Here is a 55968-nt window from a genome sequence, read left to right as displayed (position 1 = left end):
TCGCTGTTCAAAAAATTCACCGATCGGGACGGCAGCAGGGAAAACTGTGCAATATTTTTTCAATCTAGCAATGCGCTGATTGTTTCTCAAACAGATTTGTTACATTTGCACACTTTTTCTGTTGGCGCTATGTTAGAGGAGTGGCTGTTATTTTGAGCATTGCGCAAACCAACTAACGGTAGAAGGCGGGTGGGATATGACGAACCTCGTGGAAGTAGAAGACTTCACGCGACACAGTGAAGAGAGACGAACCAGCGCGTTCCAGCTTGAAGTGAAAAACTGGCTGGAACGCCATCCTGAAACGCAGTATGTCGATATTTTATTAAATGATTTAAATGGCGTCTTTCGCGGTAAGCGCATCCCGGTCGCCGCGCTGGCGAAGCTGGAAAAGGGGTGTTATTTCCCGGCCTCGGTTTTCGCGATGGATATCCTTGGTAATACAGTCGAAGAGGCCGGTCTGGGCCAGTCCCTCGGCGAACCAGACAATCTCTGCCTGCCGGTTCCCGGCACCTTAGTTCCCTCTGCGTCCGATCCTGAGCACATCGCCCAGCTGCTGTTGACCATGTGCAACCAAGATGGCACTCCCTTTGACGTTGAACCCCGCAATGTCCTGAACCGGCTGTGGCAGCAGTTGCGCAACCGAGGACTCTTTCCGGTGGTAGCGGTAGAGCTGGAGTTCTATCTGGTAGATAAAATTCGCGATGCCGAAGGCTATATTCAGCCGCCGTGCGCGCCGGGCAGCAGCGATCGCAATATGCAGAGCCAGGTCTACTCTGTGGACAATCTCGATCGCTTTGGTGAAGTATTGCGCGATATCGACGCGCTGGCGCGCCAGCAAAACATTCCCGCCGACGGCGCGCTGGCGGAAGCCTCGCCCGGCCAGTTTGAGATCAACCTGCACCACACCCGCGACGTGCTGAGCGCCTGCGACCACGCCGTGCAGCTTAAAAGGCTGATCCGTCAGGTGGCGGAGAACCACGGCATGACCGCTACCTTTATGGCCAAGCCCTATGAAGAGTATGCGGGCAGCGGCATGCACGTGCATATCAGCATGCTGGACGCCGCCGATCACAACGCCTTTGCCACCGATGACGGCAGCGATTCGCCGCTGCTGAAGCGCGCGCTGGCGGGCATGCTCGACCTGATGCCAGCGTCGATGGCGCTGCTGGCGCCCAACGTTAACGCCTACCGTCGGTTTGTGCCGGAAGCCTATGTGCCGATGCGCGCCTCCTGGGGGCATAACAACCGCACCGTGGCGCTGCGCATTCCCTGCGGCGACGTGGAAAACCACCGCGTTGAGTATCGCGTCGCGGGCGCGGACGCCAACCCCTATCTGGTGATGTCGGCGATTCTGGCGGGAATTCTGCACGGGCTGGATACCGCGCTGCCGCTGCCGCAGCCGGTTCAGGGCAACGGCCACGAGGCGGAGGGCATCCCGCTGCCGGTGCGCCAGAGCGAGGCGCTGTTTGAATTTGAAAGCAGCTTTCCGCTGCAAAAACTGTTGGGCGAGCGGTTCGGTGCGGTGTGGCACAGCTGTAAGCGCCACGAGATGATGCAGTTTGAGCGGCTGGTGACCGCCACGGAGATCGACTGGATGCTCAAAAACGCCTGAGAAAAAAGTCGCTATACTTATCAGTAGCTCTTGTGTTTTTACTGCATGTTGGGCAGAATACTCGGCCTGCAAAAATCCGAATATAACCGATGCTTTTAAGAGCCTCGGTTATTTTTTTGCATGTACTTCGCCGATTCGCATGAGGCCGGGCGCGCCCGGATAGATACACGTTAAAAACGCGCAAGCGTACGAACTGAGGATACAAAGATGGGGATGTTATTCATTCAGCCAGCGCGCGCTGGCACTCGTTTCCGTGATGACTACGGCGCCGCTCAGGCTTATAACGCCGCCTTCCTCGCTCCCGTGATGCAATCCAGTCAGGTTGCAGCTCAGGGAGGTCTGAAACATGTCGCTTGATACCTCAGCACCACAGCGTGCCCACCTGAAAAAATCTCTGACCCTGCTTCCGGTCGTCATGATTGGCCTTGCCTACATGCAGCCGATGACCCTGTTTGATACTTTCGGTATCGTGTCGGGTCTGACCAGCGGTCACGTCGCCACCGCCTACGCCTTTGCGCTGATTGCGATTCTGTTTACCGCCGTAAGCTACGGTAAGCTGGTACGCCGCTTCCCATCTGCGGGCTCCGCTTATACCTACGCTCAGAAGGCGATCAGTCCGCACGTCGGCTTTATGGTCGGCTGGTCATCGCTGCTGGACTACCTGTTCATGCCGATGATCAACATTCTGCTGGCGAAAAACTACTTCGAAGCGCTGGTGCCCGGCATTCCGTCATGGATTTTCGTGGTGCTGCTGGTGGCGTTTATGACGATGTCCAACCTGCGCGGCATTAAAACCGTGGCCAACTTTAACAGCGTGATCGTGGTGCTGCAGGTTGTGGTGATGATCGGTATTACCGGCATGGTGATCTACGGCGTGGCGCACGGCGAAGGTGCGGGCACGCTTACCAGCTCGCAGCCGTTCTGGTCCCCAGACGCCCATGTGGTGCCGATGATTACCGGCGCGACTATCCTCTGTTTCTCGTTCCTGGGCTTTGACGGCATCAGCTCGCTGTCGGAAGAGACCCAAGACGCGGAGCGCACCATTCCGCGCGCGATTTTCCTGACGGCGCTGATCGGCGGTCTGATCTTTATCGTGGCCTCCTACTTCCTGCAGCTCTACTTCCCGGATATCTCGCGCTTTAAGGATCCCGATTCGTCGCAGCCGGAAATCATGCTGTACGTGGCGGGCCATGTGCTGCAGTTCGGCATCCTGATTTTCTCGGTGGTGACCGTGCTGGCGTCAGGTATGGCGGCGCACGCGGGCGTGTCGCGTCTGATGTACGTGATGGGCCGTGACGGCGTCTTCCCGGAGCGTTTCTTCGGCTATATCCATCCGAAGTGGCGTACGCCGTCGCTGAACGTGCTGCTGGTCGGCGCCGTGGCGCTGATGGCGATCCGTTTCGACCTGGTGACCGCGACGGCGCTGGTGAACTTCGGCGCGCTGGTGGCGTTTACCTTTGTAAACCTGTCGGTGATTGCGCAGTTCTGGATCCGCGAGAAGCGTAACCGCACGCTGCGCGACCATATCAACTATCTGGTGCTGCCGGTGCTCGGCGCGCTGACGGTGGGCGCACTGTGGATCAACCTGGAAGAGAGCTCGATGGTACTGGGCCTGATTTGGGCCGCCGTGGGGATTATCTACCTCGCGTTTGTTACCCGCAGCTTCCGTAATCCGGTGCCGCAGTACAGCGAAGAAGTGTAATTCGCTGGCGATAAAAAAGGGTGGGGCGTCAGCCTCACCCTTTTTTTTTGCTCCTTATGCCGCCGAAGGCTCAGGAGGCGGAAACCACCCCCTGAAAGGAGACCGGATTGCCGTCATCTTCTAACACGCTAAAACTGACTTTCTCGCCGGGCGTAAGGGTTTTATCCAGCGGCACAGCGTGCTGAGCGTGCGGTGCCATCATCAGATTATCCAGACGGAGTTTGTCACCGACCCGCAGTCGCAGGGTAATAAACCAGGGCTGGGGATTGACGATCTTCAGCGTCTTGCCCTGCACCACAAAGCGGAGTTTTTGCATATCTGCTGGCTGAGGCGCGGCGAGGCCCGCAGGGCGAATAAAGACTTTCAGGCGGATACGCAAAGGTAAAACCACCTTCCTCTCTGCCTTTTCTGAGGACTTTTCCAGCGCCGGAATCTGATAAATATTAAGCCAGTAAAGGCTCTCCCGGTCGGTGGCCAGACCGGCTTTGCTGGTTAACATTACCCGAACCGAGCGCAGTTCGCCGGGGGACATTTTCATCACCGGCGGCAGCGCAATCAGCGGCGTTTTGCTGAGTTCGGGAGAGAGCATGATGTCTCCCTCATCGCTCCAGATCTGCACGATAGTCGGACTCTCCGCGCCGTTTTTCAGATTCAGCGTCTGGCTGATCTCCCCCTGGTTAAAAACCAGGCGCGTCTTATCCACATTTACCACCGCGCGCGCCTGAAAGGCGAGCAGCAGAGCAAAAAGCGCCAGCGCCTTACTGAAAACTAACCACCACCTGTAACTGCGCATTCACCGCTCCTGCCGTTATGGTTTGACCGTTTATCGCTTCCAGCGAAGCGATAAAATCGCCGCTGTAAATATTGCCCGTCCCCGAAGAGACCTGCGAGGTTAACTCTTTATAGCCATACCAGCCCCGGCTGTTGCCCGTGCCGGTTGAGCTGAGGTCGGGCAGTAAGTTGAGCGCACGCCCTTTCGCGTCATAGATCTTTATCCCGACGCCGGAGGCGACGCCGCTGCTGCCATAGCGGGTATCGAGCAGCCAGGTCAGCCCGCCGCCGGAGTTGACCAGCCCCAGCCGGGTCGCCTGGGTGACGGCGTTAGGCTGATTGACGAGAAACCCCATCGCTACACTGGAAACGAATTCGGATGAGGGTAAGGTGCCGGAGCTCGCCTCCGCCTCACACCGGACAGAGACGGAGAAGGGCGTCTGGCTGCTGTTGCCTTCGGCCAGCTCGCCGACGGTGATAAGGGGAAGCCGCACCACAGAGGGATAGTCTTTTACCTCGCACAGCGCGCCGCGCACGTAGGTAACGCTTTTATAGGTGCTCCAGGCGCCGGGCCATTCGGCACTATTCCAGCCGCTCCAGTTACTGGCGCTGTCCTGGCCGTCCCCCAGGCTCTCAGCGAGTAACCCCGGCCCTTTAAAGGCGATATAGCCACGCGGCTGCGCCCAGGTATCGACATAATAACGGGTGCCGTTGACGTAATACTCAATGGAGTCGATTTTAAACATCTCATAGAGCACATTGCTGAAGGCGCTGGCCGGAATATAGATATAGGTGCCGTCGCTGTACCAGCTGCTGGCGCTAAGCTGACGCGATTTCCAGTAGCGGCTGTAGTACTCGCCGGTGGAAAGATTGGTCATGCGTACGGCCACATTTCTCGCCGCATCGTAGTAAGCCCCCTCCACTTCGTGGCTGATGTTTTTACCCGAATAGGTGCTGCTGCCGTTAGTGGCGTACATCTCATACAGGCTCCCCGCATCCTCTGCCGCGCAGCGAAAAAGGATCTGGTTTGGCATGTAGGGGGAGTCGCTGGCGGCGGTGGGGAAGGAACCCACCGCGCTGGCCAGCAGGGTACCGGCGGGCTGAAAGGCGCTGCCGTTGTTAATGCTAATCACCGACGGCAGGCCAATATTGCCAGAGCAGGTATCGCAGGCACCCGCCCAGTTGGCGGCGGTGTAGCCCGCGGCGATGGCATCCGCTGAGAGCGAAGAGGTGCTGGTCACCTTGATACACACCGCCCAGAGCGCGGTGGGGAACAACAGGATAAGCGCCAGCAGCGTCTGTTTTAATCTCATTCTATTACTCCTTCCTGCATGACCCGTTGAGCGGGATAAGATCCGATTGCTGACGCCCGCTAACCTGATAGCTGACCAGGCAGGCACTTTTCTGTTCATTCCAGCTCACCTTCAGCGTGCCGGAGTCGTGAGGCACGCGGGCATAAAGCTGACCGCCCTGACCGACTACGCCCACCAGGACCTTATCGGTGTCACGCACCTCTGCGCCCATAGGGGGCGTCTCGCCATCGGTGGTGGAGAGGGAAATCAGTACCGCTTTGCCTCGGAGCGTGGCGAAGCTGACCCGGCTGACGGCACCGGCATAGGGCACCACCCGCTTGCTGCCGCCGCTCAGCTCGGTGTCGGTACGCATATTTAGCGTGTCAAGGCTGACGCTATTTTCGCGGTAGGGGGTTAACGACGGCAAAATGGCGTAGCCAAAGCGATCGATCACCGCGCCCTGACCGTTGCGCACGACGGCACCTTGCGCGCCCTCGGCGTGGATCAGAGCAAAGGTATCGCTGGCGTAGGGGCCGGCGGTTACGCCGCCGCGATGGAACAGCAGCGTGCCTGATGTGCCTAATCCCAGCTGACGATAGTCATTGCCCTGACCATAGCTGGCACGCAGCGCCCCGACGCGGGTATTCTGCTGTAGATTGCCGCCAAAGGAGGTGGCCTCGCCCTCAGCACCGCTGCGGTAGCTGTCGCGACCGGCGTAGAGCGAGTAGCTAAGGTCGCGCTGTTCACCGGCGGAACCGGTCAGCGAGACCATTGAGCTGCGGCTCTGCTTTGACTGGTTGTAGTTATAGGCCACAGAGGCGAGTCCTTTGCCCCAGTCGAGCGGCACAGAGATATTCAGGGAGAGGGTGTTCTCGGTATATTTCTGGCGGCGGCTGAGATCGTCATTATCGCTGCGATCGCGCAGGCTGCGGCTTATCCAGGCGGTGCGCTGGCGTGCCACGTTGAGGCTATAGCTGATGTTATGCCAGCTGTTGTTGTAGCCGAGCTGAAGCTACGTAATACGCGACTGATTATCGTGATAGTCGGCGGTGCTGGCGCTCAGGCTGAACAGGCCATAGTCGCCCGCCGACTGGCTAAGCGTTGCCGACAGGCGGTTACGCTGGTGCAGCGAATCGGAATAGTAGCGGATGCCTGCCTGCTGCTCGCGCCGCACGCCCAGCACATCCTGCAGATCGCGGAAGCCGCTGGTGGAGTAGCGCCAGGCGGCGAGCACCAGATTGGTGCCGGTCTCAAAGGTCTTGCTGTAGCTCAGCTCTGCGCGCCAGCCTGAGGTGCGATCGTTATTCTCCGCCTTTGCCTGGGAGAAGGTGGTATTCAGGCCCACTGCGCCAGCCTCGGTTGCCCAGACGCCGCCCAGCAGCCAGGCCTGGTAATCCTGGGCCATCCGGGTGCCAAGCGTGGTGGTCAGGCTGTTGCTGAGGCCGCGCTGCACGATACCCTCGAAAAAGTGGTTTTGCACCGCGTAATACTGGCGAACCCGTCCCAGCGCCAGCGAATAGTGCCAGTTACCCGGACGCACCGAGTCGGGCACGGACGAGTAGGGCACGGTGAAAGAGGAGGTTTTTCCGTTGGCTTCGATGACCTCTACCTCCAGATCGCCCTGGTTGCGGGTGTTATAGAGATCGTCGATCACGAACGGGCCGGGCGGCACGCTGGTTTCATATATCACGCTGTTCATCTGCCTGACGATAACGCGCGCGTTAGACGAGGCGATGCCGTGGATCTCCGGGGCATATCCCCGGCGGCCCTGCGGCCACATCCGCTTGTCGGTGGCGAGGCGAATACCGTTAAACGCCAGGCTGCCAAACAGCGAGCTGTCGGTGTAGCTGTCGCCAAGGGTCATCAGGCTGTTAATGCGTTCAACGGGATGCTGAACCCAGCTGCGAACGCTGTTGTAGCGGTAACGTCCGCCGTCGGTGCTGCTGCTCATATAGCGTAAATTTCCCTGATGGCGCAGCTGCCAGGTGGCAATATTGGTTCCTGCGGTGATGCCGCTCCATAAATATTGATAGCGATAGTGGGCGCTGCTGTTTTCCGTCCAGCTATAGTTGGTGTTGTGACGCAAAAAAAGCGCGCTGATGCCCTTATCCCACTGCGACGGCGGAATATAGCCGCGCGGCGTTCTGTTCAGGGCGGAGTGCGGAATAGTCAGCTGCAGGCGCAGCGCGGCAGGATCAAACGCCCAGCTGCCCGTCGGCACCCATGTGGTGAGCGGCGCGCAGCGCTCGCTGACGTTAACCACGCTGTTTAGCCTGACCTGCATCATTTCAAGCAGTGAGCGAGGCAGACAGGGCTCTGCATTTTTATTGGCGTCAGACGCGACAAAGGTCAGCTTTACGCCAGATTTTACTAAGCGGTTATTTAACCAGAGATCGACCAGGTAATCGCCAGCCGCAATGGTGCCGTGATTAAACTGCTCAATGTTTTGTCCGAAAGCGGAACCCTTGAAAAGAGAGGCGTCAAAGTAATATTCCTCACTGTATGCCGGCAGGCAAAAAGACGCAGAAACACCTAAAACAAAAGAATTTAATTTAAGGCTGCTGGGATTTAACCGCAAAAACTTCACTTATTCTTGCTCCCTGATCGTTTATCGCGGCAAGGGTTGCCGTGCCTGCGCCCTGCAAGCGTTGTTTAATGTTATTGAACCAGAAGGTCTTTTTGGTATATGGCGCGATGGTCTGCCCGTCGGTACGCTGTTTTTGTCCTGCCAGCTGGAGTGAGAGGGAAACCAGCGACAGATGCCAGGGCTGGGCATTATTAATTTCAATGCCGCTGCCTCGCGCAGGGTCAAAAACATAGTTAACCTGCACGCCTTTAAGAATGTTGTCGGGCTTACCAATAGCGGCCGGGCGATAAAGGAGTTTCACCCTGTTGCGTAACATGACCGTCATGGCATTTTGTTTGCTCTCCACGCCGCGCTGGGTTGGGGGGATTTGCAGGGTGTTAAACCAAAAAAGCGATTCACGATCGGCCGGCAGTGATGCGTTGCCGGTAAAAATTATGCGCGCTATCTGTCCCGCGTTTGGCTGAATGCGAAACACAGGCGGCGTGACGACAAAGGGAACACCGCTTTCCTGCTGAGGCTGGGAATCTATATTTCCCTTGTCAAACCAGGCCTGGATAACGTAGGGAAAGTCATCGTTGTTTTTAAACTGAACGTCTACTGAAGCAGCCTTTGCCGGATAAATAATACGGCTTCCCACCATGGTTACGCTGCTCTGCGCAGAGGCAGTGGTAAGCAACAGCATAAAAATAGTTAGCTGCGTGGATTTGATAAAAGAGAACATACCCAGGGTCTCACCGATGGACAGTGCGTACCGATCAACAGGTACGCACTGATTTGATCATTACTGGTAGGTAACGGCGTACTGCAGTGAAGCTGTCACCGTGCCCGCGGTTACGGCGTCGGTGGCGTAGTACTGCGCGTTGTAGGTGGCAGATGCTTCGGTCGCACCTGTTGCCAGCGTCAGGTCGCCGTTGCCGGTATAACCGCCTGTCAGATTAATCACGGCGTCGGCGGGATCGAGTAGCTGAACTTCCACGTTTTGCGCCGTGCCGGCATTAAGAAGATTACCGGTGGAGCTGACGTTGTTGCCGATAAATACCGTTGAGACCTTGGTCGAACTGCTGCCGCCGCCGGTGCAGCCGGTTAAGCCAACGGTAAAGCTGGTTTGTCCTGCGGTAGCGCCGCTGGCCGCCAGCTTTTTTTTACTGACGGTCGGCATACTCACTACCGGTGTAGCCGTATTACCGTTTACGGCAATAGAGCAGGTTTCGTCAGCCACTTCACCCTGGAAATTAATGGTGTTTTCAGACGCGGCGTTCGCTGATGCAGAGATAAATAAACCGCCAATAAATAACGTCAATGTAGATAGAGTAAATTTAGTTTTCATTAGATAATCCTTTATATTCATTAGCATGAAAGCAGCTGATTAAGGCTGCGTCCGGTTTTTCTCCGAACGGATTCTTTCATGTTGTATACTTTTTTTACGTCGAGATTCATTCTTTTGGCTATTGATGAAAGTGAATATCCATTTCTTGCAAAATCCAGCAGTTCTACCTCTTCACTGGACAGCGCATTCACTTTTTTTCCGGTCTCTCCTCCTTTTAAACCATAATAATAAAGGTTGATCGATTTTTTGATGTTCTCTATTGGCCCGCCACAGTAGATAACGGAATGAATATTTCCGTTTCTGCTCCAGTAGGCCGCCAGCGGGGCCATAGGTCGATCGCTAACAATAATGATGTTTAAACCTGTCGATTTAAGATAATCCAGCCAGTTATTATTGGTGAAGTAACGAAGACGAAATATGGAAAAATCAACAAAAATACATCCTCTGCAAAATATGCTCTCATAGCGTCCTGCCACCAGGGAGAGTATACCTTTTTTGAGAAAGTAATTGCCGTCGGGCCATATTGCTATCTTCTGTATAGGGCATCGATTAATAACTTCATTATCGTGGCTTATTAACTGGCAGCTGTATTTGCAGCTGGCGCAGCACAAATCCTCTCTGGTGATATTTCTCATAGGCTGATTTATCCGCATGCTAAGAGAGTTGAGCCTATCTTGGCATCTTACCCCTTGAGTTTCAATAAGTTAAAAAAAATCGCGCGTTTTGTTTGTTAAGAAAATTCTTATGTGCCAAAAGGATAAAACAGTGAGAAGATCATTGAGATTTCTCAATCTGGTGCAGTTTAATTTTTAAATTCGTTATTAAGAGTTAGGAATTCTCCTCGGCGATTAAGATTATTCGGTAAAACATTGCCAGACGATCAAAGAAAATATCGCACTAATTGCTAAAAAACTAAAATCAGCAAGCAGGCAGCGGAATCGCATAACCGAACTTAATACTTGAAACGCTAACTTTACGGAGATATATAGCCAGAATTGATGCCGCTGTTACTATTTATTCTTAAAAGTTCTTGTTTTTTTAAAGATGCAGCTGGTTTCCAGATTAGACGAATCTTACATTTTTTGAGTCGCAGATTTTATCAATAAATGTCCATCTCACTTTTGTTTAATAAAATCAATAAATGGAATATAGGATTTTTCCATATTATTTTGAACGTTATAAAAGGGCGCGAATTAAACGGTCACGACGGAAAGGGTGGTAAGCATGAAGGGGAAGTTAAAATAAGAGCAATATCATCAGGGCCAGCAGGGCGGAGAACCCTGCTGGATGCGACTATCAGGAGACCAGCTCCTGCGCATAAAGATAGAGTGCTTTCAGCTGCGCCATCTTCGCGGCATCATCCTCATGCAGCGTGGCCAGCGACTCCAGCTCCAGTAAAAAGGCCTGTACGCGTTCAGCGTTCAGCACCTCGCGGCGATGCTGCAACCAGCGCTGCTGCTCGGCGTCATCCAGCGTGCCGGGGAAATTGCGGGCGCGGTAGCGGAACAGCAGCTTCGCAATACGCGCATCCTGAAAAGTGAGATCCATCGCGGGCAGATTCGCTGGCGCGGTCTGCCGCAGAATATTCATTCCTGCGCGATCGGCGTCGCTAAAGAAGCCGTCATAAAGCTGCGCATCAACATCGTCCGGTGAGGTGAAGGGTTCCGCTTCGGCGTAGAGCGTGACCACTTTTTCGCGCACCTCAGCGTGCTGACGCAGCAGCGCCAGATTCGCCAGGCAGGCTTCACGATCGATGCCCAGGCGCGCCGCGTCTTCCGGACGCAGGGTGTTCGCCGGTGCCAGCACCGGGCACTTGTTGATATGCACCAGCTTAATCGGTACCGCTGCGGCCTCTTCGGGCAGATCGCTTTTGCGCGTATAGAGCCGCTCGCGCAGCGCATCGGCGTCCAGTTCCAGCAGCGGTGACATATCACCCGCCAGATCGGCCACAATCAGGGCGTTGCGGTTATCGGGATGCCAGGCCAGCGGGACGACCCAGCTGGTATTGCCGCGCGCCGCGCCGAACATGCCGGAGACGTGGACCAGCGGCTTCATCTGAGGGATGTCGATAAGCGTCATCAGCTTATTTTTATTGCGGTGGGTAAACAGAAACTCGAACAGCTTCGGCTGCTTCTCTTTAACCAGCTTTGCCATGGCCAGCGTGGCATAGACGTCGGACATGGCGTCGTGCGCGTTTTCGTGCGCCACGCCGTTGGCTTTGGTGAGATGTTCCAGCTTAAAGCTGGGAAAGCCCTCGTCGTTTTCTGGCCAGACAATGCCGTCGGGGCGCAGCGCATAACAGGCGCGCATCACATCCAGCAGATCCCAGCGGGAATTGCCGTTCTGCCAGCTCCAGCCATAGGGATCGAAAAAGTTACGGTAGAAGATATTGCGGGTGACTTCATCATCGAAGCGCACATTGTTGTAGCCCACTACGCAGGTCTGTTCTTCGGTAAACAGCGCATAGATGCGCGCAGCAAACTCCGCTTCTGACACGCCGCGCGTCCGCGCGACCTGCGGCGTAATACCGGTGATCATCACCGCTTCCGGCTGGGGCAGGTAATCATCGGCGGGGCGGCAGTAGAAAATTTGCGGTTCGCCGACCGGATTGAAGTCGCTGTCGGTGCGCAGCCCGGCAAACTGTGCCGGACGATCGAGCGACGGGCTTTTACCGAAGGTTTCGTAATCGTGAAAGAGAAACGTAAATTGTGCGCGATCGTTTTTCAATGTTCATTACCGTTGATATATGTGTATTCATGCTATGTCCTCTCGCGGCAGGTATCTGGCCTGTTTCTCCATAGCAAAATGATGGCGCGGTGTGACGCTGCTCTCTACATGGTAAACCATATTAGAGTCGGTCAGAAGTTACGGATGCGGATGCAGACAGGGTAAGCTGGCCCGCAGTCAGAAACCCGCTCCGCAGCCGATCACATTTTTTTTCAATTTAATCAAACCTGTTCAACCCTTTTGCCGTAAAACGAGCCGCTGTTTTCCCCGTAACCCTGAGGATTGAGTGTTGAAAAGGCGTCTGTTGATTACTGTAACTGGAACTCTCTTTTTGGCGTCGCTGGCGCAGGCCGACGATATGCCGTTTCCCCTGACGCCCCCGTCTATTGATGCCGCTTCCTGGGTTCTGATGGACGCCACCGCCGGACAGGTGCTGACCGCAGGCAATCCGGACGAGCGCCGCAACCCGGCCAGTCTGACCAAGCTGATGACTGGCTACGTGGTGGATCGCGCCATTGATGCGAAAAAAATTAGCCGCGATGACGTGGTCACCGTGGGCAAAGATGCCTGGGCTGCCGGCAACCCGGTATTTAAAGGCTCGTCCCTGATGTTCATTAAGCCCGGCGACAAGGTCACGGTGCGCGACCTCAGCCGCGGCGTTATTATCGACTCCGGCAATGACGCCTGCGTGGCGCTGGCCGATTACGTCGCGGGCAGCCAGCAGAGCTTCGTCAATATGATGAATCAGTACGTACAGAAGCTCGGTCTGACCAATACCCATTTTGAAACCGTTCACGGCCTTGACGCGCCGGGCCAGTTCTCCTCTGCGCGCGATATGGCCATTCTCTCCCGCGCCATTATCCAGGGGGAGCCCGATTTTTATGCGATGTACAGCGAGAAGACGCTGAGCTGGAACGGGATTACGCAGAACAACCGTAACGGCTTACTGTGGGATAATAACCTGCACGTCGACGGCCTGAAAACCGGCCATACCGCAACAGCAGGCTTTAATATCATCGCCTCAAATGTGGTGGGCCAGCACCGCCTGATTGCGGTAATTATGGGTGGCAAAAGCGCGAAAGGGCGCGAAGAGCAGGCGCGTAAGCTGCTGGTGTGGGGCCAGAACACCTTTGACACCGTGCAGCTGTTCCACGCCGGTAAAAAGATTGGCACCGAAAACGTCTGGTACGGTAATCCGCACAGCGTCGCGGTGGGTACCGCTAAGGACGTCTTCCTGTCGCTGCCGCGCAGTGAGATTGCGAACGTGAAGGCCAAGTATGTGATTAACCGTCAGGATCTCGAAGCGCCGCTCAAGGCCAACGAAACCATCGGTGAGATTCAGGTGCTCGACAAAGATAAGCAGCTGGCGAGCTATCCGCTGGTCACGCTAAATGCAGTAGAGGAAGCGGGCGTTATCACGCGCATTCAGGACTACCTGAAGCAGAAGCTTTAATTCAGGAGAGGCGGCCTCCGTGCCGCCTGTTGCGCTACTTCAGCTTCTCTTTTACCGCTTTGACGTCGCTCGCCGACACCGGCGCGGCGGCGTTGCCCCAGCTGTTACGCACCCAGGTGAGTACCGCAGCGATCTGCTCGTCATCCAGCACGCCGGCAAAGGCGGGCATCGCCGGCGCGGTGGGCCGCGCGTCGGTATCGACGCCGCGGCTGCCCGCGCTGACCACGCGGATCAGCGAGGTGGCGTTCGGCTGATTAACCAGCGGATTTGACGCCAGCTGTGGGAAGATATTCTTCTCACCGCGCCCGCCGGGGCTGTGGCAGGCGGAACACTTCGCCTCGTAAATCTGTGCGCCGAGCTTCATGCGCTCGTCGCTGGCGGCCAGCGGCTGCGGCACCTCTTCATCGTGGGTTTTACCCTCTTTCAGGAAGGTCGCGACCGCGCGCAGATCCTCGTCGCGCCAGTACTGGGTCGAGTGGCGCACCGCATCGGCCATCGGACCGGAAGCGATGGCGTAGCGGTTTACGCCGGTGCGCAGATAGCTGACGATATCCTCCTGGGTCCATTTGCCCAGTCCGGTATGGTCATCCGCGCCGAGATTTGGCGCGTACCAGTCTTCTACCTCGCTTCCGCTCAGGAAGCGATCGCCTTTGTCACCGCCAAGAAAGTTTTTCGAGGTGTGACAGGTGCCGCAGTGGCCGAGTCCCTGTACCAGGTAAGCACCGCGGTTCCACTCCGCTGACTTTTTCGCGTCGGGTATAAAAGTGCCCTTATCGAAGTTAAGCCAGTTCCAGGCAATCAGGCTGGTGCGGATATTAAAGGGGAAGGGCAGCTGGTTGGTCTCAACTTCATGGTGGATCGGCTGCAGCGTCTGTATCCACGCCCAGAGATCCTGCAAATCCTTCTCGGACATTTTGGTGTAGGCGGTAAAGGGCATCGCGCCGTAGAGCCGTTTGCCGTTGTGGCCGATACCTTCCGTCATGGCGCGGCGGAAATCGTCATAGCTCCAGTCGCCGATGCCGGTCTCGCGATCCGGCGTGATATTGGCGCCGGCCAGCACGCCAAACGGGGTGGTAATCTTGACGCCGCCCGCATAGGGCTGCTTCGCATCGGTGGTATGACAGGCGGTGCAGTCGCCGAGGGTAGCGAGGTAGCTGCCGCGCGCATACTGGTCATACTCCGGCTGCGCCTGACTGCCGAGGCTGACGGCGAGCAGCAGCGCGGCGGAGAGTGCATTCAGCGTTTTCATGCGGTAATCATCTCCCCTGGACGTTGCAGATACCAGGTGCGGATGGCGTGCGCCGCCTTAAACGCCAGCGCCCCGACGGTGCCGGTCGGGTTATAGCCGGGATTCTGCGGAAAGGCGGAGGCGCCCACCACAAAGAGGTTGGGCACGTCCCAGACCTGCAGATGCTTGTTAACGGAGCTGGTGCTGGGGTCGGCACCCATCACAAAACCGCCGACCACGTGCGAGGACTGATAGGGCACACTGCTCCAGTGGCCGGTCATCGGCTTAACGATCATCTCGCGCGGATTCATCGATTTGGCGATCTCCGCCACCTTGCCGGTGCAGTACTGCGCCATCTTCAGATCGTTGTGCGAAAAGTCGAAGGTAATACGCAGCAGCGGGCGGCCGTGCGGATCTTTGTAGTTGGGATCGAGCGAAAGATAGTTGGTGCGGGTGGTGTAGCTGCTCGCCTCGCAGCCGATGGACATGGTGCTGAGGTAGTTATCTTTCAGCGCGCGCTTCCATTTCGAGCCCCACTTCGGCGTGCCGGGCGGCAGCGGACGGTAGCCGATGGGCGCGGCGCCGATGGGCGTCACGCGGATGCTGCCGCCGCCGAAGAAGCCGAGGCCGCTGTGGTCGAAGTTATCGTTGTTGAACTCATCGATGCCCATGCCGACCGCGCCCGCGCCGATAAAGGGATTAAAGTTCTTGTCATCGAAAAACAGCGTCACGTTGTTGGCGGTCTGGTAGGCGTAGTTGCGGCCGGTGGTGCCCTTGTTGGTAACCGGATCGTAGGCTTCACCAATGCGTGAAAGCAGCATCAGGCGCACGTTCTCAAAGGTAAAGGCGGCGACGATCACCAGATCGGCTGGCTGCTCCCAGGTATCGCCAGAAGAGTCGACGTAGGTCACGCCGGTCGCTTTTTTGCCACTGGAGTCGGTCAGCACCTCCAGCACTTCACAGTTGGTATAGGCGGTGAAGTTCTCTTTGCGCATCAGCGCCGGCAGCACGGTAGTAATCGCGCTGGCCTTGGAGTAGTTGGCGCAGCCGTAGTTAGTGCAGAAGCCGCAAAAGGTGCAGGGCCCCATGGTGACGCCGTAGGGATTGGTATAGGCCTCGGAGACCAGCGAAGAGGGCACCGGGAAGGGCTGATAGCCCATCTCTTTTGCCGCCTGCGCGAACAGCGTCGGACCGTAAGGCTGACGCAGCGGCGGCGTCGGATATTCGCCGCTGCGCGGGCCTTCGAACGGGTTGCCGCCGGCGCGCTTCTCGCCGTTGAGGTTGCCCGCGTAGCCGGAGGTGCCCGCCACGCGCTCAAACTGCATATAGTGCGGCTCCATCTCTTCCCACGTGGTGCCCCAGTCCTGCAAAGTCAGCTCGCCGGGCATCGCGTCGGCGCCGTAACGCTCGGTGAGGTAGCTCTTTAGCTGGAATTCGTGCGGCTGGAAGCGAAAGGTAATACCCGCCCAGTGGTTGCCGGCGCCGCCGGTGCCGTTGCCGGGGTGAAAAGAGCCCCAGGTGCGCATCGGCAGCGCGGTCTGCGACGGGTTATTGCGCATGGTGCAGGTATTCTGGCGCGTGCGCAGCATCAGCTCTTCGCGCATGACATAGCGCAGCTCGTCGGTGACCGTCCCGATATTAAAATCGCGCGCGGTATCGCGCCACGGCCCGCGCTCAATGCCGATCACCTCCAGCCCTTCATCGGCCAGCTCATTGGCGATAATCGAGCCTGCCCAGCCGAGGCCGATGACCACGACATCCGTTTTAGGGAGTTTTTTCATGGCTTCTCCCTGCCTTTCCACTGGCCGATGCTGATGGGTTCAAGGTGCAGATCCTGGTTATGGCGCTCGATATAGGGGCGGTAGTCGTAGCGCGCGCCGGGAAAGCCCAGCATCTTCCAGGAGGCCATATCGCGATTGCCGCCGTAGATGGGATCGGCAAAAAAGCCCTCCATGGTGTTGTTCAGCACCTCGATAAACAGCGACTGGGCGTCGAAACCGTCGAAGTGCACTTTGCCCGCCTCCATGGCGGCCAGCAGCGCGTCCTGCTGCGCCGGGGTTAATGCCTTAAACGACTTTTGCGAGGTCTGCTGCACATAGCGGTTAAGGGCGGCGATGCCCTGGCGGTAGCGCTGCTGCGGCACCAGCGGAGACTGATCGCCCTGTTCGGTGGTGCCTTTCTGGAACGGCCCTTCCATATAAATGCGCTCAAAGGTGCCGTAAGCGCCGTGCAGCTGGCGATCGATAAACTGCGCGCAGCCCGCCTCTTTGCCCCCGACGCTCAGCTCGTCGGCGGGGATCAGACGATCGACGATAGCCTCAATGGTTTCAGCTTCTTCCTGGGTAAAAAAGAGCCAGCCGGGCTGGTCGAAGGTTTCAGGCGGGTTATCGGAGAAGGGCGTCCAGCCCGGCGAACCTTTCAGGGAGACGGCGTCAGCCGCGCGGGTGACGGTAGCGGCTACACCCAGCGTAGACCATGTCAATACCTGGCGTCGCGTTACGCCCGGCAGCGTTTTGGCTCTTTTTCTCATGTCGCTTCCTTTAGTCGTGTTATCAATTAAACGAAAATAAGCGAAGTAGTTATGTGGTTGTTTTTATGGTTTTGGGTGCTTGTAAAGACAATGTTGATAATTGTAAGAAGGTGTCAAAACGGTATTGAAATGTAGAAGCGGCAGTAAGCCTTAGCAACGTCATGGGATAAAATAGCGCACTTTATGATCCTCAGCCGGAAAGCCATCTTGCGTCCAGATAAGCCCATATCGAATATCGAGTTCTGGTTCTATCGCCACTACCGCAGCGTGCATGGCGTCCGTATCGCCATCGCCTTTTTACTCACTTTTTTGCTGGTGCGGCTCACCGGCATTCCCGAGGGCACCTGGCCGCTAATTACGCTGGTGGTGGTAATGGGGCCTATCTCCACCTGGGGGAACGTCTTCCCGCGCGCTATTCAGCGCATCTGCGGCACCTTCGCCGGATTGATCTCTGGCCTGATCGCCCTCAAGCTGGAGTTGATGTCGCTGCCGGTGATGCTTGCATGGTGCGGCGTGGTTATGATTGTGTGCGGCTACCTGACGTTAGGGAAGCATCCCTATATGGCGCTGCTGATCGGCATAACGCTGGGCGTGGTGGTGGGCGCACCGGCGGGCGATTTCACCGTGGCGCTGTGGCGCGGCGGTGACGTCATCCTCGGCTCGCTGCTGGCGCTGCTGTTTAGCGCCATCTGGGCGCAGCGCGCCTATACCCACTGGCGCATCCAGCTGTCGGACTCGCTGGCGGAGATCGCTAAAATTTGTCACGCCGGCTTTTCCTCAAACCTGATAGAGAAGCCTCGCCTGAAGAAGCCGCTGGGCAAGCTGCTGACCAGCGTTGTGAAAATGCGCGCGCTGCTGGTGCCGGCGAGCAAAGAGACGCGTATTCCCAAATCGGTGTTCGAGGCGATTCAGACCATCAACCGCAATATGGTTAATACGGTGGAGATGCAGATCGAAGCCTGGTGGGCCTCGCGCGAAACGCATCTTATTCTGCTCAACGCGCCGACGCTGCGGCGCACCCAGCAGATGACCGAAAAAACGCTGCTTGCGCTCTCGGCGCTGGCGCTGCGCGGCGAGACCGACGAGGTGGTGGCTAACAGCCACGAGCTGACGGAGATTACCCGCGAGCTGAAGCAGCTGATCGCCGATGCGGGCAGCGAAGGGCTGGAAGAGGCGCCGATCTATGGCTATGTCTGGCTGAGTCTGGAGCTGGCGAAGCAGCTAGAGCGCATGACCGATTTGATTCGTCTGGCGCTGCGCAAATAATCACCAGGGACAATGACTTAATGTGAAAGGCGCATTCTTTGCGCTAAGATAAGCGCCAGTCCGATTTTAGCGGCGACAATTGTCGCCCCGGCTGGCGAACCGCTAAGCTGAAGGTTATGACTCTACTCCCTGCGTAAGCAGGCCCAAAAAAAGGTGCCACCATGGAAAATGCCAAGCAATCATTTCAGGACGTACTGGAGTTTGTGCGTATGTTCCGTCGTAAAAACAAACTGCAGCGTGAAATCACTGATAACGAGAAAAAAATCCGTGATAACCAGAAGCGCGTTCTGCTGCTGGACAACCTGAGCGAATATATCAAGCCCGGCATGAGCATTGAGGCGATTCAGGAAATCATCGCTTCCATGCGCTCTGACTATGAAGATCGCGTGGATGAGTACATCATCAAAAACGCCGATCTGTCGAAAGAGCGTCGCGATCTGTCGAAAAAACTGAAAGCGATGGGCGAGCCGAAAGCGCATTAAACGCAGGCTGAATAACAAAACCCACGCTGAAGCGTGGGTTTTTTTTCTTCTGAAACCGGCGTGAGTGCTGCATTAGCCCTGCTGCAGCTGACGCGCGATATGCTGCAGCTGCTGCGCCAGCGCCGCGCGGTCGGGCCCTTCGCCGCCCGGCGCGGCGGTAGTGGCGCGCAGCACCAGCGCCGGCTCCAGCGCGCTGGCGGGCGGCGATGTACCCTGCAGCTGCGCCAGCAGCGTCTCGACGCACTGTTCCCCCAGCGCCTGCAGATCCTGACGCACCGTGGTCAGCGGCGGCTGATACCAGGCGCTTTCGGCGGTATCGTCGTAGCCGACAACCGAAATCTCACCCGGAATTGCCACGCCATGCTGATGCAGCGCGCGCATCGCCCCAAGCGCCATCTGATCGTTCGCCACCAGCAGCGCCTGCGGCAGGCGGTCCGGCAGCTGCTGCAGCATCGCCCGGTAGCCGGACTGCGCGCTCCAGTCGCCCTGCAGCACGCAGAAGGGCGTCAGCCGGTGCGTTGCCAGCGCCTCGCGCCACGCCGCTTCGCGCAGCTGGGCCGAAATCGCCTGCGGCGGGCCGTTCAGCAGGCCGATCTGGCGATGCCCCAGCGCCATAAGATGCTCGACAGCGGCCCGCGCGCCGCGCGCGTTAGAGTACTGACACTGCGCCACCTTTGCCTGCGGTTCGACATCCATAAAAATAACCGGCTTATCGCCGCACAGCGTCTGGATCTGCTCTGCTTCGGCAGCAGCCAGCGGCAGGTTAATCATCAGCGCGTCGACGCGCTGCGCCAGCAGCTCGTTGACGGTCTCGGCGGCGCTGTTGTGGCTGCGCATGGCGATCACCAGGTGATAACCGGCGCGGCTGGCGCGCTGCTGGATCGCCGAGGCGATCTGCGCCGGCGCCATCAGCGCCAGATCGCTGGTGGCGAGTCCGAGGGTGCGCGTCGCTTTGCCCGCCAGTTGCTGCGCCACGCGGTTTGGCACATAGTTGAGCTGCTGCATGGCCGCTTCCACTTTCGCCCGCGTGCGCGGCGACACCTGCGGCGAATGGTTCAGCACGCGGGAAACGGTCTGATAGGAGACGCCGGCAAGGCGGGCGACGTCATCAAGAGTGATAGCGCGGGAAGTCATTGATTTCTCCACAGGACAGAGGCGGCCAGTGTAGCAAAATTTCGCCGCGCAGGCGTATCGTCGCGCCAGCGCATCACCCGAACGGAGGAGAGATGCAGCTTAACCCTCAGGCTATTCAGGATCTTAATCTTATCGCCGCCTGGCTGGCGCTGGACGATATGCCTGCCGAAGGCGACATTGAAGCCGATATGGCGATACTGGCAGGCCACGCGGTGCTGCCAAATATCGAGGGCGCGGTAGCGCTGGCGAAAAAATTCGGGCTGCCTCTGCTGCTCAGCGGCGGCATCGGCCACGCCACCGGCGCGCTGGCGCAGGCGATGGCGCTGCATCCGCTCTATCGCGATATCGAGACGCGCGGCAAAAGCGAGGCGCAGATGCTGGCGGCGATCGCCCGCGTTTTCGGCGGCCTTGACGAGGAGCAGCTGCTGCTGGAGGGCGCGTCGCGCCACTCCGGCGAAAATGCCGCCTTTAGCCAGCGTCTGCTTGACGCCCGTCAGCTCCGGCCGCAGCGCGTGGTGCTGATCCAGGACCCGCTGCTGCAGCGCCGTACCGACGCTACCTTTCGCTGGCAGTGGCGCGAGCGCGACGACGCGCCGCGCTTTATCAACTGGCCGGTGTTTACCCCGGTCGTGACGATCGACTCCGGTATGGCGCGCATTACCGGCGCGCCGCCCCAGGGGCTGTGGTCGCTGGAGCGCTTTGTCCAGCTGCTGATGGGCGAAGTGCAGCGCCTGCGCAACGATGAAACGGGCTACGGCCCGCGCGGCGCGGGTTTCTTCGGCGACGTTGAGATGCCCGACGCGGTAGACGCCGCCTGGCATCGCCTGATGCAGCTGCCCGCCGTGCAGGCGCGGCTGGCGGCCGGGCGCTAATTAACGGCTCTGTAAATAGACCTGCAAATTGACGTTCACCGCGTTAAGCAGCGGCACGCTGACGCCGTTGCGCGCCGCGCGCCGCACCAGATCGCCGATCACCTGTTCCGCTTCGATATCCTGACCCTGGCTTAAGTCGCGATACATCGAAGAGGTCATCGGCGTGGCCGGATTGCTCAGCAGCTCAAAGATTTTCGCCGTCACCGCCGGCCGCGGCTGATAGCCGTCGGCGGTAATCGTCGCCAGCACTTCGCTGAAAAGGCCGCGCAGCAGCGCTTCACCGCCCTCAGCGGTCAACGCCTGCCGCGTATCGCCGCGCGTCAGACAGCAGACCGCGCCGAGGGTGCTGAGCAGCAGCCACTTCTCCCACAGCTCGCCGATAATGTTGTCGGAAAAGATCGTGTCAACGCTGGCGGTGCGCAGCGCCTCGTCGACGCGCTGCAGCCGCGCATCGTTACGGCCGTCCAGCGCGCCGTAGTAGATCTGATGCAGCGGCGTCATCTGCACCACTTCGCCCTGTTCGCCCAGGGTGGCGTTAATTTTCACCAGCCCGCCAATCACCTTATCGCCGAAGCGCTCGCGCAGCCTGTCGAAATGGCGCATACCGTTAAGGATCGGCATGATCAGCGTCTGCTCACCTACAGCGGGCGCGATATCCTCCATCGCCTGCGCCAGGCCGAAACTTTTTACCGTCAGGATAATCAGATCCCAGGTGCCGCGCAGCGCGCCCGCCTGCGCCAGCTGCGGCTGCAGCTTCTCCACGCCCTGCGGCGTGCGCAGCACCAGCCCGTTCTCCTGTAGCTGTTTAAAACGGCGCTCGCGCACCAGAAAGGTGACATCGCGCCCCGCCTGCGCCAGACGCGCGCCAAAATATCCGCCGGTAGCCCCGGCGCCCACGATAAGAATGCGCATGATCGATTTTCCCTTAGCCGTTGAGGCTCCTACCTTAAAACCTGACGGCGGCGGTTGCCAGCGTCGCGTTGCTCAGCGCTGCGCCATCGCCGCCAGCAGGGCGGGGAGCAGGCCGGGAAAGCGCTGATCCAGACAGTCGCGGCGCAGCGAAATCAGATTTTCCCGCCCGACGGGGCGCTGCCAGATAACGCCGCTGTCGCGCAGCACGCGCCAGTGGTGCGTCATGGTCGATTTGGCGATCTCGCCGCGCAGCGCGTTGCAGCTCTGCTCGCCGTGCTGCGCCAGGGTCTGGAGAATGGCGAGGCGAATCGGGTTGCCGAGGGCAAACAGCACGTTCTCCAGTTTGATCTCGTGCGGCTGCGGATGATTTTCCAGCATGGCGTTCCTGTTCTACGATCGATGAATTGCGCAATTATAGCTCAAACTGTTCGCATTTAGTCGTACAGTGAGCGTAAGCTGCTTTTCGACGGCGCGCAATCCTGTGCGCCGCACCGACAGTCATCTGACTAAGGACGCATCATGCCCCGAACACTTCCCGTTGAGCGTTACCGCAACATCGGCATCTCCGCGCATATCGATGCCGGTAAAACCACCACGACCGAGCGCATCCTGTTTTACACCGGAATGAGCCACAAGCTGGGTGAAGTGCACGATGGCGCCGCAACGACCGACTGGATGGCGCAGGAGCAGGAGCGTGGCATCACCATTACCTCGGCGGCGGTCAGCTGCTTCTGGCCCGGCATGGACGGCAGCTTCGCGCCGCACCGCATCAATATTATCGACACGCCCGGCCACGTCGATTTCACCATCGAAGTCGAGCGCTCGATGCGCGTGCTGGACGGCGCGGTTATGGTCTATGACGCCGTCGGCGGCGTGCAGCCGCAGTCGGAAACGGTATGGCGTCAGGCCAATAAATATCATGTGCCGCGGCTGGCGTTCGTCAACAAAATGGATCGCCAGGGGGCGGATTTCTTCCGCGTGGTGCAGATGATGAAAGATCGCCTCAGCGCCAGCCCGGTGCCGATCGTTATCCCTATCGGCGCGGAGGAGCACTTCAGCGGCGTGGTCGATCTGCTGAAAATGCAGGCGATTTACTGGGACGAGGCGTCGCAGGGCATGACCTTTAGCTATGCGCCCATCCCCGACGCGCTGCTGGAGCTGGCAAAGCTCTGGCGCGAAAAAATGGTTTCGGCCGCCGCCGAGGCGAGCGACGAGCTAATGGAGGCCTGGCTGGAGAGCGGCGATCTGGAGCACGATCAGATTATCGCTGGCCTGCGCCAGCGCACGCTGCGCAACGAGATCCAGCCGATGCTGTGCGGCAGCGCCTTTAAGAACAAAGGGGTGCAGCGCATGCTGGATGCGGTGATCGAGCTGATGCCGTCGCCCGCCGATATTCCCGCCATTAAAGGCGTGGATGAAGAGGGCAATGAGGCGGAGCGGCATCCAGGCGATGACGAGCCTTTCTCAGCGCTGGCGTTCAAGCTGATGAGCGATCCCTTTGTCGGCCAGCTTACCTTTGTGCGCGTTTACTCCGGCGTGCTGCGCAAAGGGGAGAGCGTCTGGAATGCGGTAAAGGGCAAAAAAGAGCGCATCGGTCGCATCGTGCAGATGCATGCCAACGCGCGCCATGAGATAGAGGAGATCCGCGCCGGGGATATCGCCGCCTGCGTCGGGCTGAAAGAGGTGACCACCGGCGAGACGCTGTGCGATCCCAACGCCGTTATTACGCTGGAGCGTATGGAATTCCCGGAACCGGTGATCTCGCTGTCGATCGAGCCGAAAACCAAAGGCGATCAGGAGAAGATGAGCCTGGCCTTGCAGCGGCTGGCGGCGGAAGATCCCTCGTTCCGGCTGCACACCGATGAGGAGTCCGGTCAGGCGATTATCTCCGGCATGGGCGAGCTGCATCTGGAGATTATTGTCGATCGTCTGAAGCGCGAGTTCGGCGTTGAGGCAAATATCGGCCGTCCGCAGGTGACCTACCGCGAAACGCTGCGTAAAGCGGCGCGCGACGTGGAAGGAAAATTTGTGCGGCAGTCGGGCGGGAAAGGGCAGTACGGCCACGTGGTGCTGACGCTGGAACCGCTGGAGCCGGGCGGCGGCTTTGTCTTCGAAGACGCCACCAAGGGTGGAGTGGTGCCGCGCGAATATATCCCGTCGGTAGAGAAGGGGATCCGCGAGGCGCTTAACACCGGGGTAATTGCCGGGTACCCGATTGTGGACGTCAAAGCGACGCTCACTTTCGGCTCCTATCACGACGTCGACTCCTCGGAGATGGCGTTCCGCATGGCGGCCATCCTCGGCTTCCGCGCCGCCGCGAAGCTGGCGGAGCCGGTGCTGCTGGAGCCGGTAATGAAGGTTGAAGTTGAAACGCCGGAAGAGTATGCGGGCGGCATTATGGGCGATCTCTCATCGCGTCGCGGACAGGTGCAGGGCATGGATGAGCATTTTGGCGGGCGGATTATCCGCGCCGAAGTGCCGCTGGCGGAGATGTTCGGCTACTCGACTGCGCTGCGCTCGCTGACGCAGGGGCGTGCCACCTACAGCATGGAGTTTGCCCACTACGCGCAGGCGCCGCGTCAGGTAGCCGACGCGGTGGTCGCCGCGCGCCACTAAGCCGCTAAACTATGATGGCAGGGACGCCATCTTTCCCTAATCCCGCCTCGCGCCAAACCATTGTCACTATTCTCGTTTTACTTCCCCTTTTCGGACGTTTAATCATTTCGCGGCTCGACTCTTTGCGCGCGTCGCTGGCGCGCACCTTTCTACTCTTGCGGACAAGGACACTATGAACGCCAATTCTCTGCACCGCGCGCTGGGCGCGATCTGCCTGCTGGGCCACGTCGCCGCCGTCTCCGCTGCCGAAACGCCGCGAGCGGGCGGCAGCTTTACCGTCGGCGTTGAAACCGAACCCAATACCTTTAACCCGCAGCTCAACGGACAGGCCAAGGCCGATGTCACGCTGCGCAACGTCTGGGAGTCGCTGCTGGCGCGCCAGCCCGACGGCAGCTTCGTTCCCTGGCTGGCGCAGAGCTATCAGGCCAGCCCGGACGGCAGCCAGTATCGCTTTACGCTGCGCCGCGACGTGCTCTTTTCCAACGGCGAAAAGCTGGATGCGCAGGCGGTGGCGGAGAATTTCCGCCATACCCAGGATGCGCGATATTGCGCGGGAACCAGCCTGTGCATGATGGGGGCGCGCATCAGCAGCATCGAAACGCCAGACGACTTTACGGTGGTGATCACCCTGAAGCAGGGCTACACGCCGTTTCTCTCGTTCGCCGCCGCGCTGGAGATCCTCGCGCCCGCCAGCTGGCGGTCGGCGCAGCTCAAGTCAGGCGGCAAGGAGATAGCCGGCACCGGCCCCTTTATTCTCGACAGCTATGAGAAGGGCCAGCAGGTGACCTTCGTGCGCAACCCGCACTATCGCTGGGCGCCCGCCACGGCAAAACATCAGGGGCCGGCGTATCTCGATCGCGTCACCTATCGCTTTTTGCCGGAATCCTCGGTGCGCACCGGCGCGCTGCTCTCCGGCCAGCTCGACGCCATTGAGGGCATCTCCGGCAACGACGCGGGCGAATTTAAAGACAACGGCGACTTCACCTTTCAGCATGCGCTCAATACCGGTACGCCGTACTCGCTCTATCTCAACGTCGACTATGGCCCGACGCAGGATGTCCGCGTGCGTCAGGCGATCGTCAGCGGGCTTGATATCGATCCGCTGCTGAAATCGGTCTATCGCGGCGAACGCACGCGCGGCTGGGGCATTACCTCGCCGGTTGAACCGCTCTACGACAAGGCGCTGGAGGGCAAATATGGCAACCAGCCGGAGGCCGCTAACCGGCTGCTGGACGAGGCGGGCTGGGCCACGCGCGACAGCGAAGGTTTTCGCAGTAAAGCGGGCCAGCGGCTGAGCATTGAGGTAATCCAGGCGCAGGCGACGGTGCGCGACCAGCGCGACGTGCTGCTGCAGGCGATTCAGGCGCAGGCGCGGCAGCGGCTTGGCGTTGATTTCAGGCTGCGCTACGTCGATTCCGGCACCTATGCCGAGGTGCGCAACAGCGGCAGGTTCGGCGCGATTGCCAACTCCAATACCGAAACCGACGGTATCGATATTGAAAATCACTACCGGCCCATCAGCCAGGGCGGGGCGATCAACTACAGCCGGGTCAATGATGCGCAGATCAACGCGCTGCTGGATAAAGCCGCCAGCACGCTGGACGTCGCGCAGCGCCGTCAGGCTTACAGCGAACTGCAAAACCGCGCGCTGCGCCAGCTGGCGCTGGCGGTGCCGCTCTATCAGCCGGAAGATCAGATCGCCGCCGCGCGCTATGTCCACGGCTATGGCTTCCGCAGCTTTAAGCAGATGCCGGAAAACGCCTATGAGGTCTGGCTAAGCGATCGTTAATTCACGCCAGGCTTAGATAAAGTTGTTATTTCAATATGCGCCTGGCGCAATTATTCCCGCGCCATGCCGGGGCGGATTCCCATATTCAACAAAACGATTGTCATTATTGTCGGTTTACATTCTTCGCGCCGGATTTTAATAATTTCCCGGTAATTAATCGAGAGAGCGAAAATATGAGTCAATCCGTTCAGGTGGCAAAATCCGACGATGCAGAAGAGATCTTCGCCCTGCTGCAGCGCGCCTACGCCTCGCTGCTGGAGCAGGATATCCATTTCACCATTACGCAGGGCAACGTGAGCCAGGTGCGTCAGACCATCGAGCGCGAAACCGTGCTGGTGTTGCGCAAGTGGCAGCGGGCGGTTGCCACGGTGACGGTGCGCTTTCCCTGGACTCAGGAGGCGAACGCGCCGTCGCAGCTGCCGTTTATTCACTGGTTCGCCGTCGATCCCGATTTTAAAGGCCAGGGCTATGGCCGTGAAATAATCAGCTGGGCGGAGGATCATTTATTAAAAGAGACGTTAAAAGCGCCGGGCGTTTATCTGGCCACCGCAGTCAAACATCCGTGGCTGAGTGAATTATATCAGCGCCGCGGCTATCAGCCTTTTTATCATCGCACTAATCCGCTGGGTGAAGCGCTGGTGTTTCTGAAAAAGGAATTTCAGCCTGAAGTCGCCACCGAAATTGCTCGCTCGGCCTGATTTTTATAATAAAACGCACCTGCATTTAATAAGGACAATATGAAAAAGATTTTTACCCTGGCGCTGGGTTTCACCTCTCTGTTGGGAAGCGCATCACCTCTGCTGGCCGCTGACGCGCCGCACAGCGGCGGCAGTTTGACGGTTGGCGTCGAGACCGAACCTACCACCTTTAACCCGCAGCTCAACGGCCAGGACAAAGCAGAGATCACCCTGCGTAATTTCTGGGAATCGCTGCTGGCGCGCCGCCCCGACGGCAGCTTTGTGCCCTGGCTGGCGGAGAGTTATCAGATCAGCCCGGACGGCAAAACGCTGCGCTTTACGCTGCGCCACGACGTCACCTTCTCCAACGGCGAAAAGCTGAACGCCCAGGCGGTAGCGGAGAATTTCCGCCATACCCAGGATGCCCGATATTGCGCGGGCACCAGCCTGTGTCTGATGGGCACCCATATCGCCAGCATTGAGACGCCGGACGACACCACTGTGGTGATTAATCTCAACGCCACCTATTCGCCGTTCCTGTCGTTCGCCGCCGGGCTGCAGATCCTTGCGCCCGCCAGCTGGCAGTCGACGCAGCTCAAGTCGGGCGGCAAAGAGATTGCAGGCACCGGGCCGTTTATTCTTGACAGCTACGAGAAGGGGCAGCAGGTCACCTTCGTGCGAAACCCGAACTACCGCTGGGCGCCCGCCACGGCGAAGCACCAGGGACCGGCCTATCTTGAGCGCGTCACCTACCGGTTCCTGCCGGAATCTTCGGTGCGCACCGGCGCGCTGCTCTCCGGCCAGGTGGACGCCATCGAAGGCATCTCCGGCAACGACGCGGGCGAATTTAAAGACAACGGCGACTTCACCTACCAGCACGCGCTCAATACCGGCACGCCATATTCGCTGTTCCTTAACGTCGACTATGGCCCGACGCAGGATGTGCGCGTGCGCCAGGCGCTGCTGCAGGGGCTGGAGATCGATCCGCTGCTGAAATCGGTCTATCGCGGCGAACGCACCCGCGCGTGGGGCATCACCTCGCCGGTCGATCCGCTGTATGACAAGGCGCTGGAGGGCAAATATGGCAATCAGCCAGACGCCGCCAACAGGCTGCTGGATGAGGCGGGCTGGAGCGCGCGCGACAGCGAAGGATTCCGCACCAAAGCGGGCCAGCGGCTGCGCATCGAGCTGATCCAGGCGCAGGCAACGGTGCGCGACCAGCGCGACGTGCTGCTGCAGGCGATTCAGGCGCAGGCGCGCCAGCGGCTCGGCGTCGACCTGAAACTCAACTATGTCGATTCCGGCACCTACACCGAGGTGCGCGCCAGCGGCAAGTTCGGCACCATCGCCAACTCCAATACGCCTACCGACGGCGTCGATATAGAAAACCACTACCGGCCGATCAAACAGGGCGGCGCTATCAACTACAGCCGCGTTAACGATGCGCAGATCAACGCGCTGCTCGATAAGGCCGCCGGCACGCTGGATATCGCCCAGCGCCGTCAGGCCTATAGCGATCTGCAAACGCGGGCGCTGACCGAGCTTGCGCTGGCGCTGCCGCTCTACGAGCCGGAAGACCAGCTTGCCACGGCCAGCTACGTGCACGGCTACGGCTTCCGCAGCTACAAACAGATGCCGGAAAGCGTTTACGACGTCTGGCTTAGCGAACACTAACAGGAGGCGAGGATGAGTCTGGAGAGCATCGCAACCCGCGCGCCGCGTAAGCCGACGCCCTCATTCTGGCGCAATGCGCTGGCGCGGCGCATTGCCGGGCGGCTGTCTGGCGGCGTGCTGGTGCTGTGGGCGGCCGTTACGCTGGCGTTTCTCGGCGTGCATCTGGCGCCGGGCGACATTGTGAGCCTGCTGATTGGCGAACAGGTGCGCACGGCGGCCATTGAGGCGGCGATCCGCGCCGAATGGGGGCTGAACGAACCTTTGTGGCTGCAATATCTGCACTATTTATGGCGCGTGCTGCACGGCGATTTCGGGCGCTCCTACATCCTTAATACCGAGGTGAGCCATCTGCTGGCAACGCAGCTGTGGCCCACCATCAAGCTGACGCTGGCGGCGCTGCTGGTGAGCATTCTCTTCGCCGTGGCGGTGGCGGTCAGCACCGCGCATCGCCGCTGGGGCCGCCGCGCGGCCAACGCGGTGGAGCTGCTGCTGGCTTCGACGCCGTCGTTCTGGATGGGCATCGTGCTGCTGTTTGTTTTCAGCTTTACGCTGCGCTGGTTCCCGGTGGCGGGCGACCGCACGCTCTCGGCGCTGGTGCTGCCTGCGCTGGCGCTGGGACTGGCGCAGGGCGCGGTGGTGGCCCAGCTGCTGCGGCGCGAGCTGGAGCGCGCGCTGGATGCTCCCTTTACCCTGACGCTGCGCGCCTGGGGCGTCGGCGAAACCACTATTCGTTTGCGCCACGCGCTGCGCCATGCCGCCTTGCCCGCCGTCACCCTGACCGGCTGGCTGGTGGGCGGCCTGCTGAGCGGTGCGGTGATCACTGAGCAGGTGTTTGGCCGGCCCGGACTTGGCAAGCTGACGGTCGACGCGGTGCTGGCGAAAGATCTGCCGGTGGTGCTGGCGGTCGCCATTTTATCGGCGTTGATCTACGTGGTGATGAGCACGCTGGTGGACATTCTGGCGCTGTGGATCGATCCGCGCCTGCGTGGGGAGAACCAATAATGCAAGCCATTCTGCAACGCGTTTCCTTTGCGCTGCCCGCCGCGGTATGGGCAGCGATCGGCTTTCTGTTTCTGCTGCTACTGGCGGTGGTCGCCCCGCAGTGGCTGGCGCACAGCGATCCGCTGCTGGCCGACCCGCTCAACGCTCAGCTACCGCCGTCTGCACAGCACTGGCTTGGGACCGATCAGCTTGGACGCGACCTGCTGACGCGAGTGATCTACGGCAGCCGCTATTCGCTGCTGATCAGCGTGGCGGCGATGGCGCTGGCGGTGCTGTTCGGCACGCTGCTGGGGCTGGCCGCCGCGCTCGCCCGCGGCATCGTCGACGAGCTGCTGAGCCGCGCGGTAGACGTGATCTCCGCCTTTCCCGATCTGCTGCTGGCGCTGATGCTGATCGCCTTTACCGGGCCAGGCACCAGCAATTTGATTATCGCGCTCGGGGTGGCGTCGGTGCCGCGCTTTGCCCGCGTGGTGCGCGCGCAAACCTGGCGCGTGATGACCTCCGGCTACGTTGAGCAGGCGCGCACCTTCGGCCTGTCGCGCTCCACGCTGATCCTGCGCCATATTCTGCCGCACGCCATTGCGCAGGTACCTGCGCTGGCGACGCTGGGGCTGGGCACCGCCATTATCGGCGCCGCCGGGCTGAGCTTTCTCGGCATGGGGCCGCAGCCGCCGACCGCGGAATGGGGGCTGATGCTGGCGGAAGGACGTAACTATCTGCGCAACGCCTGGTGGATCGCCGTTTGGCCCGGCCTGTTTATCACCCTGACGGTGATCGCCGTCAACACGCTGGGCCGCTACTGGCAGGCGCGTTTTGAAGGAGGCGAAGCATGAACCCGGTTATCGACATTCAGAATCTCTCGATCCGTTTTGGCCCGCACTACGTGGTGAAAAACCTCGACCTGCAGGTGCAGCCGGGCGAATCGGTGGCGCTGGTAGGGGAGTCCGGCTCCGGCAAAACCCTGACGGCGCGCAGCCTCTCTGGGCTGTTGCCAGAAGGGGCGACGCTCAGCGCCGATCGCTTTGTTATCGACGGGCGCGATATGCGCCAGGCCGGGCGCGAGGCGTGGCGCGCGCTGCGCGGGCGACGCATCGGCTACGTATTACAGGACGCGCTGGTTTCGCTCGATCCGCTGCGCCGTATCGGGCAGCAGCTGGCGGATGCGCTTCGCGCCGCCGGACAGCGCGGCGCGCTGGAGGCGCAAAGTATCCGGCTGTTGCAGGCCGCAGGCATTAGCGACGCGGAAAGCCGGCTGGCGCGCTACCCGCACCAGCTTTCCGGCGGGCAGCGCCAGCGCGCCTTGATCGCCGCCGCGCTGGCGGCCAGCCCGGCGCTGCTGATTGCCGATGAGCCGACCACGGCGCTTGATATGACGGTGCAGCGGCAGATCCTGCAGCTGCTGGCGCAGCGACGCCGCGACGGTCACGCGTTGCTGCTGATCAGCCACGATCTGGCGGTGGTGTCTGAGCTGGCGGATCGCGTGCTGGTGATGCGCGACGGCGAAGTCGTGGAGCAGGGCCGCAGTGAGCTGCTGCTGGCACAGCCGCAGCATCCCTGGACGCAGCGGCTGCTGCACGCGGTGCCGACGCCCGCCACGCGCGGCCTGCGCCTGAGCGCGACCGAGCCAACGCCGCTGCCGCCGCGTCCGCAGCCCGGCAACGCGCCGCTGCTGGAGGCGATCGGTCTCAACAAGACCTACGGCGATCGTCAGGTATTGAACAATATTCACTTCCGCCTGCATTCGGGCGAAACCCTCGGCGTGGTGGGCGAATCTGGCTCGGGCAAAACCTCGCTGGTGAAAGTGGTGATGGGGCTGACCGAGCCGGACAGCGGCACGCTGCTGCTGGAGGGCAGTCGCTGGGATCGTCTCCATGAGAAGGCGCGCCGCGCACGACGGGCGCGCCTGCAGCTGATTGCTCAGGACCCGTATAGCTCCTTCGATCCGCGCTACACCGTGGAGAAGATTATTGGCGAAAGCCTCGACAGCGCGGGCATTTTCGGCGATGCGCGTCGCCAGCGCGTGCGTCAGCTGCTGGATGAGGTGCAGCTCGGCGACCGTTTCCTCGACCGCTATCCGCAGCAGCTCTCCGGCGGCCAGCGCCAGCGCGTCGCCATCGCGCGCGCCTTTGCGCCCAATCCTGCGCTGCTGGTGGCGGATGAGCCAGTCAGCGCGCTCGACGTGTCAGTGCAGGCGCAGGTGCTGGATCTGCTGGCCGATATGCAGGCCGAGCACGGCACCGCACTGCTGTTTATTTCTCACGACCTCGGCGTTATCCAGCATCTCGCCGATCGCGTGCTGGTGATGCAAAACGGTCAGGTGGTCGAGAGCGGCGATCTGCGTCAGGTGTTCGACGCGCCGCAGCATCCCTGGACGCAAAAACTGTTACAGGCCTTGCCAGTGCTTCCCGCCTGGCGGCCCGCCGTCGCATAAAGGAGATAACAATGAGTCAGACACAACGCCAGCTGCGGCTGGGCGCTATTATTCAGGGCGCATCCGGCAATATGTCCGCCTGGCGTCACCCCGACGCGGTGGCCGATGCCAGCATCAACGTTGATTACGTCCTGGATCTGGCGCGCAAGGCGGAGCAGGCGAAAATCGACTTTCTGTTCGTTGCTGACGGCCTCTACATTACGCCGCAGTCGATTCCCCATTTTCTTAACCGCTTCGAGCCGATTACGCTGCTGTCGGCGCTGTCGCTGGTCACCAAAAATATTGGGCTGGTGGCGACACTCTCTACCTCCTACAGCGAGCCATTTACCGTGGCGCGCCAGTTCGCCAGCCTCGATCACCTCAGCGGCGGCCGCGCTGGCTGGAACGTGGTGACCTCGCCGCTAGAAGGCTCGGCGAAGAATTTCTCACGCGCCAGCCATCCAGAGCATGACGAGCGCTATCGCGTCGCCAGCGAATATCTTGACGTGGTGAAAGGGCTGTGGGACTCGTGGGAGGCGGACGCATTTGTGCGCGACAAGGCGAGCGGCCAGTTCTTCGACGCCGACAAGCTGCACACGCTGAACCATAAAGGCAAATACTTCTCGGTGCAGGGGCCGCTTAACGTTGGCCGTTCGCCGCAGGGCCGTCCGGTGGTGTTCCAGGCGGGCGCGTCGGAAGCGGGCAAAGCCTTTGCCGCTGAGGCCGCCGACGCGATATATACCCGACAGAACTCGCCGGAGCAGGCGCGCGAGTTTCGCGAAGACGTGCGCCGTCGGCTGGTGGCGCGCGGCCGGAGCGCCGACGATATTCGCGTGTTTCAGGGCATCAGCGTCATTATTGGCGACAGCCAGGCCGACGCGGAGCGCCGCTATCAGCAGACTGCGGAACTGGTCACGCTCGAAAAGGCGCTGGCGTATCTCGGCCGCTACTTCGAACACCATGACTTCAGCCAGTACGATGTCGACGCGCCGTTCCCGGAGATTGGCGATCTTGGCGAAAATAGCTTTCGCAGCACCACCGACGCCATTAAGCGCAATGCGCGTGCGCGCGGCCTGACGCTGCGCCAGGCGGCACTGGAAGAGGCGACACCGCGTCCGACCTTCCTCGGCACCGCGCAGCAGGTGGCGGACGGCCTGGCGGAGTGGTTCCTCAGCGGGGCGGCTGACGGTTTTGTGGTGCGCGGCGGCACGCCGACGGCGTTCGACGATTTTGTCGCACAGGTGATCCCGCTGTTGCAGGCGCGCGGCATCTATCGTCAGGCGTATGAAGGCGCGACGCTGCGCGAAAATCTCGGGCTGGCCGAGCCGGAAAACCAGTTTGCCGGGCGCCGCCAGCAGGTCGCCTGAATCACAGGGCCGTCACGCCGAGCGCGGCGGCCTGCTCCTCCCAGCTAATTATCTGCTGATACGCCGCGCGATCCGGCAGGGTAAAGCCGGTAATAAAGCTGTCGCGCGCCGCTTTCTTCTTAACAAACTGCGCCAGTACGCGGCGCAGCGTCGCCAGCGTCCTGGCATCCGTCTGCGCAGACGTAATCAGCGGCGGCGCGGGGCAGAGCGGCGTTTCGCCGACAATTGCCAGCCCCGCCAGCTCGTGCGCGGCATAACGCCGCAGCAGCGCCCAGGTGACACAGTCAATCGCCGCAATATCCGCTCTCCCGTCGCGCAGATACGCCAGCGACCGGCGGTGGCTGCCGCTTAAATGGGCGGTGCTGAAAAAGCGTCCTCTCTGCGCCAGCGGCGCGATAAGGTAGCGCAGCGCGTTATAGCCGGAGTGGGAGTCGAGGCTGTTAGCCACCGCGCGGCGGCCGCGGAAATCGGCCAGCGCGCTGTTTTCATCTTCCTCGCGCGCCACCAGCCAGCTGCGGTAGCACGCGCCGCGACAGCCCGGCGCGCTAAGCTCAAACGCCCCGACCAGCTGCACATCAGGCAGCTGCGTCATCAGCGGATAGCCGCAGGTCTGGCTCAGCAGCAGATCGCCGGCGCGCCAGTGCGCCAGCAAATCCTCTGGCCATTCAACATCCGCCCCTGACAGCTGCGCCAGCGTTGCCGTTAGCGCCTGGGTGTGCGGACGGTGGATGTCGTACATCGGTAGCGAAAGCCGTTTCATGCGGGCGATCCTGTTGTCTGCCCGGATGGGCGTTAACGTTAACGGGCGTGGTGGCGAAGCGCCTGGCCCATTCGCCGTAGCCTGCCGCGCGAAAACCCCGGTTGCGCTGGTAATAGTCATCGCGCCACAGCAGATAGACCCTGCGCAGACCATACCACGGCAGGCCGGGCAGGTCGTGATGCACCGCGTGATAGTTAAGATTAAGAAACAGCAGGCGCCACGCCCAGCCCGCCTCGTTATTGACCGATCGCGCCAGCGGATCGGCATCGGCGCGGTGTTCGTAGAAGGAGCGCACCTTGGTCAGCATCAGCGCGGGATAGCTTACCGCCAGCACAAACAGGAGCGGCGAAAAGCCTTGGCGCGCCATCCAGAGAAACAGGCCCGCCAGCAGCGCCAGATGGATCGCCCACATGGCGATAGCGCGCCACTCAGCGCGCCATACCGCCCGCAGCAGCGACTGAAGCGCCGCGTAAATATCGAGTAGCGGCCCCAGCAGCAGGCGGCCGGGAAAGGTATTGCGCAGGTGGATCCCCTGGCGCTGCCAGGGCCGCAGCTGCGCCCAGCGCGCGGGCGACAGATACCAGGTTTCAGGATCCTCATCGGGCTCTGTCAGGCTGTGGTTGCGGTGGTGCGCCAGATGCGAGTCACGATAAAGCCCGTAGGGATACCACACCGCCAGCGGCAGCGTGCCGAACAGCTGGTTCAGACGCGGAAAGCGCGTCGGGTGGCCGTGGATCAGCTCATGCTGTAGCGACAGATACCAGCTGGTGAAGAGGATCAGCAAACCTGTGGCGGGCCAGAGGCCCAGCGTCCGCCAGTGCGCCAGCGTGGCGAACCAGCCGCCGTAAATGGTTATCAGCAGCAGCCAGGTCGGCAGCTCGCTGCGCCACAGCCAGCTTCTCTGCCACTGATGGATGTGCGCGCGCTGCTGCGCATGAAGCCAGTCGGACGATCCTCTTGTCATAGCAACCTGCCACAGTTGACGGAATTCAGCACAACATGCGCGAAGGCATTAAAAAAGAGAAAGATCCTGTGCGACTTACTTATGTCGAAAAACTTGATGATACGGTTGAAAACTATTGGCTATCAGTGCGGACGCGGCTGACGTAACCTTTGTTTATCGAATCTTATCTCTCACGCAGGGGCAAAAACGGCCTGCGAAAGGAACTGAATTATGAAAAACATTGGCTTCTTATCTTTTGGTCACTGGACGCCCTCTTCACAGTCCGCCACCCGCTCTGCGCAGGACGTGCTGCTGCAGTCCATCGATCTGGCGGTTGCGGCTGAAGAGCTGGGCGCGGACGGCGCCTACTTCCGCGTGCACCACTTTGCGCGTCAGCTCAGCTCGCCGTTCCCGCTGCTGGCGGCGGTCGGGGCGCGCACCAGCAAAATTGAGATCGGCACTGGCGTTATCGATATGCGCTACGAAAACCCGCTCTATATGGCAGAAGACGCCGGCGCGGCGGACCTGATCGCCAACGGCCGTCTGCAGCTCGGCATTAGCCGCGGCTCGCCGGAGCAGGTGGTGGAGGGCTATCGCTACTTCGGCTATGCGCCGCAGGAGGGCGAAACCGACGCCGATATGGGCCGCCGTCATACGGAAGCCTTTTTAGAGGTGCTGCGCGGCGAAGGTTTTGCCAAACCCAATCCGCAGCCGATGTTTCCGAACCCGCCGGGTCTGCTGCGCCTGGAGCCGTTCTCAGAAGGGCTGCGCGATCGCATCTGGTGGGGTTCCGGCTCCAACGCCACCGCCGAGTGGGCGGCGAAAATGGGCATGAACCTGCAAAGCTCGACGCTGAAAGATGATGAGACGGGCGAGCCGTTCCACGTTCAGCAGGCGAAACAGATTCGCGCCTACCGCGAAGCCTGGAAAGCGGCGGGGCACAAGCGCGAGCCGCGCGTGTCGGTCAGCCGCAGCATCTTTGCGCTGGTGAACGATATGGACCGCGCCTATTTTGGCCGCAGCGGCCAGGATCAGGATTCCGTCGGCTTCCTCGATGAGAAAACGCGCGCCATTTTCGGCCGCAGCTACGCGGCGGAGCCGGAAGTGCTGATCAAGCAGCTGGCGCAGGATGAAGCCATTGCCGAAGCGGACACGCTGCTGCTGACGGTGCCGAACCAGCTTGGCGTTGCCTACAACGCGCACGTTATCGAAGCGATTCTAAAATATGTCGCGCCGGAATTAGGCTGGCGCTAAGCATGAAAACGGCGGCCTCGGCCGCCGTTTTTTTTGATTTCACCTACGGGGGCATTACTGGCGGGCTGCGAAACCCGCTAAGCTGATTGCTCCGCCTCAGGCGCCTTCCGGCTGCCCGCCGCCCCGGCGCAGAACAGCGCGATCACCACCAGCGCCAGCACCGGCAGCATCGCCATGCGCAGCCCGGCGTGCTCGCCGATAAAGCCCAGCCCCGGCGGTCCCACCAGAAAAGCCAGATAGCCGAGGGTCGCCGCGATAGTGACGCGAATCGCGCTGTTGTTGCCGTCGCCTGCGGCGGAGACCGTGAGCGGAAAGCCGAGCGCCGCGCCGATGCCCCAGAAAAGCACGGCGGCGGCGGCCAGCCACGAATTGTCCGAGAAAATCACCAGCATCAGGCCGAGCGCGGCGGAGAAGGCGCTGGCGCGCAGCATCCAGACGCGGCCGATGCGATCGACCACATAGCCGCCGAGAAAGCGGCCCAGCGTCATGCCGGCGGTAAAACCGGCATAGACCAGCGTGCCCTGCGTATGGCTGAGGTTATGGCCATCGATCATCAGCAGCGGCAGCCAGTCGTTGGCGGAGCCCTCCGCCAGCGCCATCGCCAGAATCACTACGCCGAGGATCAGCAGCTGGCGATCGCGCAGCTCATGCCGCACCTGCGCGATAAAGCCGCCGCTGTGCGCCTGCTCGCTGCGTTCGCCGTCGCTGGTCGCCGGCAGATGGCGCAGCGCGACGGCGATAATCAGCACGTTGCAGAGCAGCACGGCGGCAAAGTGCAGGCTGGTGCTGATATCCGCTGCGGTCATCGCCAGCCCTGCCAGCGCGCCCGCCAGCGTGCCCAGGCTGAAAAAGCCGTGGATGGTGGTCATGATTGATCGGCCCAGCGCCCGTTCGAACGCGGCGCCCTCGACGTTGATCACCACATCCATCAGCGCCGTGCCGCTGCCCAGCAGCGTGAGGCTGGCAAAGACGCCCAGCGCGCTCGTCAGCGTCAGGCTCAGCGCCATCAGCACCAGTCCACCCAGCAGCAGCACCATGCCGTAGCGCATCACCCGCTGCGTGCCGAGCTGGGCGATCAGCTTGCCGGCCAGCAGCACGCCGAGCATTGAGCCGCAGGAGAAGCCAAACAGGATCATGCCCATCAGCTCGGTGGAGGCGTGCAGCGTATCGCGCATAAAGGGCGTGCGGCTGACCCAGGAGGCCCAGGTAAAGCCGGGAATAAACATCAGGCCGAAGATGGCCCACTTGCCACGGGTTTGCTGTTGAGGCGTCATCACGACTCCTGTTTGTCGTACGGATGTACGAGAGGATAATACAAAAATGGCGCGACGCGAGGGGAGAGGCGAAATTTTATTGCCGGGTCGGGTCAGCTATTTTCTGCACCGCGCGCAGAATGGCGTCGCGGCTCATCGGCGCGTCGTTTAGCAGGTTATGGATGGTTAAACCTTCAATCAGCGCATCCAGCGCGCAGGCGGTCTCCATGGGAAAGCAGAGGTGCAGCGAGGCGCGGCTGCGCGACATCCACAGCTGTAGCAGCTGACGAAACGGCGCTTTGCGCGCCGCCAGCGAATAGAGCTCAAAGCTGAGGATCAGATGGCGCTGGCTGGCCCAGACGTCGCCGCAGATCAAATCCACTACCGCTTCGCAGGCGTCCGCGCGATCGGTCGCGCTCTGCATGCGCTGGCGGAACGCCTCGGAGATGGTATCAACCATATAGCTGAACGCACCCATCAGCAGCAGATCGGTTTGCGGAAAGTGGTAGGTGAGGGTGCCAGGGGAGAGGCCCGCCAGATCCGCCACCCGGCGATAGGTGGTGCCGCGCACGCCTTCGTTAATTATCACCGTCAGCGTCGCGTCCAGAATGTCGGTTTTAATATCCCGTGTAACGGCCATCTACTGCTCTCACTTCTCTGACGTAAACCGGGTAAGGATAACCGCTCGGCGGCAGCAAAGCATGCGGCGCGAGCGGGATCCAGCTGGGCAGCGCGCGCCACTGCGGTTATGATTTTGCCCTGAACGATATCGACAGCAGCCAGCGGCAGGGAGGCACTATCAGCAGCTTAAGCATCAGGGTCGGCAGCAGGGAGCGCGGCCGTGAAGATTAACACTCCGCGCCACGCCTTTCACTACGCGCCGTTTCGCCACCTCTTTTTCGCTCGTACGCTGACGGTGCTGGGCAACAGCGTCGCGCCGGTGGCGCTCGCCTTTGCGGTGCTTGATATGGGCGGTTCCGCCGCCGATCTCGGCGTGGTGGTTGCCGCGCGTTCGCTGTGCAACGTGCTGTTTCTGCTGTCTGGCGGCGTACTGGCGGATCGCTATTCGCGCAATCGGGTGCTGCTGCTCGCGTCGCTGGTCGCCGCGCTCTCCCAGAGCTGCGTCGCCTGGCTGGTGCTTGAGCAGGCCGCAACGCTTGCCAGCCTGACGCTGCTGAGCGCCGTTAACGGGGCGGCTGCAGGCATCGCGCTGCCCGCCTCATCGGCAATGGTGCCGCAAACCGTGCCGGCGCAAAAGCTGCGCCAGGCCAACGCCTTTATTCAGTCGGGCGTCTATGCGGGTACCATCATCGGCGCGTCGCTGGGCGGCATGCTTACCAGTACGCTGGGCGCTGGCTGGGGGCTGGCAGTGGATGCGCTGGGCTTCGCGCTGGCCGCGCCGCTCTACTACGCGGTGCGCACCGGCGCGCAGGCGGCGGCATCCGCCGCGACGCTCTGGCAGGATCTGCGCGACGGCTGGCGGGAATTTACTGCCCGCAGCTGGGTCTGGGCGGTGGTGGCGCAGTTCGCCGTGGTTAACGCCGCCTTTACCGGCATGGTGATGGTTCTCGGCCCGGTTATCGCCGACAGCGCATTTGGCCGCACCCGCTGGGGCGTAATGATTGCGGCGCAAAGCGTCGGGTTAATTATCGGCTCCGGCATCGCGCTGCGCTGGCGTCCGCGGCGCGCCATGTTCACCGGCGTCATGCTGGTGGCGCTCTGCGTCTTTCCCATGCTGCTGCTGGCAGGTGGTGCGCCGTCCGGCTGGCTGATGGTCGCGTTCTGTATCGCCGGGATGGGGTTCGGTCAGTTCGGCGTGATCTGGGCGCAGGCGCTGCAAACCCATATTCCGCGCGATCGGCTGGCGCGGGTGTACGCTTACGACGCGATGGGCTCTTTTATCACCATTCCGCTGGGCGAGCTGGCCGCCGGGCCGCTGGCGATGCGATTCGGCAACCAGACGGTGCTGCTGAGCTGCGCGGCGGCGGTGCTGGCGGCGACGCTGGCGGCCTGTCTGGTGCCAGGGATACGCCGGTTGAGGCAGCGCGAGTAGCGAAGGCAACAACCGCAGATTGAAGCCGAAATTATCAAACCGATTTATGACGTCCTGGTGCGAGAGCTCGGGAAGGCTCAGGCGCTGACTGGAGAAGCCATTGAAAGCGCGGCTATCAAGGTCGTCACAAAGTACAACCAATTGACCTTCATGCCTGCTCTGAATTGCATATTGAACAAGGCCCGATCCTCGAAAAAACTCGCACGGATAGTGGTATTGTTCATGCCGCCATGGGGCAGCGATGGTTTGAAGTCACCCTTCAGGGTTTTGCCGCGCATGCGGGCATGACACTAATGGATTTACGGCAGGATGCGATGTGCGGTTTTGCGGAAATGGATAGCAAGAAGTGGCTTTATTGTGGCAGGCACGGCTGAAAGCCTCGCAGAGCGCATGGCGCTTTGGTACCAGCAGCGTGCCGTGGATGGATTTGTGATCATGCCACCCTGGCCCGGGGCGGCAGATGCCTTTTTTAATCACGTTATTCCACTTTTACAGGAAAGAGGAATTTTCAGGGAAGCCTATGAACACGACACTTTACGCGGCCATTTGGGTCTGCAGTGAACCGTTCTGAAAGCCGGGTACTGCAGGCCAAAATGTGTGCCGCGCTGACCTTAAAATCCTGGCGCTTGCCCATCACGTCGGCTGTCGCTGGCCGCGACATAGCCGTGGTCTGGACTCTCTGAAAGTCGCCAGATAAACTGTCCGGCACCGAAATCCATGTAGAGATCGTAAATGGATTTCAACTGATGTCCGCGATCCTTTAGTTGCTGTGTCACATCCGTGTCAAAACGGTTTTCCAGGTCCAGTGTGAAATCGCGATTCACTTTCCAGCGTGGAGCATCGCAGGCAGCTTGCGGTTGTTGCTGATAATCCAGCATGGGAACCACCGTTTGCACATGCCCCTGTGGCTGCATATCCTCGCCCATTACGCCGAAACTCATCTGTGGCTGACCATTTTGCGTGAGGAACGCCGGAATGATGCTATGGAAAGGGCGTTTACCCGGCGCTAGCACATTGGCTGATTTAGGATCGCTAGAAAAACCTGCCCCCCGGTTTTGTAAGCTGATGCCATATTCCGGCACCACCACGCCTGAACCAAAGCCCATATAGTTAGACTGAATAAAGGACACCATCATGCCGCTCTCTCAACGCTGGGGATCGGATATCACTGAGATTAAGTGACCGCCATTGCCATCTCTTTGCGATGTCTGGTGAGGCTTAATCTTTGTTAAACTGAATAAAATGACACGCCACCCGGTGCCCTGGCGACACTTCACGTAATTCCGGCACCCTCTCACGGCACTGCGCTTCTGCCTGCGGGCAGCGTGACGAGAAGCGGCAGCCGGAGGGAGGCCGTGACGGATCCGGAATCTCCCCGTTAATCACCGCGATGGGTTCATGTTGTGGGTCGAGCGTCGGTACGGCGGCCAGTAGCGCCTGTGTGTAGGGATGCAGCGGCTGACTAAACAGGGCGTCGCGGCTGGCGGTCTCCACCAGTTGCCCGAGATACATCACAGCCACATCATCGCAAAGATGTTCCACCACGCCGAGATCGTGCGAAATAAACAGGAAGGTGACGCCATGGTCATCGCGCAGATCGGAAAACAGGTTGATGATCTGCGCCTGAATGGAGACATCGAGCGCTGAAATTGGCTCATCGGCGATAATAAAGTCCGGGTTGAGAATCAGTGCCCGTGCAATGCCAATGCGCTGGCGTTGTCCCCCCGAGAATTCGTGCGGGAAACGCGGGTAATGCTGTGGAGCCAGCCCGCATATCTTCATCACCGCGATCACCCTGTCGTACAACTCCGCTCGGGTGCAGAGTTTATGCGCCAGTAGCGCCTCACCAATGGCATCGCCGATACGCATACGCGGATTGAGGGAGCTGTAGGGATCCTGAAACACCAGCTGGATTTTAGGCCGCAGTGACTGCATTTCCCGCGCCGTCAGCGTCGACAGGTCCTGCCCCCGGTACTTAATCGTGCCAGCGGTTTTATCATGTAACCCCAGCACTGTGCGGCCTACGGTAGTTTTGCCGCTGCCGGATTCGCCGACAAGACCGAAGATGGTACCCGGGCGGATGCGAAAGCTGACACCGTCAACGGCACGAAGCTGCCCGGTTTCCTGACCAAACAGGCCATCGCGTATCGGGAAGTGCTTCTTCAGCGCGTCCACTTCAATTATGTATTCAGAACTCATGCGAAAGATTCCACTTTTTCACGGTGAAAACAGGCGGCCTGCCGCGTTGTACCCACCAGCGGTGGTATGCCTGTCCGGCAGATTTCACTGGCGCGATCGCAGCGATCAAAAAAAGCGCAGAATGGGGGCAGCGCGGCAAGGTCCGGCACTTGGCCGGGGATGGAGTAGAGCCGCCGTCGCCGCTCGCCGGGAACCGGTCGGGAGGCGATCAGCCCCTGGGTATAGGGATGCAGCGGATTACGCAGTACCACTGCGGTGGGGCCGTATTCAACAACCCGCCCGGCATACATCACGACTACCTGCTCCGCCATCCGGGCAATGACGCCCAGATCATGGGTGATCAGCATCAGCGCCATCTGGCTGGCACGGGCCTGATCGCGCAGCAGACGCAGAATCTGGGCCTGAACGGTGACGTCCAGCGCCGTGGTTGGCTCGTCGGCAATCAGCAGTTTCGGCTGGCAGCTGAGTGCCATCGCAATCATGATGCGTTGCAGCATGCCGCCGGAAAGCTGGTGCGGGTAGCTGGTCATCAGACTCTCCGCGCGCGCCAGCCCCACGCGGCTAATCAGCGCGATCGCCTGCTGCCAGGCGGCTTTAGGCGATTCCCCCCGATGGCGAATCAATGGTTCGCACAGCTGCTCGCCAATGGTCAGCACCGGATTCAGGGCGCTCATTGGTTCCTGAAAAATCATCGCCAGCTGGTTGCCTCGCAGGTCGGCCATCCTGGCGGGATTGAGTGTAAGCAGATCCTGCCCCTGGAAGCGGATGGCTCCGCCGTCAATACGCGCGGCCTGCGGCGGCAACAGTCCCATCAATGACATGGCGGTAACGCTTTTGCCACAGCCGGACTCGCCGACAATACCCAGGGTCTGTCCGGCATGAAGAGTAAAGGAGACCTCCTGCACGGCCTGCACACGCCCCTGTTCGGCGGCAAAGGAGACGGATAACTGTTCGAAGGTGATCAGTGGCTGGCTCATTTCTGCCTCCGTTTCATGCGGGGATCGAGCGCATCACGCAAGCCGTCGCCCAGTACGTTAATGGCAACCACGGTAATAAAGATGGCGATACCCGGTGGCATCCACAGCCACGGGCGACGCTGGAAGTCGATCAGGCTATTGGCGGCATCCATCATATTGCCCCAGGAGGGGGTCGGCGGGACGACGCCAAGACCGAGATAGCTCAGCGCCGACTCGCTCAGAATGGCGTTCGCCACTGCCATCGTCGCCATGACCACCAGAATCGGGATGGTATTGGGCAGCAGATGACCAAACAGGCGGCGACGCGATGACAGGCCCAGTACCTGCGTTGCCAGCATAAAATCACGCTCGCGCAGGGAAAGGATTTGCCCGCGCACCAGCCGAGCCAGTTTAGGCCACTCCAGCAGGCTCAGCATGATGACCACCATATAGATGCGCGCATCCGCTGAGAAATCGAGTTCCGACAGCATGGCGCCGGCGACAATCAGCAGCGGCAGGCTGGGAATAGTCATGACCAGATCGGCCAGACGCATAATCAGCTTGTCGGTCAGGCCACCCGCGTAGCCCGACACGGCACCGAGCAGATAACCCAGCGTCACCGACAGCAACATCGTCAGCAGGCCAATGGTCAGCGAAATGCGCCCGGCAAGAAGCAAACGGGTGTAGACGTCCCGCCCCAGGAAATCGGTTCCCAGCCAGTGCTGCACCCCTGGCGGTTTGTTGATCATCAGGGCATCCGTGGCGTCATTCTGCCACGGCGACCAGATCGGCCCCAGCACGCACCAGATCGCCATGACAATCAGTAAAACCAGGCACACCATCGCCAGAGGATTGCGCCGTAATGCCTGCCATGCCTGACGCCATGGTGAGGACGTGGCCTGGGCCAGTGCCGGTATTACCGCTTTGCGCAGGCGGCGTTGCGTGGAAAAAAGTGAACTGATCATCATGAACTCACCCGAATACGCGGGTCAGCCCACGCGTAAAGCACGTCGGCCAGCAGATTGCCGAGGATAGTTAATACCGCCAGAAACAGCGTGAAACCCATCAGCACCGGATAGTCACGGGCAGCGAGCGAATCGATGTGGATATGTCCTGCACCCGGCCAGTTGAAGACTTTTTCGGTGATAAGGGCACCCGAGAACAATCCCGGCAGCTCAAAGCCGAGCAGGGTAATGATCGGCAGCAGCGCATTGCGTAACGCATGTTTCATGATCACCGTGCGTTCGCGTAAACCTTTTGCCCGGGCAGTGCGGATAAAATCCATTTTGATGACGTCGAGCATGCTGGCGCGAAAATAGCGCGTCAGGCTGCCCGCCTGCAACATCACCAGTGCCAGCACCGGCAGCATCAGGTGGGCCGCCACCTGGCCAATATAGGCCCAGCCGCTGTCATCACTGCCGGTGTTGGTCATGCCGCCGACCGGCAACCAGTGCAGGTCTACCGCGAACCATTTGATTAACAGCAGGCAGAGAAAAAAGGTTGGAAAGGACATTGCGGCAAACACCAGCACGCTGACCAGATGATCGAACCACGAGTTGGGTTTGATTGCCGACGCGATACCGGCGGCCAGGCCAATTCCCCAGTAAAATACCAGTGCGACACTGGCGAGCAGGAAGGAATTCCAGACGTATTGGTTGAGCAATTGGGTGACAGGAATCTGGTATTGCAGTGAGAAACCCAAATCACCCCGCAACAGCTGGCCGAGCCAGTGCAGATAGCGGGTGAGCAGGGGCTGATCAAGGCCGTAAATCGCCTTCAGCTCAGCCGCGCGCGCGGCGGTCAGCGTCACGTTGCCATCAATAAAGTCACCGGGTGTCTTTGCAAACAATATAAAGATGATAAAAGAGGCAAACAGCAGCATGGGCAGGGTGTTCAGCAGCCGCCTCAGGATAAAATTTCTCATGGTCTTCTCATATCAGCCGTCAGGAAGCCCTGACGGCTGAACAGTTGGCAAGGTTACTTAACGATTCTGACGTCCGGCAGACTGCCGGTCAGGCCGTTATAGATATCCGGTTTAAAGCCGGTCACGCGGGCGCTGCTGGCAGAGAGGATCTGGCGATAGCCGAGCAGGATCACCGGTGGGTCATCTGCCAGCACTTTGTACAGCTGGTGGTAAATCGGTTTGCGCTGTGCCACATCCAGCACTGCATTGCCTTCATTAATCAGCTTATCCACCTGAGGATTGTTATAGCCGGACTCCTTAGCCTCGGTGCTGTAGTAATCCCATACCCCGTCATGCGGATCGTTTAACGTGCTGGTACTAAAGGACGCCAGGTCGTAATTGCCCGCTTTGCGCTGGGCCATCAGCGCATTGAAGTCCACCACCTGGGGTTTCAGCAGCACGCCAATTTGTTGCCAGTCCTCTTTGGCGATCGGGATGAGCGCGTCGTTCAGCACTTTTTTGCTTGCCAGTAAGGTCAGTTCAAGGCGTTTGCCGTCCTTTACGCGAATACCATCGGAACCGGGTTTCCAGCCCGCCTCATCAAGCAATTTTTTCGCCTGTGCCGGATCGTATTTGTAGGGATTCACGCCATCCGGGTTATACGCCCAGGAGATGGGCGCGATAGGTTCGATGGCAACCTTGCCGTACCCCTGGTACACCACATCGATTAGCTTCTGACGATCCAGCCCATAAATCAGCGCCTGACGCACCTTCGCGTCCTGCAACGCCGGGCGGCGAACGTTGAACTCGACTTTACTGTAATCACTGGACCCGTAGAGGTTGATATTGGCAAAGCCGAGCAGTTTCAGCTGTTCAATATCATCCGGTCGTGAAGTAAAGGCGTCGTAATCCGTTTCACCGGTCTGGAACAACTGGAAATTGGTTGAGGGGTTAGTGACGCGATAAATAAAACGAGGCGTTGGCGGTGTGCCACGATAAAAGTGGCTATTGGCATGAAAACGAATTTCCTGCCCGGGGATGTATTTGTCATAGACATAGGGGCCATTGCCCAGCGGTTTGCCATGCAGTGTGCGCAGATAGTCAAGATTGCCACGCTGATAGCCTTTGCCGTAATAAGCTTCCGACAGCACCGGCCCGCCAATTTTTGCCAGTGTGGTTGCGCCAGGTTGTGTGGTGGTGATCTGGAGTGTGAGGGGATCGATGACTTTCAGGCCACTGACGCTGTCGGCTTTACCTGCTTTATATTCTGCGCCCCCGGCAATATTCGCGAGGGTGATGTCGGTGTCACCATCATATTTCGGGTCGTACAGGACGGTAAGGGTAAAGGCGACGTCTTTGGCGGTGAGTGGGGAGCCGTCGCTGAACCTCAGATCGGGGCGCAGCTTAATGGTATAGACGTTGTTATCCGGGCTTACCGTCCAGCTTTGCGCCAGACCCGGCACCAGATTGCCGTGGCTGTCCCAGTCTATCAGGCGTGAAAAAATGACGTTGGTGACATTTTCATCCCAGCCGTTGACAAAAAAGTAAGGGTTAAAAATCCCCTGAGGTTCAGAAATACCCGCTACCACCGTGTCTTTGCGCAATTTCGCCGCTGCCGGAATCTGGCTGGAATCGGTGGCCGGGGTGATACCCTCTTTTAGGGCATCGTCGGCAAACGTCAGGGCGCTGAAAGCTGCCAGACTGCTGAAGAGTGCTATTTTAAGTCTGAACTGCATGCTTTGTTTGCTTATTAAACTGACCAAAAGAGATCCCTCAAAAATATAATGGCAAAGTTCATTTACAAAAACTGAAAATTAATCTTCCCCTGATCCGGTGTCTAACAATCAAACGCTATAACAAATAACGAAATGTCCTTATGTCATTTATGGGTAAGCTTGGGAATAATTTTCTTTATTACAAGAATGCGACTCAGATCAACGTTACGGCACAATAAAAAGATCGGTTACGAATCCGGACGTCCGCGCTATTTTTAACGCGTTAAGCCGGAATGCTGCGGAAAAGACATTTGCCGCTGACTTTCATTGTGGATTTCAGTCGGGCCCAACGTCGTATGAGACATGCGGCAGTGCTGTCCAGCCCAGCTCCGGCGCAATCAGCGTCGCAAAATCGCTGATAATCTGGCTGTACTCCGCATAATGCAATTCATAAGGCAGTTCGATTCTCAGCTCATTCACCAGATGTAAGACGGGATCGTTAAACAGCCGTTCGAGAATCTGCTCCGCACTGCCCACGATATCCTGAGAGAACAGGGTGCGTCGGGAGCCCTGGGGTGCCAGAGTGCGTGGGTAGCGGCTGGCGGCAAACTGCTGATAATGTCTGCGGGTGGTGGCATCCGCACTGTCGGTGGGAATGATGACGCGTCCCAGGGCGATGCGCGCCGCACGCCGACCCGCAGCCGCGAGATTTTCACGATACAGCTGGATTTGCGCCCGCTGTGCCTGGTAAAAATCATCCGTTTCTTCACCGGAGGTGAGATTACCCGCGAGCAGATTAAACCCGTGGCTGCCAGCCCAGCGCGCCGAGCGAAGTGATCCTCCGCCATACCACAATCTGTCGACCAGACCTGCAGCAAAGGGCTGAACACGCGGGCGTTGCGTATTGCCGGGTGAGAGAATGACCGTATTGTCATCGCCGAAGAAGCGGCCACTCAGGTTATCGCGCAGAGTCAGGACGCGCTGGTAAGAAAAATCCTGCTGCTGCCAGGCATCACCCCAGACAGAATGACCGATTAACTCAAGATGATTAGGCGCGCCTGCGCTCAGGCCGACATTCAACCGTCCCCTGGCGAGAATATCCACTGTCGCCAGGTCTTCGGCCAGACGAAATGGACTCTCATAACCCATCTGAATCACGGCGCTGCCCAGTTCTATCTGGCGGGTACGTTGCGTGGCGGCGGCGAGAAAGGTGCTGGCTGATGATATGCCATGTTCCAGATGTCGCTGGCGTACCCAGGCACCATTAAAGCCCAGCTGTTCACCGCGTTCGAACAGCTGCAACGTCTGTTCAAGACCCTGAAGCGGAGCATCATCAGGATAATTCCCGGGTGTCAGAAACGAGATATGCGAGATAGCCGGTTGCGTCATTCTGTTTTACTCATAACGGGGCTTTAAGGCGTCAGCGTGACAACATGCTGGCGATTTTCTCTGCGGCCTGCGGCGGTGTTTCCCCCCAGGAGAGATAGGTGTCGATGTGCTTTGCCGCGACTTCCTGTGCCGCTTCAGAAGAGCCACCAAACCACAGCGGTGGCGGGGGATATCCGCCATTGCTCAATGCCAGCCTGGCGTTCTCAATATCCAGGTGTTCCCCTTTGAAGCTGACATTTTCCTGATTGAGCAGGGGACGTAATACCTGCAAAAATTCGTCACTGGGATCATATCGGGCATCGTGATCCAGGTGCATGCCGTAAGCGCCCAGCGGGCCATTTTGGCTAGCAGGGTGGGTGAGATCAGACCCGGCTGGATAGCAATCAGGAATTTCATGCGTTCGGTATAGGGAATGAGTGACGCCCCCAGAATCCAGGGATCATGTGCACCGGTCGCCAGCAGCGCGCCGGTAAAACCCAGATGATCTACCGCGCGGGCGACCTGCTGGAAATAGGGCGGTCAGATACCAATAGATTTCCACGGTGGTTCTCAAAGCAATAAAAACAGGAGCCAAAGGAATAACAAAGGGTTATTGCGAGGGGAAATACTAATTATGGCAAAGTTTATCCATATCCAGGCTTAAGGTTATTTATCAATCCGGGTTGTAAATGTTGTTAAAATAAACGCGACCCTAAAGGGCGTTGTTTATGCGTTATTAACAGTGATTCGGTTTAACGTTATATTTTGACGCTTTACGGCGTTAAATAAGGCATCAGCAGGTCGATATCATTGGCAGGAGATACTGATTGCGCTTTTTTGTCAGGCAATGTTGTCCGGGGTGGGTATCAGTTACCCGCTTGCCCATCTCAGGCTGGCATCATCACAATCAGAGTTTATTAAAGAGGAAAGGTGCTTTGTCTGATAAGAGAGTGATGACGCATCGCGGATCGCTTTCCCTGTGAGTTATTCTCTGTGGTGTTGACTGTCATTGAACATTTGTGGTGGAACATTTGAACAGATATCAGAAAAGAAAAAAGCCCGCTCAGTTTCCTGAGCAGGCTTCTCGAATTTGGCTCCTCTGACTGGACTCGAACCAGTGACATACGGATTAACAGTCCGCCGTTCTACCGACTGAACTACAGAGGAATCGCTTGAACGGGGCGCATATTATCGACCCTCACCGGCCATGTCAAAGCCCTTTTTCACAAAAGCGTTCAACTGCTGAAATAACCGCCAGAAGCTGCTGCGCTGGCCGAGAGCTTTGCACCCAGGAAATGGAAAGTATTTTTCCCCGATAGCATTAATGAAAAATGCTGACTGCTTCGGTGTAAAAAAGGGCAGCGCCTGAACGCCGATTCCGGCGCGAAAGAAAGATTTCAAAGCCGCTCACACTTCTTTGCGCTGCCGTTTGCCTGCGCTTTTTTCGAAACGTATATTCCGTGAAAATCCCACAATGAAACAAGAGGCGGTCAATGAACAGAGTCAGGATCGGCATGATCGGCAGCGGCTATATCGGACGCTGCCACGCTATCGCCTACGCGCAGGCGCCGACGGTTTTCCCGCTGAAGGGCGAAATCGTGCGGGAAATGCTGGCGGAGGTTAATCCGGCGCTGGCGGAGAAGCAGGCGGCCGCCTTTGGCTTTGCGCGTTCGACCGGCGACTGGCGCGAGCTGGTGCGCGATCCTGCGATTGACGTGGTGGATATCTGCGCGCCCAACTTCCTGCATAAAGAGATGGCGCTGGAAGCGATTCGCCACGGCAAGCACGTCTATTCGGAAAAGCCGCTGTCGCTCTCGGTAGCCGATGCGGAAGAGATGGTGCAGGCGGCCCAGGCCGCCGGGGTGAAAACCCTGGTGGGCTTCAACTATATGAAAAACCCCACCAGCCAGCTGGCTAAAGAGATTATTGCGCGCGGCGAAATTGGTGAGGTCGTACACTTCTACGGCACCCACAACGAAGATTATCTGGCGAAGCCCGAGACGCCGCTGGACTGGCACTGCCAGAAAGCGCTGGCGGGCCTCGGCGCGCTGGGCGATCTGGCGGCGCATATCGTCAATATGGCGCACTATCTGGTGGGCGATATTGAGGAGGTGAGCGGCGACATGATGACGGTGATTAAAACCCGTCCCGACGCGAAGGATCCCAGCCGCCAGCTGCCGGTAGAGAATGAGGATCAGGCCAGCGCGCTGCTGCGCTTTCGCAACGGCGCGCACGGCGTGATTGAAACCTCGCGTATCGCCTGCGGCAGCAAAATGGGCCTGACCTACGTCGTCACGGGCACCAAAGGCACGCTGCGCTACACCCAGGAGCGTATGGCAGAGCTGGCGCTTTATCTGCACGATGAACCGGCGGGGCGTCAGGGGTTTAAAACCATCCTGACCGGCCCGGCGCATCCCGACTACGCCAGCTTCTGCGTCTCGGCCGGGCACGGCATCGGCTTTAACGATCAAAAAACGGTAGAAATTCGCGACCTGATTAACGGCATCGCGGCAGGGGATCGCCTGTGGCCCGATTTTGCCGAAGGGTTGCAGGTGCAGAAGGTGCTGGAGGCGATTGCGGTTTCCGCCGCCGAGCGACGCTGGCAGGCGGTTTAGAGAAGCGGCGCGCGGCCGTGACGCCGCGCGCCTGAATGATTATCCTGCGGCTTTCTCCCACCACAGCTTATCCAGCGCATAGTAGCGGTCGCGTTCGCTCTCCGGCTGCTGCAAATCGCGCTTCCACGGCTTCGCCAGAATAAAGTGCAGGTTCTTCACCTCGCTCTCTTTCCACATCCGGCTGTGCTGGAACGGCAGGGTTTTCAGCGCGTTGTAGATATAGGAGAGCGGCAGCCAGCGGCCGTGAAATGCCTCGTTCAGCAGATCCTGTTCTGAAAAGGGGTAAGCCTTTAAATCCACAATCGCGGCAACCCGGTCCGCCAGCTGCTCAAACAGCGCATTGTCCGGCTGCAGCACCAGAAAACCACCGTTGAGGTAATTATCCAGCAGCGCAGGCGCGCGCTCGCCGCGATCCTGCCAGGTATAGTGGCAGTTTTCCGGCTGCCAGCAGGCGGGATAGGAGGCGATATGGTTAGGGTTGCAGCGGCAGGCGTGACAGGCGGCCAGCAGGTTGTCGCCGAGATCGAGCGTAAACAGCTCGTCCATATTTTGCAGCACCAGCATATCGGCATCGAGGAACACCACCCGCGCATAGTCGGTCAGCTGCCAGGCGCGCAGCTTGGTCCAGACTTCGCCAAACTGCGCCGAGGCGTAGTGCTGTTCCAGCGCGCTGTTGGGGTAGATCGGGTCGACCGGCTGCACCACGCAGCCTTCTGCCTCTAACGCTGCGCGGTCCGCCTGCGGGATCGCGTCGGTGGTCATTACCACCAGCGGCCAGCGCGTGCCGCTCTGCTTCAGCGAACGGTGCAGCGCCTTAACGCCCACCAGATAATCGGGCTGCGTCAGCAGCGTAACCCATGCAAACATGGTTCCCTCCCTGTAAAAGTCAGTCAAAAAGTGCGGTCAGATAATCGTTGCTGAAGCGGTGCTGCGGATCCAGCTCGCTGCGCAGCGTGCGGAAGTCGTCCCAGTGCGGATAAACGTCGCGCCAGACGTAGCGCCCGGCGTCATAATATTTGCCCCAGTGCGGGCGGCCGCCTTCTTCTGCCAGCAGCTTCTCTACCTCGGTAAGAAAGTGCAGGCCATCCTGCGACAGCGAACCATCGTCGGCGTAATAGACCACAAAGCCGAAGAAGCAGGTCGGCTCACCATAGGCCGGGCTAAGCCAGGCGTCAGAAGCTCCGGTGCAGCGCAGAATAATCGGGTAGTGCATATGCGGTCGCTCCGCGGCGTACCAGCGTTTGATTTTGCTGATAACGGCAGGCGTGCGCGAAAGGGGGACGCCGATTTCAACGTTGATCTGCGGCACCGCGATACCGCGGCAGAACAGCTGGTAGATGTCGCCGGTCACGTCGGTAAAGTCGCGAAAGCGCGTGACGGTGCGGAACTGTTTGCCGCCTTTGCCGTGGATCTGCGTGTCGCGGTGCATCTGCTCCAGCGTCTGGTCAATGGTGCTGTTCAGGCTGTCGTCGCCCTGGTCGGCGTGCTTCACCACCTCACGATTGTTAGCCTGCCACCCGGCGGTTTCCTGCGCACTCGCTTCGTTGGCGTTCCAGACGTGCATCAGGTTGTCGTCAACGAACCACCAGGCTTTGCTCAGCGCATATTCACTGTTCCAGCGCAGCAGATCCTGCTCAAGATTGTCCGCTGACACCGCGTTTTTATGGCAGGTGTAGATGCGGAAAGGCTGGGTGCGCAGCGTCACGGCGGTGACAATGCCGAGCGCGCCGAGCGTCACCTGAGCGGCGGGGAAGTCTGGCTCGCCGCGCGTAAATTCGCGTATCGAACCGTCCGCCAGCACCATGCGAATGCGCAGCGCCTCGTCCGCCAGCGAGCTTTGATGCAGGCCCTGGCCGTGCGTGCCGGTTGCCATCGCGCCCGCCAGCTTCTGTACCGCAATCACGCCGGGCGAAGCGGCCAGCATGCGATCCAGCGCGGTGAGGTGGATATAGAGATCGTTAAGCGTGGTGCCCGCCGCGACGGTCACGCTGTCGCTGTCGTGCGCCAGTATGCCGGAGAGGGCGCTGATATCGACCAGCACATCATCCCTGTCGACATTCAGCATTCGGCCCGGCGACAGGCGGCTGCCGATAACGCGTACGCGGCCCCGGGTATCACGTAACAGCTGCTGCAGCGCCGCCTCGCTGCGCGGCTGGTGTAACTGCTGGCGGCTGCCAACCTGGGCGTTTTGCGCCCAGTTCCACAGCGCGTCGTCTGTGTTGCTGAGGGTAGTATTTCGCAGAGGATAACGTTGGGCATCTATGCTCACTAATGCATTCCTGTGGTTAAACATATTAATTTGCATTATTTAAGCGTAGCCCATCACAGCGTTGTCGCTTCCCTTAGCCCGATTTCCGGATATAACGCAGCGTTGCCGTAACCGCGAGCTGGCGATTACGGCGGATGCTCTCCTCTTCGCTGTTGTCAGGACTGAAAAGGGCGTTGAAGGTGTAGCGGTTGGAGACGTGATGTACGCAGATGCTGCTGATCAGGCGGTGTACGTCGATGGTCTCGATCTCGCGGATAAAGACACCCTGCTGCTGACCGCGCGTCAGGATCGCCTCCAGCACGTCGAGCGCGCTGCGGTTCAGCGCCTTGATACGCGGCGACTGGGTAATATAGCGGCCGCGCAGCAGGTTCTCGGTACAGACCAGCCGCATAAAATCGGGATGGGAGACGTGATAGTCAAAGCTGGCTTCCACCAGCTTGCTTATCGCCAGTTCCGGCTCCATGGCCTCCAGATGGAGGCCGGTTTCATGCTGGCGGATCGCCTGGTAGACCTGCTCCAGCACCTCGATATAGAGCTTCTCTTTGTTGCCGAAGTGGTAGACCACCATACGTTTAGTGGTCTGCGCGTTTTCCGCAATTTGCTCCAGCCGCGCGCCCTGCATGCCGAACTCGGCGAAGGTAGCCAGCGCGCCGGCGAGAATGCGTTTTTTCAGCCCTTCAGGGTCGTTTTTTCGTTTTGGTGTGGTGTCTGACATAGCACTTAGTAACTAAGAAAATTCAGCCAGCATGGTATCACACCCCGCCAGGCTGATTTGGCGACGCGAGCGGCAACCTGTTTATATGCATTTCAGGAATAGTATTGCCGTAAAAATATTAATAGCGATATAAGCAACTGCGTATACTGCGGCTAGCTGTCGTTTCGACAGTGAACATTGACGCTGGCGACTATCACTTTCAGGAAGCAAATCTATGCACACACGCGTGGCCGTTACCAAAAACAGATTCCTCTCTATCACCACCGCCGCGCTGTTGCTGGCTGGTGCAGCTCTGGCTCCGTTTACGGCAGCCCATGCCGATGATAAGCGTTCTATTAAAGTCGGCATCATGAGCGGCGAAGATGAGGATGTCTGGCGTGAGGTGGTGAAGCAGGCCGCAGCAAAAGGGCTGGCGGTGAAGACCGTGGTGTTCAACGATTACAATCAGCCTAATGAGGCGCTGCAGAACGGCGAAGTGGATGCTAATGCCTTCCAGCATCAGCCCTTCCTCAATAACCAGATCAAGGTTAACCACTACGATATCGTGCGCGTCGGCGACACCGCCGTCTGGCCCATCGGCCTCTACTCGAAGAGGGTAAAATCTGCCGCGGATCTGAAAGAGGGGGCGGTCATCGGCGTGCCGAACGATCCCTCTAACGAGGCGCGCGGCCTGGTGCTGCTTGAGCAGCAGGGGGTGATCAAACTCCGCGTGGGCGCGGGCATTGCCGCCACCACGGCGGATATCACCGATAATCCGCGCCACGTGCAGATCAAAGAGCTGGACTCCGGCATTATCGGCCGCTCGGTGCCCGATCTCGACGCGGCGGTGGTGAATACCGACTGGGCGCTGAAAAGCGGCCTGACCAAAGCAGATCGCATCGCGCAGGAGCCGGTAAAAGATAATCCGTATAACAACTTTATCGCGGTGAAAAAAGAGAGCGTCGACGCGCCCTGGGTCAAAACCCTGGTCGCCTCTTACCAGAACGACGCGGTGAAGAAAGTGTTTGATCAGGTTTACAAAGGCACCGGCCTGACCGCCTGGTAAGGATAGCGAGCATGACGGTATTTTCAGAGGTTGCCGTGCCGGCCAGCGCGGTAGTGCGCGGCGTGGTCGAGCGCGCGGAGGAGCTTGCCGCGGGCGACGATAGCGTAGTGCGCCTGCAAAATGTGTCGCGCCGCTTCGGCGAGACGCAGGCGCTAAAGGCGGTGTCGCTCAGGGTGCGCAAAGGCGAGATCCTCGGCATTATCGGCCGCAGCGGCGCGGGTAAATCGACGCTGATCCGCTGCCTTAACGGGCTGGAGCAGCCCGACGAGGGCGAGATTGAGATTGAGGGGCAGCGGATTACCGGCCTGTCGGAGAAGCAGCTGCAAAAAGTCCGCAGCCGCGTCGGCATGGTGTTTCAGCACTTCAATCTGCTGTCGGCGAAAACCGTGGCGCAGAACGTGGCGCTGCCGCTGAAGATTGCCGGCATGGCGAAAGCCCAGCGCGCCCGGCGCGTCGCGGAGCTGCTGGCGCTGGTCGGGCTGTCCGATAAGGCACAGCACTATCCGGCGGCGCTCTCGGGCGGCCAAAAGCAGCGCGTCGGCATCGCACGCGCGCTGGCGGCCAGCCCGGCGCTGCTGCTGTGCGACGAGGCGACCTCGGCGCTCGATCCGGAAACCACTCGCGCGATCCTCGCGCTGCTGAAATCGCTGAATCAGCGGCTCGGCATCACCATTCTGCTGATCACCCATGAGATGGAGGTGATTAAGTCCGTGGCGCATCGCGTGGCGGTGATTGACGGCGGCGAGATTATCGAGCAGGGGCCGGTGTGGCAGGTGTTCGCCCATCCGCAGGCGCAGCTTACCCGCACGCTGCTGCGCGGGCTGCTGCCGCAGCTGCCCGACAACATTGCCGCGCGTCTGAGCCAGCAAAAACAGGGCGATGCTATCTACAACGTGCACTTCGCCGGGCAGGAGGGGCAGGGCGAGCTGCTGACGCGTTTTGCCTGCGCGTTGCCCGGCGCGTTTCGCCTGATTCAGGGCGGCGTCGACCATATTCAGCACTACGCGGTGGTGCGCTTCTTTATTGCCATTCCGGCCAGCAATCACGCCGATGAGCAACGGGTTCTCGCCTGGCTGCATCAGCAGCAGGCTCAGGTAGAAAAGGTGGGTTATGTCGCCAGTAATGATTGACTTGCTGCTTAACGCGCTGTGGGAAACCCTGATTATGACGGCGATCGCCGGGCTGTTTTCGCTGTTCGCCGGGCTGCCGCTCGGCCTGATTCTGGTGATGACCAGCCCCGGCGGCATCGCCGAACATCGCGGCGTCAACCGCGTGCTCGGCCTGATTATCAACGGTTTTCGCTCGCTGCCCTTTATTATTCTGCTGGTGGCGCTGATCCCCTTTACCCGCTTTCTGGTGGGCACTTCGCTCGGCACCTGGGCGGCGATCGTGCCGTTATCGATCACCGCCACGCCCTATTTTGCGCGCGTGGCGGAGGTGTCGCTGCGCGACGTCGATCGCGGGCTGATCGATGCGGTGCGCGCCATGGG

General features: G+C 59.6%; 49 protein-coding genes, 1 tRNA gene and 3 pseudogenes (1 of these 53 cut by a window edge). 22 read left to right on the top strand and 31 right to left on the bottom strand.

Annotated features, from left to right (window positions below):
• The first annotated feature begins 196 nt into the window (after window positions 1–196).
• Window positions 197–1612 (top strand): glutamine synthetase family protein, encoded by a 1416-nt coding sequence (locus MHZ97_RS06935; RefSeq protein ID WP_103796789.1) that lies wholly within the window; start codon window positions 197–199, stop codon window positions 1610–1612.
• Window positions 1613–1958: 346 nt separating this feature from the next.
• Window positions 1959–3314: an APC family permease gene (locus MHZ97_RS06930; RefSeq protein ID WP_239313874.1), complete on the top strand. Its 1356-nt coding sequence runs from the start codon at window positions 1959–1961 to the stop codon at window positions 3312–3314.
• A gap of 70 nt (window positions 3315–3384) precedes the next feature.
• On the opposite strand, the gene MHZ97_RS06925 is transcribed toward MHZ97_RS06930, so the two are convergent.
• From MHZ97_RS06925 to sbcB, 7 genes and pseudogenes are all read right to left on the bottom strand, one after another.
• On the bottom strand, window positions 3385–4107 hold the full coding sequence (locus MHZ97_RS06925; RefSeq protein WP_239313877.1) for a fimbrial assembly chaperone: 723 nt from the start codon (window positions 4105–4107) through the stop codon (window positions 3385–3387).
• Entirely contained in the window at window positions 4073–5398 is a 1326-nt protein-coding gene (stbD, locus tag MHZ97_RS06920) for a fimbrial usher protein StbD (RefSeq protein ID WP_239313880.1), read from the bottom strand. Before stbD ends, MHZ97_RS06925 begins: the two co-directional genes overlap by 35 nt.
• 4 nt (window positions 5399–5402) lie before the next feature.
• A pseudogene (locus MHZ97_RS06915) lies at window positions 5403–7889 on the bottom strand (fimbrial outer membrane usher protein).
• A 40-nt stretch (window positions 7890–7929) separates the two neighbouring features.
• Entirely contained in the window at window positions 7930–8685 is a 756-nt protein-coding gene (locus MHZ97_RS06910; RefSeq protein WP_239313882.1) for a fimbria/pilus periplasmic chaperone, read from the bottom strand.
• Between the two features lie 60 nt (window positions 8686–8745).
• Window positions 8746–9291 (bottom strand): fimbrial protein, encoded by a 546-nt coding sequence (locus MHZ97_RS06905; RefSeq protein WP_239313884.1) that lies wholly within the window; start codon window positions 9289–9291, stop codon window positions 8746–8748.
• Between the two features lie 20 nt (window positions 9292–9311).
• Window positions 9312–9926 carry a LuxR family transcriptional regulator gene (locus tag MHZ97_RS06900; RefSeq protein WP_224481704.1) on the bottom strand — a complete coding sequence of 205 codons (615 nt, stop codon included), beginning with the start codon at window positions 9924–9926 and terminating at the stop codon, window positions 9312–9314.
• 661 nt (window positions 9927–10587) lie between these two features.
• Window positions 10588–12018 carry an exodeoxyribonuclease I gene (gene sbcB, locus MHZ97_RS06895; protein WP_103796796.1) on the bottom strand — a complete coding sequence of 477 codons (1431 nt, stop codon included), beginning with the start codon at window positions 12016–12018 and terminating at the stop codon, window positions 10588–10590.
• A gap of 289 nt (window positions 12019–12307) precedes the next feature.
• Here sbcB and dacD point away from each other — a divergent pair, with 289 nt between their 5' ends.
• A complete protein-coding gene (dacD, locus tag MHZ97_RS06890) occupies window positions 12308–13471 on the top strand; it encodes a serine-type D-Ala-D-Ala carboxypeptidase DacD (protein ID WP_239313886.1) in 1164 nt (387 codons plus the stop codon).
• Window positions 13472–13505: 34 nt separating this feature from the next.
• Here the strand turns inward: dacD and MHZ97_RS06885 are convergent, their stop codons facing one another.
• The 3 genes from MHZ97_RS06885 to MHZ97_RS06875 are packed head-to-tail and all read right to left on the bottom strand — an operon-like array spanning window position 13506 to window position 17229.
• Entirely contained in the window at window positions 13506–14720 is a 1215-nt protein-coding gene (locus MHZ97_RS06885) for a cytochrome c (RefSeq protein WP_239313888.1), read from the bottom strand.
• Entirely contained in the window at window positions 14717–16480 is a 1764-nt protein-coding gene (locus tag MHZ97_RS06880) for a GMC family oxidoreductase (protein WP_103796799.1), read from the bottom strand. The genes MHZ97_RS06885 and MHZ97_RS06880 overlap by 4 nt, the downstream gene beginning before the upstream one ends.
• Window positions 16477–17229, bottom strand: coding sequence for a gluconate 2-dehydrogenase subunit 3 family protein (locus MHZ97_RS06875; protein ID WP_103796800.1), 753 nt, complete (start codon window positions 17227–17229; stop codon window positions 16477–16479). The genes MHZ97_RS06880 and MHZ97_RS06875 overlap by 4 nt, the downstream gene beginning before the upstream one ends.
• 207 nt (window positions 17230–17436) lie before the next feature.
• Between MHZ97_RS06875 and MHZ97_RS06870 the strand changes: the two genes are divergently transcribed.
• Window positions 17437–18495: an FUSC family protein gene (locus MHZ97_RS06870; RefSeq protein WP_239313890.1), complete on the top strand. Its 1059-nt coding sequence runs from the start codon at window positions 17437–17439 to the stop codon at window positions 18493–18495.
• A 161-nt stretch (window positions 18496–18656) separates the two neighbouring features.
• The gene (gene tmaR / locus MHZ97_RS06865) at window positions 18657–18977 is read left to right on the top strand and encodes a PTS system regulator TmaR (RefSeq protein ID WP_239313892.1); all 321 of its coding nucleotides are present in this window, start codon (window positions 18657–18659) and stop codon (window positions 18975–18977) included.
• A gap of 72 nt (window positions 18978–19049) precedes the next feature.
• On the opposite strand, the gene MHZ97_RS06860 is transcribed toward tmaR, so the two are convergent.
• Entirely contained in the window at window positions 19050–20111 is a 1062-nt protein-coding gene (locus MHZ97_RS06860) for a LacI family DNA-binding transcriptional regulator (RefSeq protein WP_239313894.1), read from the bottom strand.
• 92 nt (window positions 20112–20203) lie between these two features.
• Here MHZ97_RS06860 and MHZ97_RS06855 point away from each other — a divergent pair, with 92 nt between their 5' ends.
• Window positions 20204–20983, top strand: coding sequence for a YdcF family protein (locus tag MHZ97_RS06855; RefSeq protein WP_103796803.1), 780 nt, complete (start codon window positions 20204–20206; stop codon window positions 20981–20983).
• Here the strand turns inward: MHZ97_RS06855 and MHZ97_RS06850 are convergent, their stop codons facing one another.
• A complete protein-coding gene (locus tag MHZ97_RS06850; protein ID WP_103796804.1) occupies window positions 20984–21895 on the bottom strand; it encodes a ketopantoate reductase family protein in 912 nt (303 codons plus the stop codon).
• A gap of 72 nt (window positions 21896–21967) precedes the next feature.
• On the bottom strand, window positions 21968–22273 hold the full coding sequence (locus MHZ97_RS06845; protein WP_103796805.1) for a helix-turn-helix transcriptional regulator: 306 nt from the start codon (window positions 22271–22273) through the stop codon (window positions 21968–21970).
• A 141-nt stretch (window positions 22274–22414) separates the two neighbouring features.
• Here MHZ97_RS06845 and fusA point away from each other — a divergent pair, with 141 nt between their 5' ends.
• From fusA to MHZ97_RS06805, 8 genes are all read left to right on the top strand, one after another.
• Window positions 22415–24511, top strand: a complete 2097-nt coding sequence (fusA, locus tag MHZ97_RS06840) for an elongation factor G (protein ID WP_239313915.1) — start codon at window positions 22415–22417, stop codon at window positions 24509–24511.
• A gap of 172 nt (window positions 24512–24683) precedes the next feature.
• The gene (locus tag MHZ97_RS06835) at window positions 24684–26300 is read left to right on the top strand and encodes an ABC transporter substrate-binding protein (RefSeq protein ID WP_103796807.1); all 1617 of its coding nucleotides are present in this window, start codon (window positions 24684–24686) and stop codon (window positions 26298–26300) included.
• 173 nt (window positions 26301–26473) lie between these two features.
• Window positions 26474–26998 (top strand): GNAT family N-acetyltransferase, encoded by a 525-nt coding sequence (locus MHZ97_RS06830; RefSeq protein WP_103796808.1) that lies wholly within the window; start codon window positions 26474–26476, stop codon window positions 26996–26998.
• 39 nt (window positions 26999–27037) lie between these two features.
• Window positions 27038–28651, top strand: a complete 1614-nt coding sequence (locus MHZ97_RS06825; RefSeq protein ID WP_239313918.1) for an ABC transporter substrate-binding protein — start codon at window positions 27038–27040, stop codon at window positions 28649–28651.
• A gap of 12 nt (window positions 28652–28663) precedes the next feature.
• Window positions 28664–29653 carry an ABC transporter permease gene (locus MHZ97_RS06820; RefSeq protein ID WP_239313921.1) on the top strand — a complete coding sequence of 330 codons (990 nt, stop codon included), beginning with the start codon at window positions 28664–28666 and terminating at the stop codon, window positions 29651–29653.
• Window positions 29653–30486, top strand: coding sequence for an ABC transporter permease (locus MHZ97_RS06815; protein ID WP_103796811.1), 834 nt, complete (start codon window positions 29653–29655; stop codon window positions 30484–30486). The genes MHZ97_RS06820 and MHZ97_RS06815 overlap by 1 nt, the downstream gene beginning before the upstream one ends.
• Window positions 30483–32084 (top strand): ABC transporter ATP-binding protein, encoded by a 1602-nt coding sequence (locus tag MHZ97_RS06810; protein WP_103796812.1) that lies wholly within the window; start codon window positions 30483–30485, stop codon window positions 32082–32084. Before MHZ97_RS06815 ends, MHZ97_RS06810 begins: the two co-directional genes overlap by 4 nt.
• Window positions 32085–32095: 11 nt before the next feature.
• Complete coding sequence (locus MHZ97_RS06805; protein ID WP_103796813.1) at window positions 32096–33430, top strand: LLM class flavin-dependent oxidoreductase; 1335 nt, start codon at window positions 32096–32098, stop codon at window positions 33428–33430.
• A 1-nt stretch (window position 33431) separates the two neighbouring features.
• Here MHZ97_RS06805 and MHZ97_RS06800 read toward each other — a convergent pair whose 3' ends face one another.
• Together MHZ97_RS06800 and MHZ97_RS06795 are read right to left on the bottom strand one after the other, a co-directional pair.
• A complete protein-coding gene (locus MHZ97_RS06800) occupies window positions 33432–34190 on the bottom strand; it encodes a phosphate/phosphite/phosphonate ABC transporter substrate-binding protein (protein ID WP_239313924.1) in 759 nt (252 codons plus the stop codon).
• Window positions 34096–35154 (bottom strand): fatty acid desaturase, encoded by a 1059-nt coding sequence (locus tag MHZ97_RS06795; protein WP_239313944.1) that lies wholly within the window; start codon window positions 35152–35154, stop codon window positions 34096–34098. The genes MHZ97_RS06800 and MHZ97_RS06795 overlap by 95 nt, the downstream gene beginning before the upstream one ends.
• Before the next feature lie 210 nt (window positions 35155–35364).
• Between MHZ97_RS06795 and MHZ97_RS06790 the strand changes: the two genes are divergently transcribed.
• The gene (locus tag MHZ97_RS06790; RefSeq protein ID WP_103796816.1) at window positions 35365–36387 is read left to right on the top strand and encodes an LLM class flavin-dependent oxidoreductase; all 1023 of its coding nucleotides are present in this window, start codon (window positions 35365–35367) and stop codon (window positions 36385–36387) included.
• 77 nt (window positions 36388–36464) lie between these two features.
• Here MHZ97_RS06790 and MHZ97_RS06785 read toward each other — a convergent pair whose 3' ends face one another.
• Window positions 36465–37661 carry an MFS transporter gene (locus MHZ97_RS06785; protein ID WP_239313947.1) on the bottom strand — a complete coding sequence of 399 codons (1197 nt, stop codon included), beginning with the start codon at window positions 37659–37661 and terminating at the stop codon, window positions 36465–36467.
• Window positions 37662–37737: 76 nt separating this feature from the next.
• Window positions 37738–38280, bottom strand: a complete 543-nt coding sequence (locus MHZ97_RS06780) for a TetR/AcrR family transcriptional regulator (RefSeq protein ID WP_103796818.1) — start codon at window positions 38278–38280, stop codon at window positions 37738–37740.
• A 201-nt stretch (window positions 38281–38481) separates the two neighbouring features.
• Between MHZ97_RS06780 and MHZ97_RS06775 the strand changes: the two genes are divergently transcribed.
• The 3 genes and pseudogenes from MHZ97_RS06775 to MHZ97_RS06765 all read left to right on the top strand — a co-directional run bounded on the left by MHZ97_RS06775 (window position 38482) and on the right by MHZ97_RS06765 (window position 40067).
• Window positions 38482–39693, top strand: a complete 1212-nt coding sequence (locus MHZ97_RS06775) for an MFS transporter (protein ID WP_239313950.1) — start codon at window positions 38482–38484, stop codon at window positions 39691–39693.
• Window positions 39694–39711: 18 nt separating this feature from the next.
• Window positions 39712–39810 (top strand): annotated as a pseudogene (locus tag MHZ97_RS06770) (2-amino-thiazoline-4-carboxylic acid hydrolase); the annotation flags it as partial.
• Window positions 39811–39857: 47 nt separating this feature from the next.
• Entirely contained in the window at window positions 39858–40067 is a 210-nt protein-coding gene (locus MHZ97_RS06765) for a hypothetical protein (RefSeq protein WP_374044234.1), read from the top strand.
• A gap of 237 nt (window positions 40068–40304) precedes the next feature.
• Here MHZ97_RS06765 and MHZ97_RS06760 read toward each other — a convergent pair whose 3' ends face one another.
• The 11 genes and pseudogenes from MHZ97_RS06760 to MHZ97_RS06715 all read right to left on the bottom strand — a co-directional run bounded on the left by MHZ97_RS06760 (window position 40305) and on the right by MHZ97_RS06715 (window position 49235).
• Window positions 40305–40829 carry a gamma-glutamyltransferase gene (locus tag MHZ97_RS06760; protein WP_239313953.1) on the bottom strand — a complete coding sequence of 175 codons (525 nt, stop codon included), beginning with the start codon at window positions 40827–40829 and terminating at the stop codon, window positions 40305–40307.
• Window positions 40830–40911: 82 nt separating this feature from the next.
• A complete protein-coding gene (locus tag MHZ97_RS06755) occupies window positions 40912–41892 on the bottom strand; it encodes an ABC transporter ATP-binding protein (RefSeq protein ID WP_239313971.1) in 981 nt (326 codons plus the stop codon).
• Window positions 41889–42869 carry an ABC transporter ATP-binding protein gene (locus MHZ97_RS06750; RefSeq protein ID WP_239313973.1) on the bottom strand — a complete coding sequence of 327 codons (981 nt, stop codon included), beginning with the start codon at window positions 42867–42869 and terminating at the stop codon, window positions 41889–41891. Before MHZ97_RS06750 ends, MHZ97_RS06755 begins: the two co-directional genes overlap by 4 nt.
• Window positions 42866–43813, bottom strand: a complete 948-nt coding sequence (gene opp4C, locus MHZ97_RS06745; RefSeq protein ID WP_239314190.1) for an oligopeptide ABC transporter permease — start codon at window positions 43811–43813, stop codon at window positions 42866–42868. The genes MHZ97_RS06750 and opp4C overlap by 4 nt, the downstream gene beginning before the upstream one ends.
• Entirely contained in the window at window positions 43813–44772 is a 960-nt protein-coding gene (locus MHZ97_RS06740) for an ABC transporter permease (RefSeq protein ID WP_239313976.1), read from the bottom strand. The genes opp4C and MHZ97_RS06740 overlap by 1 nt, the downstream gene beginning before the upstream one ends.
• A 53-nt stretch (window positions 44773–44825) precedes the next feature.
• On the bottom strand, window positions 44826–46487 hold the full coding sequence (locus MHZ97_RS06735) for an ABC transporter substrate-binding protein (RefSeq protein ID WP_239313979.1): 1662 nt from the start codon (window positions 46485–46487) through the stop codon (window positions 44826–44828).
• 315 nt (window positions 46488–46802) lie between these two features.
• On the bottom strand, window positions 46803–47855 hold the full coding sequence (locus MHZ97_RS06730; RefSeq protein WP_239313982.1) for an LLM class flavin-dependent oxidoreductase: 1053 nt from the start codon (window positions 47853–47855) through the stop codon (window positions 46803–46805).
• A gap of 31 nt (window positions 47856–47886) precedes the next feature.
• Window positions 47887–48171, bottom strand: a complete 285-nt coding sequence (locus MHZ97_RS06725; protein ID WP_255729130.1) for an LLM class flavin-dependent oxidoreductase — start codon at window positions 48169–48171, stop codon at window positions 47887–47889.
• A gap of 77 nt (window positions 48172–48248) precedes the next feature.
• Window positions 48249–48314 (bottom strand): annotated as a pseudogene (locus tag MHZ97_RS22295) (hypothetical protein); the annotation flags it as partial.
• Between the two features lie 611 nt (window positions 48315–48925).
• Window positions 48926–49001 (bottom strand) — tRNA-Asn (locus tag MHZ97_RS06720).
• Window positions 49002–49022: 21 nt separating this feature from the next.
• Window positions 49023–49235 (bottom strand): hypothetical protein, encoded by a 213-nt coding sequence (locus tag MHZ97_RS06715; protein ID WP_239313985.1) that lies wholly within the window; start codon window positions 49233–49235, stop codon window positions 49023–49025.
• Between the two features lie 92 nt (window positions 49236–49327).
• Here MHZ97_RS06715 and MHZ97_RS06710 point away from each other — a divergent pair, with 92 nt between their 5' ends.
• The gene (locus MHZ97_RS06710) at window positions 49328–50449 is read left to right on the top strand and encodes a Gfo/Idh/MocA family protein (protein WP_239313988.1); all 1122 of its coding nucleotides are present in this window, start codon (window positions 49328–49330) and stop codon (window positions 50447–50449) included.
• A gap of 39 nt (window positions 50450–50488) precedes the next feature.
• On the opposite strand, the gene MHZ97_RS06705 is transcribed toward MHZ97_RS06710, so the two are convergent.
• The 3 genes from MHZ97_RS06705 to MHZ97_RS06695 all read right to left on the bottom strand — a co-directional run bounded on the left by MHZ97_RS06705 (window position 50489) and on the right by MHZ97_RS06695 (window position 53433).
• The gene (locus MHZ97_RS06705) at window positions 50489–51316 is read right to left on the bottom strand and encodes a glycosyltransferase family 8 protein (RefSeq protein ID WP_239313991.1); all 828 of its coding nucleotides are present in this window, start codon (window positions 51314–51316) and stop codon (window positions 50489–50491) included.
• A 19-nt stretch (window positions 51317–51335) separates the two neighbouring features.
• Window positions 51336–52718: a D-arabinono-1,4-lactone oxidase gene (locus MHZ97_RS06700; RefSeq protein ID WP_239313998.1), complete on the bottom strand. Its 1383-nt coding sequence runs from the start codon at window positions 52716–52718 to the stop codon at window positions 51336–51338.
• Between the two features lie 73 nt (window positions 52719–52791).
• Window positions 52792–53433 (bottom strand): TetR family transcriptional regulator, encoded by a 642-nt coding sequence (locus tag MHZ97_RS06695; protein ID WP_103796823.1) that lies wholly within the window; start codon window positions 53431–53433, stop codon window positions 52792–52794.
• 214 nt (window positions 53434–53647) lie between these two features.
• On the opposite strand from MHZ97_RS06695, the gene MHZ97_RS06690 reads away from it, so the two are divergent.
• The 3 genes in view from MHZ97_RS06690 to MHZ97_RS06680 are tightly spaced (at most 11 nt apart) and all read left to right on the top strand, a layout consistent with a single transcriptional unit that may run on beyond the window.
• Window positions 53648–54478 (top strand): MetQ/NlpA family ABC transporter substrate-binding protein, encoded by an 831-nt coding sequence (locus MHZ97_RS06690; RefSeq protein ID WP_239314001.1) that lies wholly within the window; start codon window positions 53648–53650, stop codon window positions 54476–54478.
• 11 nt (window positions 54479–54489) lie between these two features.
• Entirely contained in the window at window positions 54490–55608 is a 1119-nt protein-coding gene (locus MHZ97_RS06685; RefSeq protein ID WP_239314014.1) for a methionine ABC transporter ATP-binding protein, read from the top strand.
• Window positions 55589–55968 carry the 5' portion of a methionine ABC transporter permease gene (locus MHZ97_RS06680; protein WP_103796826.1) on the top strand. Its footprint extends 277 nt past the window's final position, so only the first 380 of its 657 coding nucleotides appear in the window; it begins with the start codon at window positions 55589–55591; its stop codon lies beyond the right edge, outside the window. Before MHZ97_RS06685 ends, MHZ97_RS06680 begins: the two co-directional genes overlap by 20 nt.

It is taken from the genome of Pantoea sp. ACRSC (assembly GCF_022346785.1).
In the GTDB taxonomy this organism is placed as follows: Bacteria; Pseudomonadota; Gammaproteobacteria; order Enterobacterales; family Enterobacteriaceae; genus Pantoea; species Pantoea alvi.
The sequence above is the reverse complement of the archived record's forward strand: the minus strand, read 5'-3'. Positions and strand labels throughout refer to the sequence as shown.

What these genes read in the sequence shown, in the direction of transcription:
- MHZ97_RS06935 (WP_103796789.1), top strand. Translation starts at nt 197, where the DNA reads ATGACGAACCTCGTGGAAGTAGAAGACTTCACGCGACACAGTGAAGAG.
- MHZ97_RS06930 (WP_239313874.1), top strand. Translation starts at nt 1,959, where the DNA reads ATGTCGCTTGATACCTCAGCACCACAGCGTGCCCACCTGAAAAAATCT.
- MHZ97_RS06925 (WP_239313877.1), bottom strand. Translation starts at nt 4,107, where the DNA reads ATGCGCAGTTACAGGTGGTGGTTAGTTTTCAGTAAGGCGCTGGCGCTT.
- stbD (WP_239313880.1), bottom strand. Translation starts at nt 5,398, where the DNA reads ATGAGATTAAAACAGACGCTGCTGGCGCTTATCCTGTTGTTCCCCACC.
- MHZ97_RS06910 (WP_239313882.1), bottom strand. Translation starts at nt 8,685, where the DNA reads ATGTTCTCTTTTATCAAATCCACGCAGCTAACTATTTTTATGCTGTTG.
- MHZ97_RS06905 (WP_239313884.1), bottom strand. Translation starts at nt 9,291, where the DNA reads ATGAAAACTAAATTTACTCTATCTACATTGACGTTATTTATTGGCGGT.
- MHZ97_RS06900 (WP_224481704.1), bottom strand. Translation starts at nt 9,926, where the DNA reads ATGAGAAATATCACCAGAGAGGATTTGTGCTGCGCCAGCTGCAAATAC.
- MHZ97_RS06885 (WP_239313888.1), bottom strand. Translation starts at nt 14,720, where the DNA reads ATGAAAACGCTGAATGCACTCTCCGCCGCGCTGCTGCTCGCCGTCAGC.
- MHZ97_RS06880 (WP_103796799.1), bottom strand. Translation starts at nt 16,480, where the DNA reads ATGAAAAAACTCCCTAAAACGGATGTCGTGGTCATCGGCCTCGGCTGG.
- MHZ97_RS06875 (WP_103796800.1), bottom strand. Translation starts at nt 17,229, where the DNA reads ATGAGAAAAAGAGCCAAAACGCTGCCGGGCGTAACGCGACGCCAGGTA.
- tmaR (WP_239313892.1), top strand. Translation starts at nt 18,657, where the DNA reads ATGGAAAATGCCAAGCAATCATTTCAGGACGTACTGGAGTTTGTGCGT.
- MHZ97_RS06860 (WP_239313894.1), bottom strand. Translation starts at nt 20,111, where the DNA reads ATGACTTCCCGCGCTATCACTCTTGATGACGTCGCCCGCCTTGCCGGC.
- MHZ97_RS06855 (WP_103796803.1), top strand. Translation starts at nt 20,204, where the DNA reads ATGCAGCTTAACCCTCAGGCTATTCAGGATCTTAATCTTATCGCCGCC.
- MHZ97_RS06850 (WP_103796804.1), bottom strand. Translation starts at nt 21,895, where the DNA reads ATGCGCATTCTTATCGTGGGCGCCGGGGCTACCGGCGGATATTTTGGC.
- MHZ97_RS06845 (WP_103796805.1), bottom strand. Translation starts at nt 22,273, where the DNA reads ATGCTGGAAAATCATCCGCAGCCGCACGAGATCAAACTGGAGAACGTG.
- fusA (WP_239313915.1), top strand. Translation starts at nt 22,415, where the DNA reads ATGCCCCGAACACTTCCCGTTGAGCGTTACCGCAACATCGGCATCTCC.
- MHZ97_RS06835 (WP_103796807.1), top strand. Translation starts at nt 24,684, where the DNA reads ATGAACGCCAATTCTCTGCACCGCGCGCTGGGCGCGATCTGCCTGCTG.
- MHZ97_RS06830 (WP_103796808.1), top strand. Translation starts at nt 26,474, where the DNA reads ATGAGTCAATCCGTTCAGGTGGCAAAATCCGACGATGCAGAAGAGATC.
- MHZ97_RS06825 (WP_239313918.1), top strand. Translation starts at nt 27,038, where the DNA reads ATGAAAAAGATTTTTACCCTGGCGCTGGGTTTCACCTCTCTGTTGGGA.
- MHZ97_RS06820 (WP_239313921.1), top strand. Translation starts at nt 28,664, where the DNA reads ATGAGTCTGGAGAGCATCGCAACCCGCGCGCCGCGTAAGCCGACGCCC.
- MHZ97_RS06815 (WP_103796811.1), top strand. Translation starts at nt 29,653, where the DNA reads ATGCAAGCCATTCTGCAACGCGTTTCCTTTGCGCTGCCCGCCGCGGTA.
- MHZ97_RS06810 (WP_103796812.1), top strand. Translation starts at nt 30,483, where the DNA reads ATGAACCCGGTTATCGACATTCAGAATCTCTCGATCCGTTTTGGCCCG.
- MHZ97_RS06805 (WP_103796813.1), top strand. Translation starts at nt 32,096, where the DNA reads ATGAGTCAGACACAACGCCAGCTGCGGCTGGGCGCTATTATTCAGGGC.
- MHZ97_RS06800 (WP_239313924.1), bottom strand. Translation starts at nt 34,190, where the DNA reads ATGAAACGGCTTTCGCTACCGATGTACGACATCCACCGTCCGCACACC.
- MHZ97_RS06795 (WP_239313944.1), bottom strand. Translation starts at nt 35,154, where the DNA reads ATGACAAGAGGATCGTCCGACTGGCTTCATGCGCAGCAGCGCGCGCAC.
- MHZ97_RS06790 (WP_103796816.1), top strand. Translation starts at nt 35,365, where the DNA reads ATGAAAAACATTGGCTTCTTATCTTTTGGTCACTGGACGCCCTCTTCA.
- MHZ97_RS06785 (WP_239313947.1), bottom strand. Translation starts at nt 37,661, where the DNA reads ATGACGCCTCAACAGCAAACCCGTGGCAAGTGGGCCATCTTCGGCCTG.
- MHZ97_RS06780 (WP_103796818.1), bottom strand. Translation starts at nt 38,280, where the DNA reads ATGGCCGTTACACGGGATATTAAAACCGACATTCTGGACGCGACGCTG.
- MHZ97_RS06760 (WP_239313953.1), bottom strand. Translation starts at nt 40,829, where the DNA reads ATGATGGTGTCCTTTATTCAGTCTAACTATATGGGCTTTGGTTCAGGC.
- MHZ97_RS06755 (WP_239313971.1), bottom strand. Translation starts at nt 41,892, where the DNA reads ATGAGTTCTGAATACATAATTGAAGTGGACGCGCTGAAGAAGCACTTC.
- MHZ97_RS06750 (WP_239313973.1), bottom strand. Translation starts at nt 42,869, where the DNA reads ATGAGCCAGCCACTGATCACCTTCGAACAGTTATCCGTCTCCTTTGCC.
- opp4C (WP_239314190.1), bottom strand. Translation starts at nt 43,813, where the DNA reads ATGATCAGTTCACTTTTTTCCACGCAACGCCGCCTGCGCAAAGCGGTA.
- MHZ97_RS06740 (WP_239313976.1), bottom strand. Translation starts at nt 44,772, where the DNA reads ATGAGAAATTTTATCCTGAGGCGGCTGCTGAACACCCTGCCCATGCTG.
- MHZ97_RS06735 (WP_239313979.1), bottom strand. Translation starts at nt 46,487, where the DNA reads ATGCAGTTCAGACTTAAAATAGCACTCTTCAGCAGTCTGGCAGCTTTC.
- MHZ97_RS06730 (WP_239313982.1), bottom strand. Translation starts at nt 47,855, where the DNA reads ATGACGCAACCGGCTATCTCGCATATCTCGTTTCTGACACCCGGGAAT.
- MHZ97_RS06725 (WP_255729130.1), bottom strand. Translation starts at nt 48,171, where the DNA reads ATGCACCTGGATCACGATGCCCGATATGATCCCAGTGACGAATTTTTG.
- MHZ97_RS06710 (WP_239313988.1), top strand. Translation starts at nt 49,328, where the DNA reads ATGAACAGAGTCAGGATCGGCATGATCGGCAGCGGCTATATCGGACGC.
- MHZ97_RS06705 (WP_239313991.1), bottom strand. Translation starts at nt 51,316, where the DNA reads ATGTTTGCATGGGTTACGCTGCTGACGCAGCCCGATTATCTGGTGGGC.
- MHZ97_RS06695 (WP_103796823.1), bottom strand. Translation starts at nt 53,433, where the DNA reads ATGTCAGACACCACACCAAAACGAAAAAACGACCCTGAAGGGCTGAAA.
- MHZ97_RS06690 (WP_239314001.1), top strand. Translation starts at nt 53,648, where the DNA reads ATGCACACACGCGTGGCCGTTACCAAAAACAGATTCCTCTCTATCACC.
- MHZ97_RS06685 (WP_239314014.1), top strand. Translation starts at nt 54,490, where the DNA reads ATGACGGTATTTTCAGAGGTTGCCGTGCCGGCCAGCGCGGTAGTGCGC.